We start from the raw sequence: 55,680 nt of genomic DNA on the forward strand, positions 1-55,680 counted from the left end.
GTTCCCATCCCGAACACGACCGTTAAGCCCTCCAGCGCCGATGGTACTTGGACCGCAGGGTCCTGGGAGAGTAGGACGTTGCCAAGCGGCAAAAGCCTTTAAAGGTTTTACACCTTGAAGGCTTTTTTTGTTTATGCGGAGGCATGCTCTTCTACGCCAATCGATGCGAGGGAGCCCGGGAGACTCCTACGATTTCTTCGGCAGAGACGATTCAACCCATTCAGGAAGAAACCGGCGCTACCCCATCATGGATGGTTTCGATACAAGGTTTAATTCAACGACTCATTTCGCCATTTTCAAACTACCGTAAAACCTCATCGGCTATACCCTCGCTTCCTCTATCAAACAGCGTCATTCGCTCCAGGCTGCCCACATGCAGGTACACGATAAAAATTTCCAAACAGCACGTAACTTTTTGTATCGCCATGCAGTCTTTTATATGGGTAGAATCTGTGACTCGGTACCTGCTTGAAAATACGATAGACACCCCTTACAGAGGAGTACGAACAATGAACCGGTTCTTACCCGAAAGGTATGGAAGCATCCCCCAAGAGAAGCCATCCAGTAAAGCCGCTGAGATCCAGCTTGCTGTACCGCAATCAAATCATCCCCGGCGGGTATCCAATTCCGCCTTCTCCATACGCGAATCTAGATGGATTTCGTTAATGGGTCTAGCCGTTATAATCCTTTTGTTGGTTTATGGCTGGGCGCAAATGACGACAGACGGTAAAAATCGCCGGGAGCCTTCACCGGTACTGTCCCCCGTCCAATTAACGAGCAATGAGAAGCATGACCCGGATGAGGATAGGATGGAAAATGCGGCCGACATCCGCCTCGTCAAAAGCGCCCGTGAAGTAGGAAAAGGACCTGTGTCCCGAATCGACACGACGATAGGCGGTATCCGGCTTGGCGATACGCAGGAACAAGTACGGGCCATGCTGGGTGAACCGACGGAGCGTTCCCAGGCGGGAGGTACGCCCTATCCCCAGTGGTATTATCGCGATCAGGACATGTATGTTCTGTTTTATCGCACGGGCGAGAATGAAGTTCCGGGAGGGGCCGTCTCGATCCGCATCCACGAACGCTCGCCTTCCGTGCTGAGCGACAGACGAACCGCGCCGAAGCTGGCGATCGGAGATAACCTGGAACAACTGCTGAAGGTATACCGCCCGGTAGACGGCACTTCTGCTGAAGGAACGGTAAGGAACTTTTGGATCAGGGGCTCTGAACAGACAGGAAGCGGATTTTACAAACCGGTTGTACAGATTAGGATGAAAGAAGGGCGGGTCGTAAGCATTGGGCTGGAGAACGAAGACGAGGACCCGAATCCGGGGAAGCGGGGGCTGCTGATTACAGAAAAAACGCCTCGCGCTCGCGCCGAGGGGGATTCCCGCTACGGTCGATTGGTCGTGCTGCCTGACGAGACAGAGCATATTGAGCCGCTGGGCTCCTACTCGTGCTTGGGAAGGGAGAGCGATTACCGGTTTGAGGCCTCGTATCGCGCTTATTTTCTTCCTGACGGAGGAGGGCAAACGTCGTTGTCTGCCGAGCCGATTCCGTCGCTGGTTTATCCTTCTTTGGAACCGATTCCGCTGGGGGTATTGGAATTCGATGATTTTGAAGGCTTTTACTTGATCCCGGCTTATGCCGATTGTCATGGAGTGTCCTTTTATATGTATGGGGTTGATGAAGAAGGGGCGTTTCCGTTCCGGTTCGAGCTGAACGATGGCAATACTTCGAATACGTTTTACGTGCTCCCCTCCACCAAACCGATCGTGGAGAATAACTACCTGATTACGTACGGCGGAGGGGGAGGCGGGCACGACGGTTATTTGCGGTATACGTTCAAGCCCGATCTGCAATCACAGACGATGATCTTGGTGCATACGGAAGCAGTTGGGGACGGGGAGCCGTTTGAATAGTCTCCCGCTCCAGACAGCTTGAGTCTAAGCCATAAACGAATATCCGTTGAAAAATCCGATCGTCGTAATGACATTGAGACAGGCAAAGAGGATTTGATAGGCGAACAGCACATTTTCCCGATTCGCAGTAAGTTTGACCAGATACAGATAAAACGGAATACATACCATCATGTACCGGACGACGCTGGCCAAGTACCAGGGCTGGCTCGAAAACGGAATAACGATCAGCAAAGCGCCGTATACCCATAACAGCAGACGATGAGGTTGCCGGATCATGTTCTTCCCATTAACGCCCAGGTACGTCAAATACACGATAAACACGGCGGTAGATACCACGAAAGCGATGAGACCGTTGTCCCAGCCGCCCGGCGCCATAAAGTAAGGCTTCTCAAAGTAATTCGCGTAATTGGTAAACGGGGCGGCGGTGTACCGGTACCAGCTCAAGCTTTGTTCGTGGAACGGGGCCAGGAAATCGCCGGTCAAGTATTTCATATACAACAAGTACAAGCCCATTGGCACTAAAGAGAGCAGGGCGTACAGCACCGGCTTGATGTACCGTTTCGTCAACGGAAATCCTTCATGCAGGACGACGGTTCCAACTACGAAAAATAAGTTGATAAAGCCGGGAACCCGGGTGACGGTAGATAAACTTGCCGCCAAAAAGGCAAGAGCATACCGCTTGTCCGTTGCATAATAAATAGAAGCCGCAGACAGAAGGAGAAATAAGCTTTCCGTATAAGGCAGCGAGTAAAATACGGATGTTGGATACAGCAGCATCAAAATCAAGACCGTTCGCGCCTGTCGTTCGTTCAGGCCGTGTTTGAGGCTAAGGGCGTACACGTAAATGAGACTTAGGCAAAACAGCAGATTCGAAAGCAGCATGCCCAATATAGCCGAATCGACTTTAGCAAATAACCCGACAATCGCTCCCGATGCATAAAGAAGCAGAGGAAATAACGGGAAGAAAACCCAGTTCGCAGGCGGATGCGGCTCGTCTATGGGATACTTGTCGTAGCCTTGGGTTGCAATTTTCAAATAGAGATAACTGTCAAACGTGGCGATATGCGACAACTTAAATCCTTCCGTCTCCTTCAACAGATGTGGAAGTTTCATTGCCGTTTCGTGAATAACGCCCGGGGCCTGGTTCTCGTATACAGCCGGCTCGGTGTAGGAGGCGAATAAGTTGATGCCTATGTATCCGGTGAAGGCTAAAGCAGCCCGGCTTATAATAACAAGTAAGAAGATCGATATAATCGCCTTTCGGGTCAATCCGGTTTCCATGATGATTAGGCTCCTTTCCTGCTTCCTTACTCCTGTTCGCTCTGTTCGAAACCCCGCTGCCAGTCTATATTATACCATTGAGCCCGATTGAGGCCGAATTTCCCAAGTGAAGATTTGGTTAATGCATGGAAAAAAAGCATCAATTGGAGCGTTCTTCAACGGTATTTATGTATATACTTATAATCAGAAACGGGAATGAAGCGATCGACACCGCAGCCCCGCTAATCCGCTGGCGCGAACTAAGCCTTCGTCAATTTGACGTATGCATCGAATGGTTTTCTAATAGTATTTGTAATCCGGATACTTGGCAAACGTGGGAAAACCGTATATAATGTTGTTAAAGTCAAAGAAAGTCAAAGTCAATGAGACGAAACTTTCAGACTTTTCAGTTTTGGCTTCGACTGCACAACTTTCATTTGGAGGTTCTTTAGATGCGTAATGTCTCTGATATCATCGAACAATATCTGAAGAACATTTTGCAGCAAAGCCCGGATGGAGTCGTGGAGCTGCAGCGGAGCGAGCTGGCCGAACGGTTCCAATGCGTTCCTTCGCAGATCAACTACGTGATTAGTACCCGGTTTACGCTTGAGAAGGGGTACGTGGTCGAGAGCAAGAGGGGCGGCGGAGGATATATCCGCATACAGAAGGTGGAGCTGCCGTCCAAGGAAGCGATCCATGCGCACATTTTTCGCACAGTGGGCATTCAGATCGATCAAGCTTCCGCCGAAGGCATCGTATACCAGTTGGAGGAAGGCTGTTTCATTACGGCCAGGGAGGCGGACATGCTGAAGGCTGCCGTATCCCGGGACGTGCTGAATTTGAAGCTTCCGCTGCGCGACGAGGTTCGGGCAAGGCTGCTTAAGGCCATGCTGATCACTTTGCTTAGCAAATAAAGAACCATTCGGTTTGATACGGCGATACCAAAGGAGGGACTCCTGTGCTCTGCCAAGAATGTAATAAGAGACCGGCAACGCTGCATTTTACGAAAATTGTGAATGGGGAAAAAACCGAATTTCACATCTGCGAATCGTGCGCCCGGGAAAAAGGCGAGCTGATTCCGGGAACGCCAAATGGCTTCTCCATCCATAATCTGCTGTCAGGACTGCTCGATTTCGATCCCGCTCAGGCAATCGGGGCCAAGCAGCAGCACCAGCTACGCTGTGAGCAATGCGGACTGACGTACAGCCAGTTCAGTAAAATCGGACGTTTTGGATGCAGCTCCTGCTACGAGCAATTTTCCGGCAGGCTGGACCCGTTGTTCAAGAGAGTGCACGGCAACACGGTACATGTAGGCAAAGTGCCTAAGCGCACCGGAGGCCTGATTCAATATAAGCGGGAAATCGACAAGCTGAAGCAAGAGATGCAGATGAGCATTACCCGCGAAGAATTCGAGCAAGCGGCCAAGATCCGGGATCAGATCCGCGAACTCGAGACGAAGCTTAACGGTTCAAACGTGTAGGGACAAGGAGGCATACCATCGTGGATCGGACGAATATATTCGAGAATGCGCTCAGCGATTGGATGAAGGGAAGAGGCCCGGAATCGGACGTGGTCATCAGTACCCGAATCCGGCTCGCCCGCAACTTGCGTTCCCTCCCTTTCCCGATGCTGGCGACCAACCAGCAATCCGGGGAGGTGCTGGAGAAGATCGTACGCGTTCTGGACAGCGACGAGCTTAGTACGGTAAGCGGATTTGCTCTATACAAGCTGGATTCGCTCGATGAGCTTCAGAAACGGGTGCTGGTGGAAAAACATCTGATCAGTCCCGCGCTGGCGGACGAATCGCGTAACGGCGCCGTGATGATTAACGATAACGAATCGGTCAGCATTATGATCAATGAAGAAGATCATCTGCGGATTCAATGTCTCAGCCCAGGCTTCCAGATTCGCGAGGCTTGGGATCTGGCCAATCAGATCGACGATATTTTCGAGTCGGAGGTCGACTACGCTTTTGACGAGCAGCGAGGATTTTTGACAAGCTGTCCGACGAACGTAGGTACCGGCATTCGCGCATCCGTGATGATGCATTTGCCCGCGCTTGTGCTCACCCAGCAGATGAACCGGATTTTGCAGGCAATCAATCAGGTGGGGCTTGCGGTACGGGGACTGTACGGCGAGGGCAGCGAGGCAATCGGCAACCTTTTTCAGATCTCCAACCAGATTACGCTGGGACAGTCGGAGCAAGAAATTATCGACAATCTGTACGGAGTCGCAAAGCAGATCATCGAGCATGAACGGGCGGCCCGCCAGAAGCTGCTGGCTGAATCGCGCATGCGTATATCCGACCGGGTGAACCGTTCTTACGGCATCTTGTCCTATGCTTCCATTATGGATTCCAAGGAGGCCGCACAGCGGTTGTCAGACGTTCGGCTTGGTGTCGACCTCGGGTTGCTTGCGCATGTATCGCCGAATATACTGAACGAGTTAATGGTGATGACTCAGCCCGGATTTTTGCAGCAATACGCCGGGGCAAAGTTATCGGCCGATGACCGGGATGTTCGCAGGGCGGAATTGATCCGCGATAAAATTACCGGCTCGGAATGAATCGTTCAAGTATACGGTGTTTAATAAAGAATAGCGAAGTTTAATGTTCCTATCCGTTTCGTACATGTTTCCTATAGAATCCGTTGGAGGTGCTTTCCATGATGTTTGGGAGATTTACTGAACGCGCTCAAAAGGTGCTCGCTCTCGCTCAAGAAGAAGCGGTAAGACTGGGCCACAACAACATCGGCACGGAGCATATTTTGCTCGGCCTGATCCGTGAAGGAGAAGGCATCGCCGCCAAGGCGCTCGTCGCTTTGGGTCTGAGTCTGGAGAAAATTCAGGATGAAGTGGAGTCCTTGATCGGCAGAGGACAGGAGCAGCCGAGCAGTATCGCCTACACGCCGCGAGCCAAGAAGGTAATCGAGCTGTCTATGGACGAAGCGCGCAAATTGGGTCATACGTATGTGGGCACCGAACATATCCTGCTCGGTCTCATCCGTGAAGGAGAAGGCGTAGCGGCACGCGTGCTGAACAATCTCGGCGTCAGCCTGAATAAGGCGCGCCAGCAAGTGCTCCAGCTGCTGGGCAGCAGCGAGGCCGTTTCATCAAGCCATTCGACGGCGGTGAACGTTAATACGCCGACCCTGGACGGCCTGGCCCGCGATTTGACGGCATATGCCAAAGAAGGCAACCTGGATCCGGTCATCGGACGTAGCAAAGAAATCGAGCGCGTGATCCAAGTGCTTAGCCGCCGGACCAAAAACAACCCGGTACTGATCGGGGAGCCCGGCGTCGGGAAAACGGCGATTGCAGAAGGGCTCGCCCAAAAAATCATCAATAACGAAATTCCTGAGACGCTGCGCGATAAGCGCGTGATGACGCTGGATATGGGGTCGGTCGTAGCCGGCACGAAATATCGCGGCGAATTCGAAGACCGGTTGAAAAAAATTATGGATGAAATTCGTGCGGCCGGCAACATTATCCTGTTCATTGACGAGCTGCATACGCTAATCGGAGCAGGCGGTGCCGAGGGAGCGATCGATGCCTCCAATATTTTGAAGCCGGCTCTGGCTAGAGGCGAGCTGCAATGCATCGGGGCGACCACGTTGGACGAATACCGCAAATATATCGAGAAAGACGCAGCCTTGGAGCGCAGATTCCAGCCGATCACGGTCGATCAGCCTACGCCGGAGGAAGCGATTCAGATCTTGCACGGGCTGCGCGACCGCTATGAGGCGCATCATCGCGTGAAAATTACGGATGAAGCGATCGAGCAGGCGGTGAAGCTGTCCGACCGTTACATTACCGACCGGTTCCTGCCGGATAAAGCGATCGACCTGATCGACGAAGCCAGCTCAAAAGTGCGGCTTCGCTCGTACACCGTACCGCCGAACTTGAAGCAGCTGGAAGTTCAGCTGGAGAACGTCCGTAAGGAAAAAGACGCGGCGGTGCAAAGCCAGGAGTTCGAGAAAGCGGCCTCGCTCCGCGATACCGAACAGAAAATGCGCGACGAGCTCGATTTGACCAAAAACGAGTGGAAAGAAAAGCAAGGGCGCACCGATTCCGAAGTGACTCCTGAAGATATCGCTCAGGTGGTAGGCAGCTGGACCGGTATTCCGGTCAGCAAGCTGGCGGAAGAGGAAACCGAGCGGCTGCTCAAGATGGAGAGCATCCTGCACAACCGCGTGATCGGCCAGGAAGAAGCGGTTAAGGCGGTCAGCCGGGCGATCCGCCGCGCCAGAGCCGGGCTTAAAGATCCCAAGCGTCCGATGGGCTCCTTCATTTTCCTGGGTCCGACCGGAGTAGGTAAAACCGAGCTGGCCCGTGCGCTTGCGGAGTCGCTGTTCGGTGATGAGAATGCGGTGATCCGCATCGATATGTCCGAATATATGGAGAAGCACTCGACTTCCCGCCTCGTCGGAGCGCCTCCGGGATATGTCGGCTATGAAGAAGGCGGCCAACTGACCGAGAAAGTGCGCCGCAAGCCGTACTCGGTCGTCCTGCTTGACGAGATAGAGAAGGCGCATCCGGAAGTATTCAACATCTTGCTGCAAGTGCTGGAAGACGGCCGCTTGACCGACTCCAAAGGACGTACGGTTGACTTCCGCAATACGCTGATCATCATGACGTCGAACGTCGGGGCTGAAATGATTAAGAAAAACTCGACGCTCGGCTTCATGGCGGCAGCAGATAGCGGACGCGATTACTCGAACATGAAGGACAAAGTGATGGGCGAGTTGAAGAAAAGCTTCCGTCCGGAGTTCTTGAACCGGATCGATGAGATCATCGTGTTCCATTCGCTCGAAGAATCGCATATCGCCGAGATTGTCAGCCTGATGTCCGACGAGCTGGCCAAGCGGCTGCGCGAGCAGGAAGTGGAATTTACGCTCACGGATAAAGGCAAGGCGTTTCTCGCCAAGGAAGGATTCGACCCGACCTACGGCGCGAGACCGCTGCGCAGAGCGATCCAGAAGCATATCGAGGACCGTCTGTCCGAAGAGCTGCTGAAAGGCAACATCGCCAAAGGCGATTCGCTGACGATCGACGAAGTAGATGGGGAACTAGTCGTCCAGAAACACTAACGACAAATCCGACCCCAAATCAAACCTAAGCAATCCGATTATCGGCAGTGCCCGTAAGGGGCTCCTGCTTCCCTGGGCTGGGGAAGCAGGGGCTCTTTATTGCGTCTGGCGAGCTATAAGGCGGTAATCCACAACGGCTGAAAGGAATTGATGAAAGCAGGGTTTTCATTGGTTCCTGGTAATGGTACACTTTGGATAATATGAGGCAGTGAGGGGATGAATAATGTCGAAAACGAAAACGAAATTTTGCTGCCAGGAATGCGGAACCGAATCCCCGAAATGGCTTGGCAAATGTCCCGGCTGTAACTCCTGGAACACGATGGTGGAAGAAATCGAGATCACCGGAAAAGCAAAAGGATTCCAGTCCTCGCTGACCCAGACGAAAGAAAAGGCGACCTCGATCATACATATAGAAAGTAGCCACGAAAAGCGGATTTTGACGGAAATGAACGAGCTCAACCGGGTGCTCGGTGGAGGTGTCGTTCCCGGTTCGCTCATTCTGGTCGGGGGCGACCCCGGAATCGGGAAGTCGACGCTGCTGCTGCAGACTTCGAACCAGCTGGCCGCCATGGGGCTCAAGGTGCTGTATATATCCGGAGAGGAATCGACCCGGCAGATCAAGCTCCGGGCGGATCGTCTGGGAGCTTTGTCGGAACATTTGTTCGTGTTATGCGAAACGAATGTGGAGATGATCGGAGAAGCGATCGAGAACGTACAGCCCGATTTTATGGTTGTCGACTCGATCCAGACCGTGTTCCATCCGACCGTGACGTCAGCTCCGGGCAGCGTTGCGCAAGTTCGGGAATGCACCGGGCACTTTATGCGAATAGCTAAAATAAGAGGAATCGCTACCGTCCTGGTCGGTCATGTGACTAAGGAAGGGGCGATCGCGGGCCCCCGGCTGCTCGAACATATGGTCGACAGCGTGCTTTATTTCGAAGGGGAGCGCCACCATTCGTACCGGCTGCTGCGGGCGGTCAAAAACCGGTTCGGATCGACGAACGAGATGGGTATTTTCGAGATGGTCGAGACCGGCCTGCGTGAAGTGACCAATCCGTCCGAACTGTTTTTGTCCGAACGGCCTCTCGGCGTATCCGGTTCCACTGTCGTGGCCAGTATGGAAGGGACGCGTCCTGTGCTCGTCGAGCTGCAGGCGCTCGTCTCCAGCACGAACTTTCCGAGCCCGCGCCGGATGTCCGCGGGTATTGATCATAACCGGCTCTCTCTGATTATCGCTGTATTGGAGAAGCGGGTAGGTATGTTTCTGCAAAATCAGGACGTTTACTTGAACCTGGCCGGTGGCGTCAAGCTGGATGAGCCTGCGGTTGATCTGGCTGCTGCGGTGGCGATCGCCTCCAGCTTCCGGGACCGTCCCACCCAGCCGTACGACGTCGTGTTCGGCGAGATCGGCCTGACCGGGGAGGTTCGGGGCGTTTCGCGGATCGACCAGCGGGTGAAAGAGGCGCAAAAGCTCGGCTTCAAGCGGGTTATTATGCCACGCAAGAGCATGAAGGGCTGGACGCCTCCCCAAGGGCTGGAAATTATAGGCGTGGATACGGTGTCCGAAGCTTTGAAGGCGGCACTGGAATGAACGGGTGCGATAGGGGGTTACTGAGGTGAAGGAAGACACGAAGCGGGACGTCATGACGCAAATTTTGCAGCTGGTCGCTCCCGGCACTCCGTTCCGCGAGGGACTTGAGAACGTGCTCCGGGCGAAGACCGGGGCTTTGCTTGTCGTCGGGTACAGTCCGGAAGTGATGGAGATTGTGGACGGCGGCTTTTCGATCAACTGCGATTTTTCCCCGAACTATTTATACGAGCTGGCCAAAATGGACGGTGCGATTATCCTGAGCGAGGATATCAAACGCATTCTGTATGCCAACACGCAGCTTATACCGGATTCGTCCATTCCTTCGATCGAGACCGGGATTCGCCACCGGACGGCCGAGAGGGTTGCGAAGCAGACGGGCAAACTGGTTGTCTCGATTTCCCAGCGGCGGAACGTGATCACCGTCTATCAGGGGAATCTCCGGTATTCGCTGAAAGATATCGGCGTCATTCTGACGAAGGCGAACCAGGCGATTCAAACTTTGGAGAAATATAAAACGGTGCTCGATCAGGCGTTCACCAACTTGGGTGCGTCCGAGTTCGAGGAGCTTGTCACGCTGCATGAGGTAGCGAACGTTATCCAGCGGTTGGAGATGGTACTTCGCGTTAAAAACGAAATCAAAAGGTATATCAACGAGCTGGGCACCGAAGGGCGGCTGATCAGCATGCAGCTGGAAGAGCTGGTCGGTAATACCGACGCCGAGGCGCTGCTGCTGATCAAAGATTACTGCCGCGAAAACACGGAAGAAAAGGTGCGCGAGATATCGGCTACGCTCAAGAGGATGAGCTCCGAGGAGCTTCTCGACCAACAGCATATAATCCGGCTGCTCGGTTACCCCTATACCAATACGATGATGGAGGAGACGGTATCTCCCAGAGGGTACCGGATGCTGCATAAGCTGCCTCGGCTGCCGGCTGTCATTATCCATAATTTGGTGGAACGGTTTGAGCGGCTGCCCCACATGGTTATGGCCACCATCGAGGAGCTGGACGAGGTGGACGGGATCGGAGAAGTACGCGCTCGGGCTATCAAGGAAGGGCTGAAGCGGATCCAAGAGCAATTGTTCATTGACAGACATATCTAAATTGCCTACAATCAGAAGATAGGTTCGCGATCCCCAAGGGGCTTGCAGCATGCTCTGCGAACGATTGGGGCATAGTATGATTTAGAGGTGGAGCCTTTCATGATAAGAAATTCGATTCCCAGCATGTTTACGGTAGGTAATCTGTTTCTGGGGATTATCGCAATTATTTTGGCGTTTAATTCGGGTGCGGATAACAGCAATGCGGAACTGGCCGCTATTTTTGTTATCGTAGCCATGCTTCTGGACGGTTTGGACGGACGTGTGGCGCGCGCGTTAAATGCTCAAAGCGAGTTTGGCAAAGAGCTGGATTCGTTGTCAGATGTCATTTCGTTCGGCGTTGCGCCGGCTTTTATTATGTACGTCGTTGCTTTTCAACAGATGGAGACTTCAGCTTTGGCGTGGATCGTCACCGCGATCTTCCCGATCTGCGGAGCGCTGCGTCTGGCCCGCTTTAATGTCGTATCCAGCATGCCCGGCTACTTTATCGGGTTGCCCATTCCGGCCGCAGGCAGCATTCTTAGCACGCTTGCACTGTTCCACAACGAAATTCCGTCGGCCGTACTGCTTGCGAGCACACTGGTATTGTCGTTCCTGATGGTGAGCACCGTCAAGTACCCGAACTTCAAAAAGGTAGGCATTCCCAAAACCGCTATATGGCTGACGCCGATCATTGTCGCAGGTGCTGTCGCGCTTGCCGTGATTTATCCGGGACTTCTGTCGAAGCTTATTTTTATCCCGCTGGTTATCTACGCCTTGTACGGACTGAACGGTCTAAAAAAAAACGCTAGAAGGTTATTCCGCCGCCGCAAGCGGATGAAGAACATGGACGAACCGACGAAAAACGAAACGCACGGGTAACTATCCCGTTCGCTTACAGAAGACCATATCGAAGAAAAAAAGCATTTATTTTCCGGATCACCGAGAAAATAAATGCTTTTTTTGTTGCACAGTGGCGGGAAGTAACTGCTGTCAGGACAAATTAAACAACCCGAGCGTGGAGCATTTTTTCGATTCCTTGTCGAGGATGTCGTCCAAATCCAGCTCCAGCAAATTGCATAAGGCCGACAAATAGAACAGTTGCTTGCCAAGCTGTACCGTAATGGCATCGGCGCAGTTCTCACACAGCTCGCCGTTAATATGGGTCTGGATGAGAGCCTTCGCATCTTCAAGCGACAGGTCCTCGGGATAAGGTTGTTTGTTGGCTTGCAGTGTGATGCATCCGCATTCGGTGACGGACTTGATGACACTGCGATTAACGGATGCGCTTGACTGCTGCGATTTGGACAGGACGTCCAGTACACTTCGGTGACGGAGTAGCAATTCGGATACTTGCTCTTGAAACTGCTTTAATGTTAAGCCGCTCATTCCATTCACCCCGAGTTTCCATAATATCACTAAGGTTCATTATAAAAGAAACATAAACAAAGTTCAATTTGTACCCGAAAGTTACCGGGACGGCAGGATGCGCGGAATTAGGAAGAGCCCCCCAACTGCCTAGCCTTTCTCTATACGGGAGGCCATAAAGCAGATTCGTTTGGACAAATATACCAATCATTCCGTATAGCGCCGCCCAAATTGGATCATAATTGGTAATGGGAAACATGAATTGGAATTTGGAGGTGAAACCAGGTATGACGAAACAACGGCTTCAACTACTATTGACCGTGATCGGAGGGTTACTTGGATATCGGTGGAATGAAGCGATCGGGCAATTTTTGTTAGGTATTGGAAGTCCTTTGTTCGGAATTGAACAATTACGGGGCCAGCCGTACTGGTCGGCAGCCATCGGCGCTCTTCTGATTCTCGGGCTGTCCGGCTGGTTGCTGGGGTCCGGAGCGTCGCGCATGCAGAGCTGGGAAGACCGCTTGGCCAATGCGCCGTCGCTTGAACTGCTGTCAGGGATAACCGGACTTATTCTCGGATTGGTCATCTCCGTGCTGCTCGTTCCGGTATTGACCGGAGCAGGATGGGTCGGCACAGTGGCCGCTTGGGCGCTTACCGGAGTGCTTGGCGTATACGGATTTCGCATCGGGTACAAAAAGCGGGAAGATTTAGTTCATTTCATGTCGTCTTTGTTCGGAGATAAGAAGAAAAAGGGCGGCCCGCAAAAGGACGAGCACAAAATATTGGACACGAGCGTCATTATTGACGGCCGTATCGCCGACATTTGCAAAACCGGATTTATTGAAGGAACGCTGGTTATCCCGGAATTCGTATTGGAGGAGCTTCAGCATATCGCCGATTCGTCGGACTTGCTCAAGCGCAACCGCGGGCGGCGCGGCCTGGATATTTTGAACAAAATCCAGAAAGAGCTGGACGTAAAGGTACTTATCTACGAAGGCGACTTCGAGGAAATATCCGAAGTGGACAGCAAGCTGGTGCGGCTGGCCAAAGCTCTTCAGGGCAAAGTGATCACCAATGACTTCAACCTGAACAAAGTATGCGAGCTGCAGGGCGTGTCGGTGCTTAATATTAACGATCTGGCCAATGCGGTCAAGCCGGTCGTGCTGCCCGGGGAAGAAATTATGGTGCAGGTGATTAAAGACGGCAAGGAGCACGGACAAGGCGTCGCTTATTTGGACGACGGCACGATGATCGTGGTGGAAGGCGGCAGAGACTACATCGGGGCTACGATTGAGGTGCTCGTGACGAGTGTGCTGCAAACCTCCGCGGGCCGGATGATCTTTGCCAAGCCGAAACTGTTGGAAAAAGCGCTGTAAAACGATTATGATAGGAATGGGAAGTATCGATCATTACGTAAACAGCGGGGTAGGGAGATCATGATAAGGTGCGGCGTCGTCGTGGTGGCGGCGGGAAGAGGGACCCGGATGGGCACCTCGGAGAGCAAACAGTTTTTGCAGCTTCGCGGCAAGCCGATTCTCGTGTATACGCTGGAACTGTTCCAGCGGATGCCTCTCGTCGAATCGATCGTGCTGGTGACGGGAGCGGACGAGATCGCAAGATGCGAAGCGTACGTTCGCGACTATTCGCTTGCGAAGGTGTGCGCCGTCGTAGCGGGCGGATCGGAGCGCCAGCATTCGGTGCGGATCGGCATGGACAAGCTGCCGGCTGGCATTGACGTGGCGGCGGTTCATGACGGGGTTCGTCCTTTCGTGACCGAAGCCGAAGCCGAGCGATGCTTACATAAAGGGTATGAGGCCGGAGGAGCGGTGTTGGCGGTGCCGGTCAAAGATACGATAAAAGTCGTCGGATCGTCCGGAAGGATCGAATCTACGCCGGATCGGAAGAGCTTGTGGGCGGTGCAGACCCCACAGGCTTTTCGTCTTGATCTGCTGCGGGAAGCCCATCGGCAGGCGGAACGCGACGGCTTCGTGGGCACCGACGATGCGATGCTGCTGGAGCGGCTCGGTCACGAGGTGTACGTTGTCGAGGGCGCCTACACGAACATTAAGATTACGACGCCCGACGATTTGATATGGGCGGAACGACTGCTGCAACAACAAATGGAGAGGACGGATCGTTCATGATACGGATCGGACAAGGCTTTGACGTGCATCAACTGGTGGAAGGGCGCAAGTGCATCATCGGTGGAATCGATATCCCTTACCAGAAAGGGCTGCTTGGTCATTCGGACGCCGACGTTCTGCTGCATGCGATTAGCGATGCGATTTTGGGAGCGCTCGGGCAAGGGGATATCGGCAAACATTTTCCCGATACCGACCCGGCTTATCTCGATGCGGACAGTGTAAAGCTGCTGGAACACGTCTGGGAAATCGCGAAGTCGATGGGCTATCGTCTCGGCAACATCGATTCCACGATTATCGCCCAGAAGCCGAAGATGGCGCCATACATTCCGCAGATGGTCGAGCTGATCGCCCGTGTGCTGGAAGCCGACCCGTCCCAGGTCAACGTCAAGGCGACGACGACGGAGAAGCTCGGGTTTACGGGCCGTGGGGAAGGCGTTGCGGCACAATCGGTAGTTTGTTTGCAGAAGGCTGCACTTTAACCGTTACGGATTAGAGAGCAGGCAGTTCACACATTGAGAGGGGATCATCCATGACCAGACCTATTCGTGTCCGCTACGCGCCGAGCCCTACAGGGCATCTGCACATCGGCAACGCCCGGACCGCACTTTTTAACTATTTGTTCGCCCGTCATCATAACGGTAAATTTATTATCCGCATCGAGGATACCGATGTGAAGCGAAACGTAGCAGGCGGGGAGGAAAATCAGCTCACCTATTTGAAATGGCTGGGCATCGACTGGGACGAGAGCATCGACGTCGGCGGCCCGTTCGGCCCGTATCGGCAGACGGAGCGTCTCGATCTGTACCGGAAGTACGCCGAGCAGCTTATAGCCGAAGGTCGCGCTTACTTGTGCTACTGCACGGAGGAAGAGCTGGAGCGGGAGCGGGAGGAACAGACGGCCCGCGGAGAGACGCCCCGGTATTCCGGCAAGCACCGCCATTTGACGGAGGAGCAGCGCAAAGCTTATGAAGCCGAAGGACGGGTGCCGAGCATCCGGTTCCGGGTGCAGGAAGGCAAGTCGTATACGTTCCACGATTTGGTTAAAGGGGACATTACGTTCGAATCGGACGGCATCGGCGATTTTGTAATTGTGAAGAAAGACGGGATTGCCACTTACAATTTCGCTGTTGTGATCGATGATTACTTGATGGAGATTTCGCACGTGCTGCGGGGCGAGGATCATATCTCCAATACGCCGCGCCAGCTGATGATCTACGAAGCGCTGGGCTGGGAGCCTCCGCAGTTCGCGCACATGACGCTGATCGTGAATGAGCAGCGCAAGAAGCTGAGCAAGCGCGACGAGTCAATCATCCAGTTCATCGAGCAGTATGACCAGCTTGGCTTCCTTCCCGAAGCGATGTTTAACTTTATCGCGCTCCTCGGCTGGTCGCCTGAAGGCGAGAATGAACTATTCTCGAAGGAGGAACTGATCGCGGTATTCGATGCGGACCGGCTGTCCAAAAGTCCGGCTGCTTTCGATACGAACAAGCTGAACTGGATGAACAACCAGTACATCAAAAAAGCCGATAGCGGCCGTATCGCCGAGATGGCGATTCCTCACCTACAAAAGGCGGGGCGCCTTCCGGCCGAGCTGGATGGCGGGCAGCGGGAATGGGCGGCGGCGCTGGTGGCGCTTTATCAGGAGCAGATGAACTGCGCGTCGGACATCGTGCCGCTGACCGAAGTCTTTTTCCGCGATGAGCCGGAAGACGATGACGAAGGCCGCGCTTTGCTCGGCGAAGAACACGTTCCGGCCGTGCTGCGCGCTTTCCTGGCTCAGATCGAGCAGGCTTCGGCATTTACGCCGGAGACGATCGGCGGGCTGCTCAAGGCGGTTCAGAAGGAAACGGGGTATAAAGGGAAGCAGTTGTTCATGCCCGTGCGAGTTGCCCTGACGGGACAAATGCATGGACGCGACTTGAACCAGACGCTCGCGCTCCTGGGACAAAGCCGTGTGGTGGAGCGGCTTCAAAAGCGGTTGTCAGAAAGAAGCTGATCATGTATACTTGGTGTACTTTCAAGTTACGCTGTAATTATCAAGCTTGTGATAATTGTCAACATACACCATAAAGGCTTTGATCGGGAAAGTACGTGTCGGCCCGGGTTTTACAGAGAGGGCAATCGGCGGATAGGTCGCCGGCTGCAAGTTGCCCATTCCCGCCTTCATCGGAAATGCACCCGTGAGCCGCACATCCGAGCTGTCATCCGGCAGGGTAGGGGGTGCCGTCCGTCCGCGTTAAGGACATGAAGAGGGATAGCGAACACATCCGGGTCCGCGCCGCATGTAACGTGCGTGCGTGTATCAAGAGGCGCTGTCCAAGCAGAGTGGAACCGCGTGTCGACGTCTCTGCAGCCTAGGCTGCAGGGGCTTTTTTGTTTGGATGGGCGAATATCGGAAGTATAAAACCAGGGGTCCGCGCATACGGTCAAGCGGCTTCAGCTGCTGCCGTTTCCGTTACGGGGGCGACTAAAAGCAGGTGACGACATGTTCCGCACCATGAAATCGGACATTCAGGCCGTTTTCGACAACGATCCGGCCGCGCGCAGCGTATTTGAGGTCGTGCTGACCTACTCGGGTTTGCACGCCATATGGGCACATCGGGTGGCGCATTGGTTTTATGTCCGCAGATGGTTTATGATCGCCCGAATCATTTCCCAATTCAGCCGGTTTATGACCGGCGTCGAGATTCATCCCGGCGCCAGGATCGGCCAGAGGCTGTTCATCGACCATGGCATGGGGGTTGTGATCGGAGAGACTTGCGAGATCGGCGACGACGTTCTGCTGTTCCAGGGAGTTACACTCGGTGGAACGGGCAAGGAAAGCGGGAAGCGCCATCCGACGATCGGAAATCATGTCGTCATCTCCTCCGGCGCCAAAGTGCTGGGTTCGTTCACGGTGGGCGACAACTCCAAGATCGGAGCGAATGCGATCGTCCTAAGCGAAGTCCCGCCGAACAGCACCGTCGTCGGATTGAAAGCGCGCGTCGTCAAGCGCGATGGCGTCAGCCTGAACAAGCTCGATCACGACAAGCTGCCGGACCCGCTCATCGATCTGTTTCAGCAGATGGAGACGCGGATACAAGAGCTCAAACACGAAGTCGAGCAGCTAAAAACAGAGATGCGTAACCAAAACGGAGGGGTTCAACCTTATGAGTCTAAAAGTGTATAACACCATGACTCGGGCTAAAGAAACGTTCGTACCGCTTAACCCAGGCAAAGTGAATATGTATGTGTGCGGTCCGACGGTATACGATTATATCCATATCGGCAACGCCAGGCCGGCTATTTTCTTCGATGTAGTCCGAAGATATCTGCAATTGACCGGTTATGAGGTCAACTATGTAGTGAACTTTACTGACGTCGACGACAAGCTGATCCGCAAATCGGAGCAAACCGGACAACCGGTGCCGGAAATTGCAGATACGTTCATTGCCGCTTATCATGAGGACATCGAGGCGCTCGGGATTCGCAAGGCGGATATAAATCCGCGGGTAACCGAGAATATCCCGGAGATCGTACGGCTTATCGAAGAGCTGGTCAAGGGAGGATTCGCTTACGAGAGCGAAGGAGACGTGTACTTCCGCACCGAGAAGTTTGAAGAGTACGGGAAGCTGTCCCATCAAAATCTGGGCGAACTGCAGTTCGGGATTCGCGTCGAGGTCGACTCGCGCAAAGAAAACCCCCAGGACTTCGTCCTGTGGAAAGGCGCCAAGCCGGGCGAGATCCGCTGGTCCAGTCCTTGGGGCGACGGGCGTCCGGGCTGGCATATTGAATGTTCGGCAATGGCCCGCAAATATTTGGGCGTTACGCTCGACATTCACGGCGGAGGCCAGGACTTGCAGTTCCCGCATCATGAGTGCGAGGTGGCGCAATCGGAGTGTGCGAACGGGCATCCGCTCGCCAAATATTGGATGCACAACGGATACATCCATATCGATAACGAGAAGATGTCCAAGTCGCTCGGCAACGGGATCAACGTCAGGAAGCTGCTGGAACGGGTGAAGCCTCAAGCTCTTCGTTTCCTGTTTTTGTCGACGCACTACCGCAATCCGCTTAACTTCAGCGAAGAGGGGCTGGAGCAGGCGGCCAACGGGCTTGCAAGAATCGAGAACGGAGTTGCCAATTTAAAGCATCGACTCAAAAGCGCGGAAAAAGGTGCGGTGAATGAGCAGGTGTCGGAAGCGGTGGAACGGATTAAACGGACGTTTCACGAGAAAATGGACGACGATTTCAACACGGCCGATGCGATCACAGCTGTATTTGACCTGATCTCGGAAGGCAATGCCTACCTCGCCAAGGCGGATGCTAACGCAGAGACGATCGGACTTCTGCTCCAGGTGCTGCAGGAGTGGGATTCGGTATTGGGCATACTAGCGGAAGAGAAAGAAGAATTGCTGGATGACGAAATCGAGCAGTTGATCGCAGAACGGACGGAAGCCCGCAAAGCCAAAAACTGGGCGCGTTCCGACGAAATCCGCGATTTGCTGACGGTTAAAGGTATTGTGCTGGAGGATACGCCTCAAGGCCTCCGCTGGCGGCGGAAATGACGGGGCGGCGCTGATGGATGTCAATCTGTTCCGATTCGATCCCGCAAAGGCCCCGTCCCAGTTAAACCCGCTGGTTCTGGCGTATATCGGAGATGCGGTATTTGAAGTATACATCAGGCAATACGTCATATCGAGACCGAACCATAAGCCGAACCACCTGCACAGGGAATCGGTAAAATTCGTCTCGGCCAAGGCGCAGGCGAAAACGCTGAGATTGTGGCTGCCTCTGTTGACTGAAGAAGAAACGGATATTGTGAAGCGCGGCCGAAACGCCAAGTCCGGAACGATGCCGAAAAATGCGGACGTACTGGATTACCGGCACAGCACCGCCTTCGAATGTCTGATCGGATATTTGTACTATAAGAAACGGTTCGATCGGCTGGAGCAGCTGCTCGAGCTCATGTTGGAAGAACCGGGAGGATAACGATGGAAGAAGAATTTATTGCAGGCAAACATTCCGTGCTGGAGGCGCTGCGCTCCGGCCGGACGATTCATAAAATCTGGATTGCCGAGCAGGCGCAGAAGCATCATACGCAGCCGGTTATCGCAGAAGCAAAAAAACAGAGCGTCGTCGTTACACAAGCCGACAAGCGCAAGTTGGATCAGCTCGTACCCGGCGTGCAGCATCAGGGTGTAGTCGCCCAAGTGGCCGCCCACGATTATGTGGAAGTGGAAGATTTGCTGGAGAGGGCCAGATTCCGGGGCGAGGTGCCGTTCCTGATCCTGCTTGATGAGATCGAAGACCCGCATAACCTCGGCTCGATCCTGCGCACGGCCGATTGCACGGGCGTTCATGGAGTCGTCATTCCGAAGCGGCGTTCTGTCGGCCTGACCGCAACCGTCTCGAAAACTTCGGCCGGAGCCGTGGAATACGTTCCAGTCGCACGCGTGACCAACATGGCCCAGACGATCGATTCGCTCAAAAAAGAAGGGATCTGGGTCGCGGGCGCAGACGTCGAGGCGAGCCGTCTTGTCTATGATTTTGACTTTAAAATCCCGCTGGCGATCGTCATCGGCAACGAGAATCAAGGGATCGGCAGACTGATCAAAGAAAAATGCGATTTTCTCGTCAAGCTGCCGATGGCCGGGCAGATCAATTCGCTTAACGCTTCCGTGGCCGCATCCGTATTGATGTACGAGGTCGTCCGCCAGCGCGGCGCGGCGATCTCGTAACCGTCCGCCCCCCGGGAGAGCATGAAACAAGTTGTCATCGTAGACGGCTATAACATTATCGGAGCTTGGCCGGAGCTGCAGAAGCTGAAGGACATCAGTCTGGAAGAGGCGAGAGACAGGCTGATCGACATGCTCGCCGATTATCAGGCTTACAAGGGAAGCAAAGTATATGTCGTGTTTGACGCCTACCAGGTGCCGGGCCTTGGGGGAATCTACCGGCAGCATCAAATCGAGGTGCTGTACACGCGCGAGAAAGAAACAGCCGACGAACGGATTGAGCGGCTGGTAACGGATCTGAGAGGAAGAAGAACGCAGATCTATGTCGCGACATCCGACTCGGTCGAGCAGAACGTGACGTTTGGACAAGGCGCTCTTCGCCTTCCGGCGAGGGAACTGCGCCTGGCGATCCGGGAGATCCGCAAGGAAATCCGTGTCAAGATCGACGAGTCGGCGGCACCGGCCAAAAACACGTTCGAAAGTAAATTAAGCGGCGAGCAGCGGGATTTGTTCGAGAAGTGGCGCAGAGGCAAATAAGGAACCCGGAGCCTAGTACTCTAGCGGGGCTTTCGGTTGACGATGTTAGATTACATAATGTATACTAGTCCTATCTTTTGTAGCAACGTCGCCAGGTTTAGCTTGCAGCCGGAGGGATATTGGGTGAGCATCGACCTCAAAGAACTGAGAATGCACGATTTCGACTTGAAGTCCGACGAAGAAGTCGTCGAATCGGTCCGCGATGGCAGCAGCGAAGCGCTGGAGTACTTGATCAACAAGTACAAAAACTTTGTTCGTGCTAAAGCCCGTTCTTATTTCCTGATCGGAGCCGATCGTGAAGACATCGTCCAGGAGGGCATGATCGGCCTGTACAAGTCGATCCGCGATTTTCGCGAGGACAAGCTCGCCACGTTCAAAGCTTTCGCCGAACTGTGTATAACCCGCCAGATTATTACCGCTATCAAAACCGCCACCCGGCAAAAGCATATTCCTTTAAACTCTTATGTGTCGCTGGACAAGCCCATATATGACGAGGATTCGGACCGAACCCTTCTCGATGTGATATGCGGCACCCGTGTCACCGATCCCGAAGAGTTGATTATCAACCAGGAAGAATTTAGCGGTCTGGAAGACAAGATGGGCGAGATCCTTAGCGATCTGGAACGCAAAGTGCTTATGCTGTACTTGGACGGCCGGTCGTATCAGGAAATTGCTGTCGATTTGGACCGTCACGTCAAGTCGATCGACAATGCGTTGCAGCGTGTCAAGCGCAAGCTTGAGCGTTATTTGGAAGTGCGCAACATCTAGGAGGACATTCTTCACTCCGTCCCGGAGGTAAGGATGTCCTTGTTGTTTTGCAGCCCATTGCTCTTGGCAGGGTGTAAACCTCTTGTTTCATGACAGGTTTGCATAGGGGCGACTTGGGCCAAACTGTAGAAAAAGCCGACAGGCGCGGCACACACGAGCGCGTTTTCTTGACACGCTTGGAAGACTGTGATAAAGTAGTTCAGGTAGCCCTATTTCCGGGGGTTTTTTGTTATGGACCGGTAAATGGCTAGCCGTAGGTTTGGAGGGGTAATCGTGACGTTTGTGCAAAGAATGAAGCGAGGTTTCGGCTCTACGTTTTCGTTTCTTACCGACAGTTGGTCGGAGCTTAAGAAAGTCAAATGGCCGAGCCGTAAAGAGCTCATCAGTTACACCCTTGTGGTGCTTGTGACGTGCACGTTCATGACCATCTACTTTTGGCTGATTGACCTCGGACTGAGCGAAATCCTGCGCCTGTTCGAATGATGGGAGCCGGGTGACGATAATGGAGAAAAGATGGTACGTCGTACATACCTATTCCGGGTATGAGAACAAAGTTAAAGCCAACTTGGAAAAACGCGTCGAATCGATGAACATGCAGGACAAAATTTTCCGTGTGCTCGTTCCGATGGAAGAAGAAATCGTGAACAAGGACGGCAAGAAAAAAACCGTCATGCGGAAAGTGTATCCGGGCTATGTGCTCGTCGAGATGATTCAGACGGACGATTCCTGGTATGTGGTGCGCAATACGCCGGGTGTAACCGGCTTTGTCGGATCGACCGGTTCCGGTTCGAAACCGACGGCGCTGCTGCCTGAGGAAGTCGATGCGATCCTGAAGCATATGGGGATCGAAGAGCCGAAGCCGAAGATCGACTTCGAGCTTAAGGAAACCGTACGCGTCAAGGTGGGACCGTTCGCGAACTTTGTCGGCACGGTAGAAGATATTTTGACCGACAAGGCCAAGCTCAAAGTGCATGTCAACATGTTTGGACGGGAAACCCCGCTTGAGTTGGAATATACCCAAGTGGAGAAGATATAAGGATTTTTTCGTGATCGGATTTCCGGTCATGCTGGAATCTGTCTGGTTTCTGGGCTTATTCCGCTAGAGTAAGCCTTCAATCGTGGGAGGGTGCCGCAGGGTCCCGCTCGCACCACATTATGCGCAAGGAGGTGTGTCGCATGGCTAAAAAGGTAATTAAACTGGTTAAGCTGCAAGTTCCAGCTGGTAAAGCGAATCCGGCTCCGCCAATCGGTCCGGCACTCGGTCAAGCAGGGGTCAACATCATGGCTTTCTGTAAAGAGTTCAACGCGCGTACCGCTGATCAAGCAGGCTTGATTATTCCGGTTGTCATCACAGTATTCGAGGACCGCTCTTTCACTTTCGAGACGAAAACTCCTCCGGCTGCTGTTTTGCTTCGCGTAGCCGCCAAGATCGAAAAAGGATCCGGCGAACCGAACAAAAAGAAAGTTGCAACTGTGAAGCGTGACGTTGTTCGTCAAATCGCCGAACAAAAAATGCAGGACCTCAATGCAGCATCAGTGGAAGCTGCAATGCGGATGGTTGAAGGAACAGCCCGCAGCATGGGCGTTGTTATTCAAGACTAATGGTTTTGGGTGCGGAGTTCATCCGCACAAGTGGGAGGATTTTCCGCTAACACCACAAAAGGAGGAATACGAACATGGCAAAACGCGGTAAGAAGTACCAGGAAGTTGCCAAGCTGGTCAATCCGGACGCTAGCTACGAGCCGGCGGAAGCGATTGAACTTGTTAAAAAAGCAGCTCCTGCTAAGTTCGACGAAACCGTCGAAGTAGCCGTTCGTCTCGGGGTTGACCCGAAAAAGCAAGACCAAGCCGTACGCGGTGTAGTCGTGCTTCCGAACGGAACAGGTAAAACAAAGCGCGTCCTCGTGTTCGCAAAAGGCGACAAGGCGAAAGAAGCCGAAGCGGCCGGAGCGGATTTCGTAGGCGATCAAGATTTGATTACAAAAATCCAGCAAGGCTGGTTCGATTTCGACGTCTGCGTCGCTACGCCGGACATGATGAGCGAAGTCGGTAAACTCGGCCGTCTGCTTGGGGGCAAAGGCTTGATGCCGAACCCGAAAGCCGGTACGGTAACGTTTGATGTAGCTAACGCCGTGAAAGAAATCAAAGCCGGTAAAATTGAGTACCGTCTCGACCGTGCTGGACAAATTCACGCGCCGATCGGCAAAGTATCGTTTGGTGCCGAGCAACTGCAAGAAAACTTCCGCGCACTGGTGGAAGCTCTTGTCCGTGCTAAGCCGGCAGCAGCCAAAGGCGTATACTTGCGCAACATCGCCGTTTCGTCCACGATGGGTCCGAGCGTACGCGTAAACGCCCAAACCTTCAGATAAACCGTGCTGGCGAACTTCGCCATTTGCATTTTGCAAACGGACATGGTAATCTGTTAAAGGTTCTTAAAACGAATATAGTTGACCGTAGACAGTAGGTGCCGCGAGGCTTAATTTCCTACCGAGGTGTTACGATACAATGCAGCGTGCTTTTTCTGTCTAAGAGAAAGTTGCAGTGGAACGTTATGCCTCCGTCTAACCCGCGGAGGCTTTTCTATTGGCTGCTCGTCTTCATCGCTCTGATGAGGACGGACTCCGAAGTCTCTCGGTCAACGATAGGTTGAAAGTAAGTTCTCAGGAGGTGTAACATATGCCAAACGCAAAAGTACTTCAAGAAAAACAACAAGCGGTTACCGAAGTATCGGCAAAGCTGCGCGAGAGCGCAAGCACAGTCGTAGCGGATTACCGGGGATTGAACGTCGCGCAAGTGACGGAACTCCGTAAACGTCTTCGCGAAGCTGGTGTTGATTTTCAAGTATTGAAAAACACATTGGTACGCCGTGCGACTTCTGATGCCGGACTGACGGAGCTCGACAGCGCTCTGACTGGACCGACAGCAGTTGCGTTCAGCAAAGACGATGTAGTGGTAGCTGCAAAGATTTTGTCGGAATTCGCGAAGAAAAACGATGCGCTGAAAGTAAAAGGCGGCGTCGTTGAAGGTCGCGTTGTAGACGCAGCTCAAATCAAGGCGCTGGCGGATCTTCCTTCCCGCGAAGGACTTCTGTCCATGCTTCTCAGCGTCCTTCAAGCACCGATCCGCAACTTCGCGCTTGCGGTTAAAGCGGTATCGGAAAAGCAAGAAGGCGGAGCACAAGCTTAATCGGATTTTCAACGTACAACAACATATTTCCTAATTGGAGGGTTAACTCATGAGCAAAGAGCAAATCTTGGAAGCCATCAAAGGCATGTCCGTTCTTGAACTGAACGATCTCGTGAAAGCAATCGAAGAAGAATTTGGCGTAACTGCAGCAGCGCCTGTAGCAATGGTAGCTGGCGGCGGCGCTGCAGCTGAAGTTGAAGAGCAAACCGAATTCGACGTTATCCTCGTCGAAGCTGGCGCTTCCAAAATCAACGTTATCAAAGTCGTTCGCGAAATTACAGGTCTTGGCCTGAAAGAAGCGAAAGACGTAGTAGACGGCGCGCCGAAGCCGATCAAAGAAAAAGTATCCAAAGAAGATGCGGATGCGGTTAAAGCGAAGCTTGAAGAAGCTGGCGCAAAAGTAGAAGTGAAGTAATTCGGATCACAGATCCCCTTTGGAGCCTAACCGCTTCAAGGGGGATTGTTTTTCGTAACCGAAGTGGCGGAGGGATCTTATGGCGGACCATTATTATTCGAGAAAACCTACGGCGGCCAGCGACAGACATACGATTCAGTGCGAGCTTCGAGGGCGCGAATTTGTCTTCGTAACCGACGCCGGGGTGTTTTCCAAGGAAGGGATTGACTTTGGCAGCAGGCTTCTGATCGATACGATGGATATCGCCCTTACGGATGAAGTGCTGGACGTAGGCTGCGGGTACGGTCCTATCGGGCTTTCGGCTGCGGCGCTTGCCGAGCAAGGCCGGGTTACAATGGTAGATATTAATGAAAGAGCGGTGGAACTGGCCAAAGAAAATGCGGTCCGCAACGGAATCGGGAATGCGGATATCGTTCAGGGCGATTTGTTTGAGGCGGTTCAGGGCAGGACGTTTACGAAAATTTTATCCAATCCCCCGATCCGGGCGGGCAAGCAGGTGGTGCATCGTATTTTTGAAGAAGCTTACCATCATCTGACCGAAGGAGGACAATTGTGGATCGTGATCCAGAAGAAGCAGGGTGCTCCGTCGGCGCTCGCCAAGCTGGAATCGCTTTTTGAAAATGTGCGGGAAGCGGATAAGGACAAGGGCTACCGGATTTACTGCGCGACGAAATAAGGTTAAGGGTTGACGAACGCCCGAGTAAGTTGTATTTGACTCGCGTTGCTGGTTGTGTTAATATTATAAAATGTCAGTATTAGGATGGGTGTTATGTCTTTAATTCGCTAAAATGTCAAGTCCTTTTTTTACAGAGGCATGAATAAAAATTAGCGAATGAAGTATAATGTTTACATTTTGGGGAAAATCTACTTAAATGTGAACATTGGGAAAGGCTGCCACGTTACCGCAGAAAAAAGGTCTCATGCAATGCCGTTAAGTGTGAGTTCAAAAAGTCCGGTTTTCAGCACCGAGAAGATTGGATGAAGTTAGGAAACGAGGAGCGGAGCGTAGTGGGAGCTACGTGAGCACCGGAAGTTCCGGCTGAATTCCATATTCGATGTCGAGTAAGCTTCCTGATCTGCTTCGTGATCAAAAGTGGACTTTTTGAACAACCTCGTTAAGGCTAACCAATCGAGGCTTTTCTTCTTTTTTGTTTGCAGTATTTTTTGAGTCGATGTGAGGGGTGAAGGAAAGTTGGCGGGTCATACTGTTCAATACGGACGTCGCGAGCGAAGAACGTACGCGCGGATTAACGAGGTACTGGAAGTCCCGAACCTGATCGAGATCCAGCAGAAATCGTACCAGTGGTTTTTGGACGAAGGCTTGCGCGAAATGTTCCAGGATATTTCGCCGATTCAGGATTTCACGGGTAACTTGGTGCTGGAATTTATCGATTACAGCCTGGGAGAGCCGAAATATTCCGTCGATGATTCAAAGGAACGTGATGTCACGTACGCAGCTCCGCTGCGCGTCAAGGTACGTTTAATCAATAAAGAGACCGGAGAAGTAAAGGAGCAGGAAGTGTTCATGGGCGATTTCCCGCTCATGACCGAGACCGGAACCTTTATTATTAATGGTGCCGAACGGGTTATCGTCAGTCAGCTCGTTCGTTCCCCCAGTGTTTATTTTAGCACAAAAGTCGACAAAAACGGCAAAAAAAGTTACACCGCAACCGTTATACCGAATCGGGGAGCTTGGCTGGAGCTGGAGACGGACGCTAAGGACATTATCTACGTACGGATCGACCGGACGCGGAAAATTCCTGTAACCGTGCTTCTTCGCGCACTCGGATTCGGAACCGACGCAGAGATTATCGATCTGCTCGGTGATGACGAGTATATCCGCAATACGCTGGATAAAGACAATACCGATACGACCGAGAAGGCGTTGATCGAGATTTACGAGCGGCTCCGCCCAGGCGAACCGCCTACGCTCGATAATGCCAAAAGCTTGCTGATCGCCCGCTTCTTCGATCCGAAGCGATACGATCTGGCGAACGTCGGCCGCTACAAAATCAATAAAAAGCTGCACATCAAAAATCGTCTGTTCAACCAAAGATTGGCGGAAACGCTGGTCAATCCAGAAACGGGCGAGATTATTGCGGAAACGGGTCAAGTGCTGGACCGCCGTCTGCTGGATGAAGTGCTGCCTTATCTGGAGAAAAACGTAGGCTTCATCGAGTATGGCGTCAGCAACGGCGTCCTGGATGCGGACCGCATCCCGATGCAAGCTATTAATGTATACTCGCCGGTGGAAGATGGCAAAGTCGTCAAAGTCATCTCTAACGGGATCATCGATAAATCGGTCAAGAACATTACGCCGGCGGATATTATTTCGTCGATCAACTATTTCATCAACTTGCTGCATGGCATTGGCAGCACGGACGATATCGACCATCTCGGCAACCGTAGACTGCGTTCCGTAGGGGAACTGCTGCAAAATCAGTTCCGTATCGGTTTGTCCCGGATGGAACGCGTTGTACGCGAGCGGATGTCGATTCAGGACGCAAACGTCATCACGCCGCAGGCGCTGATTAACATTCGTCCGGTTATCGCATCGATTAAAGAGTTTTTCGGCAGCTCGCAGCTGTCCCAGTTTATGGATCAGACGAACCCGCTTGCGGAACTTACGCACAAGCGCCGTCTGTCCGCTCTCGGCCCTGGCGGTCTGACCCGGGAACGCGCTGGCTTCGAAGTCCGCGACGTTCACCATTCCCACTATGGACGGATGTGTCCGATCGAGACGCCGGAGGGACCGAACATCGGTCTGATCAACTCGTTGTCGTCGTTTGCCCGCATCAACGAGTACGGCTTTATCGAAGCTCCATATCGTTGGGTCGACCCGAAAACCGGTCAAGTAACGGAGCAGATCGCGTACTTGACGGCCGACGAGGAAGACAACTACGTGATCGCTCAGGCGAACGCCGAGCTGAACGAGGACGGAACGTTTACGAATGATTCGGTTATCGTTCGTTACAAGGACGATATATTGACTCTTCAAAAAGAACGTGTCGACTATATGGACGTATCTCCGAAGCAGGTCGTTTCAGTTGCTACCGCGCTTATTCCGTTCCTGGAGAACGACGACTCGAACCGTGCTCTCATGGGATCGAACATGCAACGGCAGGCGGTTCCGCTTCTTATACCAAAGTCACCTCTCGTAGGTACCGGAATGGAGCACAAAAGTGCAAAAGACTCAGGGGTGTGCGTCGTCAGCAAGCATGACGGTTATGTAGAACGCGTATCCGCCAACGAAGTTTGGGTACGCCGCCGTCAGGTGGTAGACGGACGTATGGTAGAAGGAGACTTGATCAAGCACCGTCTGCATAAGTTTATCCGTTCCAACCAAGGGACTTGCATTAACCAGCGTCCTATCGTGCGTAAAGGACAGCCTGTCAAAGTCGGCGATATTCTGGCCGACGGTCCGTCGACCGAGCTGGGCGAACTGGCTCTTGGCCGCAACGTCGTCGTAGCGTTCATGACTTGGGAAGGCTACAACTACGAGGATGCGATCCTGCTTAGCGAGAAGCTCGTGAAGGAAGACGTCTATACGTCCATTCACATTGAAGAATACGAGTCCGAAGCCCGTGATACGAAGCTTGGACCTGAAGAAATTACACGCGATATTCCGAACGTGGGCGAAGACGCCCTGCGCAACCTTGACGAGCGCGGTATTATCCGCGTAGGCGCCGAGATCAGCGCGGGAGACATTCTCGTCGGCAAAGTTACGCCAAAAGGCGTTACCGAGCTGACAGCGGAAGAACGTTTGCTTCATGCGATTTTCGGTGAAAAAGCGCGTGAAGTCCGCGATACGTCGCTGCGAGTACCGCACGGTACGGACGGGATCGTCGTGGATGTCAAAGTATTTACCCGGGAGAACGGTGACGAACTGCCTCCTGGCGTTAACCAACTCGTTCGTGTTTATATTGCCCAAAAACGTAAAATATCCGAAGGCGACAAAATGGCAGGCCGTCACGGCAACAAAGGGGTTATCGCCCGCATTTTGCCGGAAGAGGATATGCCGTTCCTGCCGGACGGTACGCCGGTACAAGTCGTGCTGAACCCGCTTGGGGTTCCGTCGCGGATGAATATCGGTCAGGTGCTTGAAGTGCATCTTGGCATGGCCTCGCTGCGGCTTGGTATTCATACTGCCACTCCGGTATTCGACGGAGCGCGCGAGTATGACGTGTTCGATACGATGGAAGAAGCCGGCATGCAGCGCAACGGCAAGACGATTTTGTACGATGGACGCACAGGCGAACCGTTCGAGCGTGAAGTAACAGTCGGCGTCATGTACATGATCAAGCTGGCGCACATGGTCGACGATAAGATCCATGCCCGTTCCACCGGACCATACTCGCTCGTTACGCAGCAGCCTCTCGGCGGTAAAGCCCAGTTCGGCGGCCAGCGTTTCGGGGAGATGGAAGTTTGGGCGCTTGAAGCATACGGCGCAGCTTATACGCTGCAAGAGATATTGACAGTCAAATCCGATGACGTCGTCGGACGCGTCAAAACGTACGAGTCGATCGTCAAAGGCGAAAACGTACCTGAACCGGGTGTTCCGGAGTCGTTCAAAGTTTTGATCAAAGAGCTGCAAAGCTTGGGTATGGACGTCAAGATTTTGTCGGAGAACGAAGAAGAAATCGAGATGAAGGAACTGGACGACGAGGACGATGTGTCCGGCGACAAGCTCAATCTCAACTTGGAAGGCACCGAAGTCGGGATGGAATAATCGTGCGGATGGCGCGATAGCAGTACACACTAGAGGAGGGTTGCTCCTTGTTGGATGTAAACAATTTTGAGTACATGAAGATCGGCCTTGCTTCGCCCGATAAAATCCGTTCCTGGTCCCGAGGGGAAGTTAAAAAACCGGAAACAATCAACTATCGTACGCTCAAACCGGAGAAAGAAGGTTTGTTCTGCGAGAAAATTTTCGGACCGACCAAAGACTGGGAATGTCATTGCGGCAAGTACAAGCGTGTCCGTTACAAAGGCGTCGTCTGCGACCGCTGCGGCGTCGAAGTGACCCGCGCCAAAGTGCGCCGCGAGCGTATGGGCCATATCGAGCTGGCTGCTCCGGTCTCGCATATTTGGTACTTTAAAGGAATTCCGAGCCGTATGGGGCTTGCGCTCGATATGTCTCCCCGTTCGCTCGAAGAGATTATCTACTTCGCATCCTATGTGGTTACCGATCCGGGCGACACGCCGCTTGAGAAAAAGCAGCTGTTGTCCGAGAAGGAATACCGCAGCTACCGCGAAAAGTACGGGTATGCCTTCCAGGCGGGAATGGGTGCGGAAGCGGTCAAGAAGCTGCTGCAGGATATCGATATCGATAAAGAAGTCGATCAACTGAAGGAAGAGCTTCGTACGGCCCAAGGCCAGCGCCGTAACCGTGCAATTAAGCGTCTTGAAGTCATGGAGGCGTTCCGGAATTCGGGTAACGAGCCGGAGTGGATGGTACTGGACGTGCTTCCAGTCATCCCGCCGGAGCTTCGTCCTATGGTACAGCTGGACGGCGGACGTTTTGCAACGTCGGACCTGAACGACTTGTACCGCCGCGTTATTAACCGGAACAACCGGTTGAAGCGGCTGCTCGATCTCGGGGCGCCGGACATTATCGTGCAGAACGAGAAACGGATGCTTCAAGAAGCAGTGGACGCGCTGATCGATAACGGCCGCCGCGGTCGTCCGGTCACTGGACCGGGTAATCGCCCTCTGAAGTCGCTCAGCCACATGCTGAAAGGGAAGCAAGGACGGTTCCGCCAAAACCTGCTCGGAAAGCGCGTTGACTATTCCGGACGTTCGGTTATCGTCGTAGGACCGAGCCTGAAGATGTACCAGTGCGGACTTCCGAAGGAAATGGCGCTTGAGCTGTTCAAACCTTTCGTCATGAAAGAACTGGTTAATAAAGGGCTTGCCCATAACATCAAGAGCGCGAAGCGTAAAGTGGAGCGCATCAGTCCCGAAGTATGGGACGTGCTCGAAGAAGTCATCAAGGAGCATCCGGTTCTGCTGAACCGTGCCCCTACGCTTCACCGTCTCGGGATTCAGGCGTTCGAGCCGATTCTCGTAGAAGGTCGCGCGATCAAGCTTCATCCGCTCGTATGTACGGCTTACAACGCCGACTTCGACGGTGACCAGATGGCCGTACACGTTCCGTTGTCCGCCGAGGCTCAGGCGGAAGCCCGCATCCTGATGCTGGCATCCGGCAACATCCTGAACCCGAAAGACGGCAAGCCGGTCGTGACGCCGTCGCAGGATATGGTACTCGGAAGCTTCTATTTGACTATGGATAATGTGGAAGCTCCGGGATCGGGTACGATTTTCCGCAACGTTCATGAAGCTGTGTCGTCGTATCATCGCGGAGCCGCTACCTTGCACTCGCGCGTAGCTATACCGGCTAGAGCGCTCGGCAAAACGAGCTTTACCGAAAAACAGCAAAATTCGCTTATTGTTACGACGGTAGGGAAAATCATCTTCAATGAAATTTTCCCGGCCGACTTCCCGTATATTAACGAAGCGACCAAGGCGAACTTGTTCAACGGTACGCCGGACGAGTATTTCATCTCCGAAAAAGGCGCTAACGTACAGGAAATCCTTCGCGGGTTGCCGTCGCGCGGCGCAGTAGGCAAAGACTACCTCGGAACGATTATCGGAGAATGTTTCCGCCGTTATCATACGATGGAGACATCCGTTATATTGGATAAAATCAAGCAAAACGGCTTTACGTATTCGACGCGCGCAGGAATTACCGTCGCTGTCGCGGACGTTATCGTCCCGCAGGAGAAAGAAGTTGTCCTGAGTGAATCCGAAGAAAAAGTAAAAGTCGTGATGCAGCAATATCGCCGGGGACTTATTACCGACGACGAACGTTACGACCGCGTTATAACCATCTGGGGTCAAGCGAAGGACCGGATTACCGAGGTTCTTATGAAATCGCTCGACAAGTTCAATTCGATCAACATGATGGTCGAATCGAAAGCGCGCGGTAACAAATCGCAGATTACCCAGCTGGGCGGTATGCGGGGTCTGATGGCCACGCCGTCCGGACGGATTTACGAGTTGCCGATTAAATCGAACTTCCGCGAAGGCCTGACTGTACTGGAGTACTTTATCTCCACGCACGGCGCGCGTAAAGGTTTGGCGGATACCGCGCTTCGTACGGCGGACTCCGGTTATTTGACCCGCCGTCTCGTAGACGTCGCTCAAGACGTCATTGTCCGTGAAGACGACTGCGGAACCGATAAAGGGTTTGTCGTCAGCCGGATTCAGGACGGTAAGGAAGTAATCGAGGATCTGTTCGACCGGATCGAAGGCCGTTATTCGTTCGAAACGATTCGTCATCCTCAAACGGGCGAATTGATCGTTGGACGCAACGAACTCATCGAGTCGAAAATTGCCGATGCGATTATCGATGCCGGAATCAAAAAGCTGCAAATCCGTTCCGTGCTGAGCTGCCGTTCGCGTCATGGCGTCTGCAAGAAGTGCTATGGCCGTAACCTGGCGACAGGTACGCATGTAGAGATCGGCGAAGCGGTCGGTATTATCGCGGCGCAATCGATCGGAGAGCCGGGAACCCAGCTCACGATGCGTACGTTCCATACCGGGGGCGTTGCCGGAGACGATATTACGCAAGGTTTGCCGCGTATCCAGGAGCTCTTCGAAGCGCGTAACCCGAAAGGGCAGGCGACGATCTCCGAGATCGACGGTAAAGTTAAAGATATTCGCGAGGGCAAGGACCGCCGCGAGATCGAGATCGAAGGCGAAGCCGAGTCGAAGACGTACGCCGTCACCTACGGTTCCCGTATCCGCGTAGCGGTAGGGCATCAGGTAGAGGCAGGCGACGAGCTGACCGACGGTTCGATCGACCCGAAAGAGATGCTGCGAATCAAAGGCATTCGCGGCGTTCAAAACTATATTTTGCAAGAAGTACAGCGCGTTTACCGGAACCAGGGCGTTGAGATTAACGACAAGCATATCGAGGTTATGATCCGTCAGATGCTGAGGAAGATTCGCATCGTGGACAGCGGTAATACCGTTCTGCTCCCGGGTGCATTCGTAGATATGCACGAGTACGAGGAAGCGAACCGCCAAGTGTTGTTGTCTGGTGAGGAGCCGGCGGTTGCCAAACCGGTACTTCTCGGGATTACAAAGGCGTCGCTGGAGACGGATTCGTTCTTGTCAGCCGCTTCTTTCCAAGAGACGACCCGTGTCCTGACCGATGCGGCAATCAAAGGCAAAGTGGATCAACTGCTCGGTCTGAAGGAAAACGTCATTATTGGGAAACTCATTCCGGCCGGTACGGGAATGAACCGTTACCGCAGCATTCGGGTCATCGATCCGAATGAGGAAGAGGAAGTAGAGGGCGAAGAAACGAAGGAAACGGTAGCAGTCGAATCTTAAGTTTTCGTCCTTGACACGTGTTTTTCGAAGTGCTAAACTAGCAAAGTGTGTGTCGGATGCTCATTTTCACTCCTGTTCCTTTGGAGGATGCGCAATGTCTTATGATAAAGTTAAGCAGGCGGAGAAAATAGCGATAGGCACGAAGCAAACGACAAAAATGGTAGAGCAAGGTATGGCTGCCGAAGTGTTTGTCGCCAGTGATGCAGATCCTAGAATTACGGCCAAGATCGTGAACCTTTGCAAGAAGATGGGGGTTCAAGTGACATATGTCGATTCGATGAAGCAGCTTGGCAAAGCTTGCGGAATCGAAGTGGGTGCGGCGATGGCCGCAGCGGGGAACGAATAACGAAGCATTGCGGATAGATCGCAGCTCATAACATGTTTTTGCCGCCAGTTTAAGCTGGAAGCAGCTGAAGGCGGGCGGCAAAAACTTTTCGTTTGCCAATACGCGAACCACCTGGATCTGTGGACTTGAATAAAGACGACGCTAGCACGTCTTAGAAATGGGAAGGAGGTGGCGACATGCCAACTATCAATCAATTGGTTCGTAAAGGCCGCACGGCTAAAATCACCAAGTCGAAGTCCCCTGCTTTGCAAAGAGGCTTTAATGCTCTTAAGCGGGAAGCTACCGATATCAGCGCTCCACAAAAGCGTGGTGTTTGCACTCGTGTAGGTACGATGACGCCGAAAAAACCGAACTCCGCACTGCGGAAATATGCCCGCGTACGCTTGACCAACCGCGTCGAGGTAACGGCTTATATCCCGGGGATCGGACACAACCTGCAAGAGCACAGCGTGGTACTCATTCGCGGAGGCCGGGTTAAAGACCTTCCAGGGGTACGTTATCACATCGTGCGCGGCGCATTGGATACTTCCGGTGTAAACAACCGGAAACAAGCCCGTTCCAAATACGGAACGAAGCGTCCAAAAGTGAAGAAATAAGATTAACGGTCATTCTATGACCGATTACTTGGATGAAACTCGCAAGAAAGGGGGATAACTATGCCTCGTAAAGGTCCAGTACCGAAAAGAGATGTTTTGCCGGATCCGATTTACAGCAGCAAGCTCGTTACCCGACTGATCAACCGGATTATGATTGATGGAAAGCGCGGAGTTGCTCAGACAATTCTGTACAATTCGTTCAATTTGATCAAGGAACGTTCCGGTAAAGAGCCTATGGAAGTATTCGAGCAGGCTATCAAAAATATTATGCCTGTACTCGAAGTAAAAGCTCGCCGCGTCGGCGGTTCGAACTATCAGGTGCCGATCGAAGTTAAGCCGGAGCGCCGTACAGCGCTTGGTCTTCGCTGGTTGGTACACTACTCGCGTCTTCGCGGCGAGAAAACGATGGAAGAGCGTTTGGCGGCTGAAATTTTGGACGCCAGCAACAACACCGGTGCTTCCGTTAAAAAACGCGAAGACACTCACAAAATGGCGGAAGCCAACAAAGCGTTTGCACACTATCGCTGGTAGGAATGTGAGAAAGGCTTCTTGAAGGAAGTCTTTCTACATACAGCCCAGGGACATCTTGAAAGGAGACGGTTATATGGCAAGAGAGTTCTCCTTAGAAAAGACGCGTAATATCGGGATCATGGCGCATATCGATGCCGGCAAAACCACCACGACTGAACGGATTCTGTTCTTTACAGGCCGTACCCACAAAATCGGCGAAGTGCATGAAGGTGCCGCGACGATGGACTGGATGGAGCAAGAGCAGGAGCGCGGAATTACGATTACTTCCGCCGCTACGACTTGCCAGTGGAAAAACCACCGGGTTAATATTATCGATACGCCAGGACACGTAGACTTCACGGTTGAAGTTGAACGTTCCCTGCGCGTTCTTGACGGAGCGGTTGGCGTATTCAGTGCCAAAGAAGGCGTTGAACCCCAATCCGAGACCGTTTGGAGACAAGCGGATCGCTATGGAGTACCGCGGGTTGCGTATGTCAATAAGATGGATATCATCGGCGCCGACTTCCTTGGCGTTATTGGCCAAATGCGCGATCGTTTGCGTGCTAATGCTGTAGCTATCCAGCTTCCGATTGGAGCGGAATCCGACTTTGCCGGAGTTATCGATCTGGTCGAGCAAGTCGCTTACATGTTTAAAGACGATCAAGGCAAGTTCGAAAAAGAAGAGATCCCGGCAGAGTTCCTTCCGAAAGTTGCCGAGCTTCGCACCGAGCTTGTTGAGAAAGTTGCCGAGTTGGACGAAGAGCTTACGATGAAGTACTTGGAGGGAGAAGAAATCTCCGTCGAGGAAATCAAAGCGGCTCTGCGCAAAGGCGTATGTGAAGTGAAAATCTTCCCTGTCTTCTGCGGTTCGTCTTACAAAAACAAAGGTATCCAAATGATGTTGGATGCCGTCATCGATTACTTGCCGGCGCCGGTCGACGTTCCAGACATTCGCGGAACGCTGGAAGACGGTTCGGAAGTAATTCGTAAATCGAGCGACAATGAGCCGTTCTCGGCGCTTGCGTTCAAAATCGCGACTGACCCTTATGTAGGTAGATTGACATTCTTCCGCGTATACTCCGGTATTCTTGCATCCGGCTCTTACGTATTGAATGCTACCAAAGGCAAGCGCGAGCGGATCGGACGTATTCTGCAGATGCACGCCAACAGCCGTCAAGAAATCAGCGAGGTATACTCAGGTGATATCGCGGCTGCGGTAGGTCTGAAAGATACGACTACCGGTGACACGCTTTGCGACGAGAAACACCCGGTCATTCTGGAGTCGATGAACTTCCCGGAGCCGGTTATCTCCATCGCCGTCGAGCCGAAAACGAAAGCCGACCAGGACAAGATGGGCGTTGCTCTCTCCAAGCTGGCTGAAGAAGATCCGACTTTCCGTTACTTTACGGATGAAGAAACGGGCCAAACGATCATTCAGGGTATGGGCGAGCTCCACCTCGAGATTATCGTTGACCGTATGCTTCGCGAATTTAAAGTGGAAACAAACGTGGGTAAGCCGCAAGTTGCTTACCGCGAGAGATTCCGCAGCCCGGCGAGAGTCGAAGGCAAGTTCGTGCGTCAGTCCGGCGGACGCGGTCAATACGGTCACGTATGGATCGAATTCGAACCGCTTGAGCCAGGCACGGGTTTTGTTTTCGAAAACAAAATTGTCGGTGGCGTAGTACCAAGAGAATACGTTCCTGCCGTTCAGGCCGGTATCGAAGAATCGATGAAAAACGGCGTACTTGCCGGATATCCGCTCGTGGATCTGAAAGCTACTATTGTAGACGGATCTTACCACGATGTCGACTCCAGTGAGATGGCGTTTAAAATCGCAGGATCGATGGCTCTGAAAGCAGCGAAAGATAAATGTAACCCGGCCATCCTAGAGCCGATTATGAAAGTCGAAGTTACCGTTCCGGACGAGTACATGGGCGATGTTATGGGTGACTTGAACTCCCGCCGCGGCCGCATCGAAGGTATGGATGCCCGTGCAGGCGCACAAGTAATCCGCTCCAAAGTGCCGCTCTCCGAAATGTTCGGCTACTCCACGACTCTTCGCTCGCGTACACAAGGCCGCGGCGTTTATTCGATGGAAATATCCCATTATGAAGAAGTGCCTAAGAGTATTGCAGACGAAATTATTGCAAAGAACAAGGGCGCATAATCATACTCTCTTATTAGAGGAGGAATTGTTGTCATGGCAAAAGCGAAATTTGAACGCACCAAACCGCACGTTAACATCGGTACCATCGGTCACGTTGACCATGGTAAAACTACGCTGACGGCGGCAATTACTACGGTTTTGGCGAAAAAATACGGAGGAACTGCCTTCGCATTCGACCAAATCGACAAAGCTCCAGAAGAGCGCGAGCGCGGTATTACGATCTCGACGTCCCACGTTGAGTACGAAACTCCTAACCGCCACTACGCACACGTTGACTGCCCAGGGCACGCCGACTATGTTAAAAACATGATCACCGGTGCTGCTCAAATGGACGGCGCAATCCTGGTTGTATCCGCAGCTGACGGCCCTATGCCGCAAACTCGCGAGCACATCCTGTTGTCCCGTAACGTAGGCGTTCCTTACATCGTCGTATTCTTGAACAAATGCGACATGGTTGAAGACGAAGAACTCCTTGAGCTTGTTGAGATGGAAGTTCGCGACCTTCTGAACGAGTATGAGTTCCCAGGCGACGACACTCCAATCATCCGTGGTTCCGCTCGTGAAGCTCTGCAAAACCCGGATGGCGAGTGGGCTAACAAAATCGTTGAGCTGTTCGAGCATGTTGACAGCTACATCCCTGAACCAACTCGTGACACTGACAAGCCTTTCTTGATGCCTGTCGAGGACGTGTTCACGATCACGGGTCGCGGTACAGTTGCTACCGGACGCGTAGAGCGCGGCGTTGTCAAAGTCGGCGACGAGATCGAAATCGTTGGTCTTGCTGAAGAAACTCGCAAATCCATCGTTACTGGCGTTGAAATGTTCCGTAAGTTGCTCGATTCCGCTCAAGCGGGCGACAACATCGGCGCATTGCTCCGCGGCGTAGAGCGTAAAGACATCGAGCGTGGACAAGTTCTGGCTAAACCGGGTTCGGTTAAGCCTCATATGAACTTCACTGCACAAATTTACGTTCTGACCAAAGAAGAGGGTGGCCGTCACAAGCCTTTCTTCACAGGCTACCGTCCACAGTTCTACTTCCGTACAACTGACGTTACAGGCATCATCAACCTGCCAGAAGGTACAGAGATGGTTATGCCAGGCGACAACATCGAAGTTACGGTTGAACTGATCTCCTCTATCGCTATCGAAGAAGGTACTCGCTTCTCGATCCGCGAAGGTGGACGTACAGTTGGATCAGGCGCTGTTGTAACAATCACGAAGTAAGCTGCTGTGGGCGTTCGCCCGCAAAGCTGAAGGCGGCTCTTTTACGGAGGCGCTATATAATAGAAGAAACAGTCCCTGACGATTTCGTCAGGGACTTTCTTTTTGCTTTTTGCTCCAGAAAAGGCAAAAACGGTTTCATGCACAGGGTTCCATTTTGGTATCCAAGAGGACTGAATTTGCCTCGTGAAAATTCTTTGAAAAATTTCTTGCTTTCCGTCCCGGTTTTTTATATAATAGTGAACGTTGGTCTGTGACGTTGCGATGATGCGAGAGGTTGCTGACACACCCGGCCCCTTTGCCATGGTAGGTGGTCAGGAGATTTTCGCGGAGTATGTCCGATAATCAAATTGGGCGATAAAAGGAGGGAACAATATGGCAAAGCAAAAGATTCGTATCCGCTTGAAGGCATACGATCACAGAGTGCTCGATCAATCCGCAGAGAAAATCGTCGAAACGGCGAAACGTTCCGGTGCAGGTGTATCTGGTCCGATTCCGTTGCCGACTGAGAAGCAAATCATTACGATTTTGCGCGCGGTGCACAAGTACAAGGATTCCAGAGAGCAGTTCGAAATGCGCACGCACAAGCGTTTGATCGACATCGTGAATCCGACTCCGCAAACGGTCGATGCTTTGATGCGCCTGGATCTGCCATCTGGTGTAGATATCGAAATCAAGCTGTAAAGAATTAAACGCAAAAGAAATGAGGTGTCAACATGAAGGGTATCTTAGGAAAAAAACTGGGTATGACTCAGGTGTTCGCCGCTGACGGTACAGTAATTCCTGTAACAGTAATCCAAGCGGGTCCATGCGTTGTTCTTCAGAAGAAAGACCAAGATAACGACGGATACGAAGCGATCCAAATCGGCTTCGACGACAAAAAAGAAAAGAACGCAACAAAACCTGCGATTGGCCATGCTAAGAAAGCCAATGCCGCACCTAAGCGCTACATTAAAGAGATTCGCGGAGTAAACCTTGGCGAGTACGAAGTTGGCCAGGAGCTCAAAGCAGATCTTTTCGCCGAAGGCGAATATGTTGACGTGACAGGTACTTCCAAAGGTAAAGGAACAGCCGGTGCGATCAAACGTTGGGGCTTCTCCCGCGGACCGATGTCTCACGGCTCCAAATATCATCGTGGTGCAGGTTCTCTTGCCATCGCCCGTACTAGTAACAAAGTACCGAAGGGTAAGAAAAATGCTGGCCGCATGGGCAACGAAACGATTACGATTCAAAAATTGCAAGTTGTTAAAGTCGACACAGAGCGCAACGTGATTCTGGTGAAAGGCTCCATTCCGGGACCTAGAAACAGCTACGTCAGCGTAAAAGCGACTATAAAGCAGTAAGGTAGCGAGAAAGGAGGAACACACATGCCAAAAGTAGCACTGTATAACGTGAGTGGTGCGCAGGTGGGCGAAGTGGAGCTTGCGGAATCCGTTTTCGGAATTGAGCCGAACAAGCACGTCGTTCATTCTGCAGTCGTTCTGCAACAAGCGTCTCAGCGTCTCGGTACGCACAAGACCAAAGGGCGTTCGGAAGTGCGTGGCGGCGGCCGTAAACCTTGGAAGCAAAAAGGAACAGGGCGCGCTCGTCAAGGAAGCATCCGTTCTCCGCAATGGAAAGGCGGCGGCGTCGTATTCGGACCTACACCTCGGAGCTACGGTTTCAAACTGCCGAGAAAAGTTCGACGTCTTGCGATCAAATCCGTGCTCTCCGCAAAAGTGATTGACAGTGAAATCATCGTGCTTGATCAATTGTCTTTGGCACAACCGAAGACGAAAGAATTCGCAGCGATCCTGAACAACTTGAAAGTAGAGCGCAAAGCTCTGGTTGTTACCGGCAGCTACGATGACAACGTGGCATTGTCCACACGCAACATCCCAGGCGTGAAATTCGTTTCCGCAGACGGAATCAGCGTGCTTGACGTTCTTGCTCATGACAAGTTGATCATTACGAAGGAAGCTATTCAGAAAGTAGAGGAGGTGCTTGCGTAATGAAGAACCCACGCGATATTATCAAGCGCCCGATCATTTCTGAGAAATCCAGCGACTTGATGGGTAACAACACGTACGTGTTCGAAGTCGACAAGCGTGCGAACAAGACAGAGATTAAGCTCGCGATCCAAGAAATCTTCAAAACGAAGGTTGAGAAGGTCAATACGATGATCGTTCCTGCCAAGCCGAAGCGTTACGGCCGTTACAACGGTTATACGTCGGAATGGAAAAAAGCGATCGTATCGCTCGATAAAGACAGCAAGCCGTTGGAATTTTTTGAGAGTGTCTAATTTCGTAAAGTAAGGAGGGAAACATAGTGCCTATCAAATCGTTTAAGCCGACAACTCCGTCCAAACGCGAGATGACGGTTTCTACTTTCGAAGAGATTACGGCGTCTAAGCCGGAGAAGTCTTTGCTTGCTCCGCTTATGAACAAAGCCGGTCGCAACAACCAAGGTAAAATTACGGTTCGTCACCAAGGTGGCGGTCATAAGCGTAAATACCGGATCATCGATTTCAAACGCAACAAAGATGGAATACCAGGACGCGTTGCTTCAATCGAGTACGATCCGAACCGTACGGCGAACATCGCACTGATCAACTATGCGGACGGTGAGAAGCGTTACATCATCGCTCCTAAAGGGTTGAAAGTCGGAGATGCGGTCGTTTCCGGTCCGGATGCGGATATCAAAATCGGTAATGCACTCCCGCTGGAGAACATTCCGGTCGGTTCCGTTATTCACAACATCGAGCTGAGACCAGGCAAAGGCGGGCAAATGGTTCGCGCAGCCGGTACGGAAGCTCAATTGCTCGGTAAAGAAGGCGAATATGCAACGATTCGTTTGTCTTCCGGTGAAATGCGCCGCATCTTGAAAGTTTGCCGCGCTACAATCGGTTCCGTTGGTAACGAAGACCACGAGCTGATTAACATCGGTAAAGCTGGACGTAATCGCTGGCTCGGCAAGCGCCCTGAAGTACGCGGGGTCGTTATGAACCCGGTTGATCACCCTCACGGTGGTGGTGAAGGCCGCGCGCCAATCGGACGCAAATCGCCAATGTCCCCATGGGGCAAGCCTACACTCGGTTACAAAACGCGCAAGAAGAAAAAAGCGTCCAACCAATACATCGTCCGTCGCCGCACGAAGTAAGACGGGATCTAGCAGGTTGGATGAAAGGAGGATTTCGTAAATGGGCCGCAGTTTGAAAAAAGGACCTTTTGTGGACGATCACTTGATGAAGAAAGTCGAGGCTATTGGCCAAGGCAAGAAAGTAGTCATTAAGACCTGGTCTCGCCGCTCCACCATCTTCCCGCAATTCGTTGGACATACATTTGCCGTTTATGATGGCAGAAAGCATGTGCCAGTATACGTAACCGAAGACATGGTCGGACACAAGCTTGGCGAATTCGCGCCAACTCGTACGTACAAAGGTCACGACGATGACAAGAAAACCGGCAAACGGTAATTAGATACACCTTTTTTTGAGAGGAGGTACTCCCTATGCAAGCAAAGGCACACGCAAATCACATTCGTATCGCTCCTCGTAAAGTTCGTCTCGTGATCGACCTGATCCGTGGCAAACAAGTAGGCGATGCGATCGCTATTTTGCGCAATACGCCGCGTTCCGCATCTCCGGTCGTGGAAAAGTTGTTGAATTCGGCTATTGCAAACGCCGAGCACAATCATTCGCTCGAAGCTAACAATCTGGTTGTTAGCGAAGCTTATGTTAACCAAGGGCCGACCTTGAAGCGGATCCGTCCGCGTTCCCAAGGCCGCGCGTTCAAAATCTTGAAAAGAACCAGCCACATTACTTTGGTGGTATCTGAGAAATAAGGAGGGAATACGTGTGGGTCAAAAGGTAAGCCCGGTTGGGTTAAGAATCGGTGTTATCCGTGATTGGGAATCCAAGTGGTATGCCGACAAAGAATTCGGCACACTGCTGATGGAAGACGTCAAAATTCGTGAATACCTGAAAAACAAGCTGAAAGATTCGGCTGTTTCCCATATCGACATCGAGCGTGCCGCTAATCGCGTTAACGTTACGATTCATACTGCTAAGCCTGGTATGGTTATCGGTAAAGGCGGCTCCGAAGTCGAAGTTATTCGTAACCATATCTCCAAAATGTCGGGCAAAAAAGTCCACATTAACATCGCGGAGATCAAAAATCCGGAACTCGACGCAATCCTGGTCGCAGAAAGCATTGCCCAGCAGCTGGAACGCCGCATTTCGTTCCGTCGTGCAATGAAACAAGCGATTCAACGGACGATGAGAGCCGGCGCGAAAGGAATCAAAACTGGAGTAAGCGGTCGTCTCGGCGGTGCAGAGATTGCACGGAGCGAAGGCTACAGCGAAGGTACGGTTCCTCTTCACACGCTGCGTGCGGATATCGATTACGGTACAGCGGAAGCTCATACGACTTACGGACGGATCGGCGTGAAAGTGTGGATCTACCGTGGTGAAGTTCTTCCAACAGCGAAGAAAAAGGATGTCCAGGAAGGAGGAAACTAATCATGTTGTTGCCTAAACGTGTCAAGCACCGCAAAGAACAACGCGGAAGCATGAAGGGTCGCGCAAAGGGCGGCACTGAGGTTGCGTTTGGCGAATACGGACTGCAGGCGCTCGAACCGGCTTGGGTCACCAACCGTCAAATCGAAGCTGCACGTATCGCAATGACCCGTTATATCAAACGGGGCGGTAAAGTGTGGATTAAAATATTCCCTTCCAAGCCGATTACGCAAAAGCCGCTTGAGGTTCGGATGGGTAGCGGTAAAGGTAATGTGGAGAAGTGGGTAGCGGTCGTGAAACCCGGCAAGATTTTGTTTGAGCTGGCTGGGGTGAGTGAAGAAATCGCACGCGAAGCAATGCGTCTTGCTTCTCACAAGCTCCCAATCAAGACGAAGTTTGTGAAAAGAGAAGAAGTGGGTGGTGAAGCAAATGAAAGCCAGTGAATTTCGCAACTTGACCACTGCTGAAATCGAGCAAAAAATTTCCGGATTCAAAGAAGAACTGTTTAACCTCCGTTTTCAATTGGCGACGGGCCAACTGGATAACCCGGTTCGACTTCGTGAGCTTCGCAAGGAAATTGCCCGTGCGAAAACCGTGATACGGCAAAGAGAACTCGGGATCAGCTGACGAATTTAGAGAGGAGGGCATTCGATGCAACGCAACGAACGCAAAGTGCAGATCGGCAAAGTCGTAAGCGACAAAATGGACAAAACGATCGTTGTCGCCGTTGAGACTTACAAGAAGCACAGCTTGTACCACAAGCGTATCAAATATACGAAAAAGTTTAAGGCGCACGACGAAAACAATGAAGCTAAAATCGGCGATACTGTAGAGATCATGGAGACTCGTCCATTGTCGAAAGACAAGCGGTACAGACTCGTGAAAATCGTTGAAAGAGCAGTTCTCGTGTAATTGGACTTAACTCACAGCTGAAAGGAGGGCATACAAAATGATCCAACCATTTACTCGACTGATCTCGGCCGACAACTCCGGCGCTAAACAACTGATGTGCATTCGTGTTCTTGGCGGTACTGGCAGACGTGTTGGCAGCATCGGGGATTTGATCATTTGCTCTGTGAAAGAAGCAACACCAGGCGGCGTTGTCAAGAAAGGCGACGTAGTCAAAGCGGTTATCGTGCGCACGAAGCGTTCCACTCGTCGTAAAGACGGTTCCTATATTCGTTTTGATGAAAATGCGGCTGTAATCGTTAAGGATGACAAAAGCCCGCGCGGAACCCGTATTTTCGGACCAGTTGCTCGTGAGCTTCGCGATAAAGACTTTATGAAGATCGTTTCGCTGGCGCCGGAAGTTATTTAATTTCGGATGTAAGCCAGTCTGAATTATCGGGGTTCCCATTGGAGGTGTACAATAATGCCGAAAACGAAAAAACAACTTGAGTCCCACAACAACACGCTTCATGTTAAAAAGGACGATACGGTAATGGTCATTACCGGTAAAGATAAAGGTAAAAAAGGCCGCGTTATCGCAGCTTATCCTCGTGAAAACCGCGTTCTCGTCGAAGGCGTGAACATGGTGAAGAAGCATCAAAAGCCGAATCAGCAAAACCCGCAAGGCGGCATCCTGAACCAGGAAGCAAAAATTCACGTTTCGAACGTGATGCTGCTCGATCCGAAGAGCGGAGAGCCGACTCGCGTTGGGTACAAAATGCTGGATAACGGCAAAAAAGTGCGCGTAGCAAAAAAATCGGGCGAAGTGATCAACTAATTCATTTGGCTTAGAAAGGAGGTCCACTCATCAATGGCAACTAGAATGAAAGACCGTTTCTTGAACGAAGTAACTCCTGCTTTGATGCAGAAGTTTAACTATACGACTGTCATGCAAGTTCCAAAGATCGAGAAGGTTGTAATTAACATGGGTGTTGGTGACGCTGTTAGCAACTCCAAAGTGATCGACACGGCAGTAAACGATTTGCAAATCATCGCAGGTCAAAAGCCGGTTGTAACTCGTGCAAAAAAATCGATCGCGGGCTTCAAACTTCGTGAAAACATGCCGATCGGCGTTAAAGTTACGCTGCGTGGCGACCGGATGTACTATTTCCTCGACAAGTTGTTCAACATTGCACTGCCACGTGTACGTGACTTCCGCGGCGTATCGACGAAAGCATTCGACGGACGCGGCAACTACACGCTCGGCGTTAAGGAACAACTGATGTTCCCGGAAATCGAGTATGACAAAGTGGATAAAGTGCGCGGCATGGACATCGTTATCGTAACGACTGCGAAGTCGGACGAAGAGTCCCGCGAATTGTTGGAACAACTCGGAATGCCTTTCACGAAGTAAGAACGGAAATATGAAGAGAATTCGGAGGTGTAACAGTGGCAAAAACTTCGATGATTATTAAGCAGCAGCGGAAACCGAAGTTCAAAGTTCAGGCATACACGCGCTGCGAGCGTTGTGGTCGGCCGCATTCCGTACTGCGCAAATTCAAAATTTGCCGTATCTGTTTCCGTGAATTGGCTTATAAAGGTCAAATTCCTGGCGTGAAGAAAGCAAGCTGGTAATAAACCCGTCTCTAGGAAGGAGGTTCGCTACTATGGTTATGTCAGATCCGATTGCAGATATGCTTACACGCATCCGCAACGCAAATGTCGTACGTCACGAAACGGTAGAAGTGCCCGCTTCGAAAATCAAGAAGGAAATCGCCGAGATTTTGAAGAAAGAGGGCTTCATCCGCGACGCTGAATATGTCGAAGATAGCAAACAAGGGATCATCCGTATTTTCCTGAAATACGGCCCGAATCAAGAACGCGTCATCACCGGCCTGAAACGCATCAGCAAACCGGGATTGCGTGTTTACGCGAAAAGCCAGGAAGTGCCGAAGGTTCTCGGCGGACTCGGAATCGCCATCCTGTCCACTTCCAAAGGCGTTATGAGCGACAAAGACGCTCGCCAGGCTAAGTCCGGCGGGGAAGTTATCTGCTACGTGTGGTAATTTACATCGCGTAAGAATGGAGGTGCAATGAATGTCTCGTATTGGTCGTAAACCCATTGCGATCCCATCAGGGGTTAATGTTTCTTTAGATAATACACTAATTACGGTTAAAGGCCCGAAAGGGACGCTGAGCCGTGAACTGCATAAAGATATGAAAGTAGTTGTAGAAGACAGCGTCATTAACGTGGAGCGTCCTTCTGACAACAAACTGCACCGCTCTCTGCACGGTACGACCCGCAGCATCATTTTCAACATGGTGAGCGGCGTAACGGAAGGTTACTCCAAAACACTCGACCTCGTAGGCGTCGGTTACCGCGCTAACAAGAGCGGCACGAAGCTGGTCTTGAACGTAGGTTACTCCCATCCGGTTGAAATCGTACCGGAAAACGGAATCGAGTTCGATGTTCCATCCAACACGAAAATTATCGTGAAGGGTATCGATAAGGAGCTCGTAGGAGCAACGGCTGCAAAAGTTCGTTCCGTACGTGAGCCTGAGCCTTACAAAGGTAAAGGGATTAAGTACGAAGGCGAGCGGATCCTTCGCAAAGAAGGTAAAGCTGGTAAGAAGAAATAAGACGTATAATCCACTAAGAAGCCGAATGAGCTTCTTGGCATAAGGGAAGGAGTGAACACCCGATGATTACAAAAGGCGATAAAAATAAAGCCCGTCAGAAGAGACACCTTCGTGTACGTAAGAAAATTCAGGGCACTCAAAGTCGTCCACGTTTGAACATTTTCCGTTCCTCCAAGCACATGTACGCTCAGCTGATCGATGATGTGACTGGAGTAACGATCGCGTCCGCATCGACTCAAGATAAGGAATTGAAAGGTCAAATCTCGAACGGCGGCAACAGCGAGGCAGCTCAGAAAGTAGGCCAATTGGTTGCTGAGCGCGCTAAAGCGAAAGGTATCAAAACCGTAGTTTTCGACCGTGGCGGATACTTGTATCATGGACGCGTTCAGGCGCTTGCTGATGCAGCCCGCGAGACGGGACTTGAGTTCTAAACGAAATCTTTAACAAGGAGGTAAGAAACTTGCGCGTAGATCCCAATACATTGGACCTTAAAGAGAAGTTGGTTAACCTGAACCGCGTTGCCAAGGTCGTTAAAGGCGGTCGTCGGTTCAGCTTCAGCGCACTCGTCGTCGTTGGAGACGGCAACGGTTGGGTAGGCGCCGGCATCGGTAAAGCAGGCGAAGTACCAGACGCGATCCGCAAAGGCATCGAGGACGCGAAGAAAAACCTGATCCACGTTCCAATCGTCGGCACGACGATCCCGCATCAAGTTATCGGTCATTTCGGAGCAGGCCGCGTACTCTTGAAGCCGGCATCGAAAGGTACAGGAGTTATCGCTGGTGGCCCGGTTCGCGCCGTATTGGAACTGGCTGGCATCGGCGACATTTTGACAAAGTCGCTCGGATCTTCCAACTCCATTAATATGGTTCATGCAACTTTGGAAGGTTTGCAACGTTTGAAGCGAGCTGAGGAAGTAGCCAAGCTTCGCGGCAAAACGGTTGAAGAGCTTCTAGGTTAAGGAGGGAAACGGAATGTCCAAGCAATTGCAAATTACCCTCAAGCGCAGCTTGATCGGCCGCCCGGAGACTCAACGCGTTACTGTTAGAACGCTTGGTTTGCGCAAGCTTCACCAAACGGTCGTACACAACGATGTGGCGTCGATCCGTGGCATGATCAACCAAGTCAGCCACTTGGTTGAAGTCAAAGAAGTATAATTCGGACATTACGGTCCGGTTTGTTTTTTAACCAACATGTTGAGGAGGTGCACCGATGAAGTTACACGAACTGACACCTGCACCGGGTTCGAAAAAAACTCGCAACCGTGTAGGTCGCGGGATCGGAAGCGGAAACGGAAAAACTTCAGGTAAAGGTCACAAAGGTCAAAACGCACGCTCCGGCGGCGGCGTTCGCCCAGGATTCGAGGGCGGGCAAAACCCTCTGTATCGCCGTTTGCCGAAGCGCGGCTTCAACAATCGCTTCCGTACGGAATACGCGATTGTAAACCTGGATGAATTGAGCCAGTTTTCCGCAGGAACGGAAGTTACTCCGGAACTGCTTTTGCAATCGGGTGTAGTTAAGAACCCGAAAGACGGTATCAAGATTTTGGGTAACGGCGAGCTTACTGTACAACTGACAGTAAAAGCGAATAAGTTCTCTCAATCTGCCGTCGAAAAGATCCAAGCTGCCGGCGGTAAAACCGAGGTGATTTGATGTTCAAGACGTTGTCCAACATCATGAAGGTACAAGATCTGAGAAGAAGAATTATATTCACGCTTCTCGTTTTGATCGTGTACCGGATCGGTGCTTTTATCCCGGTACCGAACATCGACGCGGATATCTTGAAGAGCATCGATCAATCTTCGAGCGGAGGCGTATTCGGCTTGCTGAATACTTTTTCCGGTGGCGCTTTGTTCCAGTTCTCGATCTTCGCACTCGGGATTATGCCTTACATCACGTCTTCCATCATCGTGCAGCTTCTGTCGATGGACGTTGTACCACGATTCGCCCAATGGGCGAAGGAAGGCGAAGTGGGCAGGAAAAAACTGGCGCAAATCACTCGATACGGCACAATCGTGCTTGGATTAATTCAGGCATACAGCGTTGCATTCGGATTTAACCGTCTGTACGGCATGCAGCTTGTGCTTGATCCTGGTTTCACCACTTATTTGCTTATCGCGATCGTATTAACCGCGGGTACCGCGTTCTTAATGTGGCTCGGTGAGCAAATTACCGAATACGGTATCGGAAACGGCATCTCGATTATCATCTTCGCCGGGATTATCGCTTCGATTCCGAACGGAATCAACATGATTTACTTGCGTTTGTTTGCAGAGTCTGCGGACAGCGCCCTGTTCCTGAACATCCTGAAGGTTGTCATTATCGTATTGGTCGTAGTCGCGATCATCGTTGGTGTCATCTTCGTTCAGCAAGGCGTACGCAAAATTCCGGTGCAATATACGAAACGCGTTGTGGGACGTAAAATGTACGGCGGTCAATCGACGCACATTCCGCTCAAAGTAAACGCAGCCGGTGTTATCCCGGTTATCTTCGCATCGTCCTTGCTCGTGTTTCCTCCGACGATCGCCCAGTTCTGGCGCGGTAACGTGGTGGCCGACTGGATTATCAACAACTTGGCGTTCACTGCCGCTTTGGGCATGGTGCTTTACGTTCTGTTGATTATCGGTTTCACGTACTTCTACACGTTCGTGCAAATCAATCCGGTCCAAATGGCTGAGCAGATGAAGAAGAACGGCGGCTATATCCCGGGCATCCGCCCTGGTAAGACGACGGCGACTTACTTGACGCGTGTCATGACACGTATCACTTTGTCCGGTGCGATCTTCCTGGCTGTTATCTCGATCCTTCCGGTGTTTTTCACCAACCTGGCCGGCTTGCCTCAGCAAGTTACGATCGGCGGTACATCGCTGCTTATCGTGGTCGGCGTTGCTCTGGAGACGATGAAACAGATCGAAAGCCAACTGATTAAGCGCCACTACAAAGGGTTCATCAACAAATAACGCATGAGGGAAGTTTTCGCTCGCGGAAACCTCCAGGGAGGGTGCGTAAATTGAACATTCTTTTCATGGGTCCTCCGGGAGCCGGTAAAGGAACGCAAGCCGAACGAATCGTCGATGGATTTCGTGTACCGCACATATCCACCGGAGACGCGTTCCGGCTCGCGATGAGCCAAGGGACTCCGCTCGGTGTTCAGGCCAAAAGCTTTGTCGATCAAGGCTTGCTGGTACCCGACGAGATTACGAACGGAATCGTTAAGGAGCGTCTGGAGAAGCCGGATTGCGACGAAGGATTTCTGCTCGACGGTTTTCCAAGAACACTCGCTCAAGCGGAAGCTCTGGACGAGATGCTCGCTTCCATGGGGAAGAAGATCGATCACGTTGTCAATTTGAAAGTGGATCGGGATTTGCTGCTCGGACGGCTGACCGGCCGGCGCATCTGCAAATCTTGTGGAGCCACTTATCACGTTATGTTTAATCCTCCAAAATCCGAAGGCGTCTGTGACAAATGCTCCGGTGAGCTGTACCAGCGTTCCGACGATACGGAGGAGAAGGTAGGGACCCGGTTGGACGAATACTCAAACAAAACGGCACCTTTGCTCACTTATTATTCGAACAAAGGGCTGCTGCGTGAAGTAGACGGACAACAGGACATCGATGCAGTAACGGCTGAGATTTCTTCCTTGCTGCGAGGTCAAGCCTGATGATCATTTGTAAGTCCGAAGCTGAACTGGAATTCATGCGGGAAGCTGGCCGGATCGTCGCCAAGACGCACCGGTTGATGGCCAAAGCTGTTCAGCCTGGCATTACAACTAAGGAATTGGATCAGATCGCTGAAACTTTCATTCGAAGTCAGGGCGCTACACCATCTTTTAAAGGCTATAACGGTTTTCCTGCCAGCATCTGTGCTTCGGTCAACGAGGAACTGGTTCACGGTTTTCCCAGTGACAGAAAGCTGAAGGAAGGCGACATCATCAGCATCGATATCGGAGCGCAGTACAAAGGATACCATGGCGATTCCGCCTGGACGTATCCGGTGGGCGAAGTTTCGGAAACGGCCCGTAAGCTGCTCGAAGTATCGGAGCGATCGCTATATGCAGGCCTCGCGTTAGCGGGACCGGATGTACGCCTGTTTACTATCTCGCACGCGATTCAAACTTGCGTGGAAGAAGAAGGTTTCTCTATCGTGCGCGAGTATGCGGGGCACGGAATTGGTAAAGACTTGCATGAGGAACCGGAGATACCCAACTACGGACTTCCGAACCGCGGCCCCCGGCTCAAACCGGGCATGGCGCTAGCCATTGAACCAATGGTTAACGTTGGCGAACGGTACGTAAGAACGCTGGAGGACGACTGGACGGTCGTAACTGTCGACGGTTCGCTCTGTGCGCATTTCGAGCATACGATCGTCATCACTCCGGATGGATACGAGATTTTAACGATCGACGGATCTGGTGACGAATGATGAATGATGCGAACCAAGGGCATCTAGTATCTACCTCCGATCATACGGTTATCCCGGAGATCGGGCGGATCGTGAAAGTGCTGCGCGGCAGGGAGCAAGATCAATACGCGGTTATTGTCGGCTTGCTGGATGACCGGTTCGTATGGATTGCCGACGGCGACAAGCGCAAGTTCGCTGGGCCGAAGAAGAAAAACCTGCTTCATCTGCGATTGTTTGATTTTGTCAGCAGCGAGGTAGCCGGCAGCATTTCGGAGACGGGATGCGTAACCAACGGCAAACTTCGTTACGCAATCTGCAAGTTTATGGAAAGCGGACAATCCGAAGCGCATGAGAAAGGAGAATGACCGTGGCCAAAGAAGATGTAATTGAGGTAGAAGGTAAAGTAATCGAGCCGCTTCCGAACGCGATGTTCAAAGTGGAGCTCGAGAACGGACACCAGGTGCTGGCCCATGTATCGGGTAAGATTCGGATGCACTTTATCCGTATATTGCCGGGGGATAAAGTCACTGTCGAGTTGTCGCCTTACGATTTGAGCAGAGGTCGGATCACGTACCGATTTAAATAAATACTTTGCTCCGGCAAAGTTCGGCAATGCTTAAGCAGCTTTGCAGCGCAGAGCTCATTGATTTCTTAAGATGTCAACTTTGGGGCTTCGCCATGGCAAAGTTCTCAGGAGGTAATAAACATGAAGGTAAGACCGTCGGTCAAACCGATTTGCGAAAAATGCAAAGTCATCCGTCGCAAGGGCGCCGTCATGATCATTTGCGAAAATCCGAAGCATAAGCAAAAACAAGGTTAAAAGGAGGTGCACGATCTCTAATGGCTCGTATAGCTGGAGTAGACTTGCCCCGTGACAAACGGTTGGAAATCGCGCTGACGTACATTTTCGGTATCGGCAAAACGACTTCCCAAAAAATTATCGCCCAAACTGGCGTTAACGGGAACACTCGTGTACGCGAACTGACGGAAGACGAAGTAAACAAAGTCCGTGAAGCGATCGACAAAACGTTGAAAGTGGAAGGCGACCTTCGTCGTGAGATTGCCCTTAACATCAAGCGACTTGTGGAAATCGGCTGCTATCGTGGCATTCGCCATCGTCGCGGTTTGCCGGTTCGCGGTCAACGCACCAAAACAAACGCCCGTACGCGTAAAGGACCTCGTCGTACAGTAGCGAATAAGAAGAAATAATAAGGGGGGATAACTCTCATGGCTAAACCGAAAAAGGCAGTAGCACGGACTAAACGTCGTGACCGTAAAAATATCGAATCTGGTGTCGCTCACATCCGTTCGACATTCAACAACACGATCGTAACGATCACGGATCCGCATGGTAACGCAATTTCTTGGGCGAGCTCCGGAAACCTCGGTTTCAAAGGTTCGCGTAAAAGCACTCCGTTCGCAGCTCAAATGGCTGCTGAATCTGCAGCGAAAGCCGCTATGGAGCATGGAATGAAAGTTGTTGAGGTAGTCGTTAAAGGACCAGGCGCAGGACGCGAAGCTGCAATCCGTTCGCTCCAGGCAGCAGGCCTTGAAGTCAACCTCATCAAAGACGTAACTCCGGTACCTCATAACGGTTGCCGTCCGCCGAAACGTCGTCGTGTCTGATTATGGTTCCTATAGTATATTTATCGGAAACATGTGAATAATGGATGTGGACGATAGGCATACTATTCCTTTTTGCGCTTGCAGGGAATCCGGAGGGAAACGACGTTTTTAAGGAGGGTTAAGTTCATGATCGAAATTGAAAAGCCAAAAATCGAAACCGTTGAACTGAGCGATGACGGCAAATACGGCAAGTTCGTGATCGAACCGCTGGAGCGCGGATACGGCACAACGCTCGGGAACTCCTTGCGCCGCATCTTGCTTTCCTCATTGCCGGGAGCTGCGGTCAATTCCGTTCAAATTGACGGCGTTCTGCACGAGTTTTCGACGGTGCCCGGCGTGATGGAGGATGTTACGGAGATTATCCTGAATTTGAAGGGATTGTCTTTGAAGATCCACTCCGACGAGGAGAAGGTACTGGAAATTGACGCTGAGGGCGAAGGCAATGTAGTCGCCGGCGATATTCGCGCGGATAGCGATGTAGAAATCCTTAATCCGGACTTGCACATTGCAACGCTTGCTGCAGACGCTCGTTTGCACATGCGTATTCACGCGGGTCGCGGCAGAGGCTATGTTGCTGCAGATCGGAACAAAAGAGAGGATCAGCCGATTGGAGTTATCCCGGTAGATTCCATCTATACCCCGATCACTCGTGTCAATTACAGTGTCGAGAATACTCGTGTCGGTCAAGTCACGAATTACGACAAACTTACCCTCGAAGTGTGGACCGATGGAAGCATTCGACCGGAAGAAGCCGTCAGCCTTGGCGCGAAAATTTTGACCGAGCATCTAATGTTGTTCGTCGGTTTGACCGATGAGGCGAAAGATGCGGAAATTATGGTCGAAAAAGAAGAAGACAAGAAAGAAAAAGTGTTGGAGATGACGATCGAAGAGCTCGATCTTTCGGTTCGTTCCTACAACTGCTTGAAACGTGCGGGTATCAACACCGTGCAAGAGCTTATTACGAAAACCGAAGAAGATATGATGAAGGTCCGCAACCTGGGCCGCAAATCTTTGGAGGAAGTTCAAGAGAAGCTGGAAGAGCTCGGACTCGGCTTGCGCGCGGAAGATTGATCGACGGACGGAACTCCTGCGCGGCTGTTCCTGAGGTTCTACCGTACGATTACAGAAGGAGGGGAAACAGATGGCATACCAAAAATTGGGTCGTGACTCCAGCGCCCGGAAGGCTTTGTTCAGGGATCTGGTAACCGATCTGTTCTTATACGAACGCATTCAGACGACGGAAGGTAAAGCGAAAGAAGTTCGTTCCATTGCGGAAAAGCTGATTACGCTGGCTAAGCGCGGAGATTTGCACGCGCGTCGTCAAGCAGCCGCTTTTGTTCGTCGCGAACAGTTGGAAGGATCGGATCAAGACGCGATCCAGAAGCTGTTCACGGAACTTGCAACTCGCTACTCCGAGCGTCCAGGCGGATACACGCGTATCCTCAAGCTGGGACCTCGTCGCGGCGACTCTGCACCGATGGTATATTTGGAACTGGTTGACCGAGCTTAATTAACCGGATGAAAGGGTGGACAGAATCATTGATTCTGCTGAAGCCCTTTTTTTGTAAGCAGATAGTACAAGGAACGAATTCGGCGAGGAGCATTCGTGTCTGACACGGTATAACCATACCAGACCGCATGCGCCTTGTACGAATGACTTCCGGCAGACGCGGAAACAGCCTTTGTCTCTTTGGGGTGGTCTACCTGAGAAACCTGGTCATGACCGTAAGCTATGAAGGGACCCGTTATTTCGGTTTTCAATCTCAGCTGCAAGGCAACACGATTCAAGACCGAATCGAAGAGGCCATTGAGAAGCTTATGGGCGAGAAAATTCACATTACAGCTTCGGGGCGTACGGATGCTGGGGTACATGCGCGCGCGCAAATATTCAACTTTATTACCTCGTCCTCCATACCGATTCAACGGTTGGCTCTTGCGCTCAATTCGCGCCTGCCTCCGGACATTCGCATCCTGGAGGCGCGTATGGCGGATCCGGATTTCCACGCGCGTAGATCGGCCAAGAGGAAGACGTACCGGTATACGATCAATTGCAATCGCGTGCCGGACGTATTTCAGCGACATATGCAATTTCACCATCCGACTCCGCTAAACGTGGAAGCGATGCGCCATGCGCTCCAGGCGCTGATCGGCGAACACGATTTCACCTCGTATTGTTCCGTGAAGTCGACGAAACCCTCTCATGTCCGCACCATTTATGACGCTTATATCGAGACAGTGGATGCGGAGACGGGAAGCGGTCCGGGTCTCATTCACGTATGGGTAACTGGTAACGGTTTTTTGCAGCATATGGTACGAATCATCGTGGGTACGCTTATGCAGGTCGGCGAGGGCAAGCGCACAGCTGCGAACATGGGAGACGTGTTAAGAGCCCAAAATCGCAGACTTGCAGGACCGACAGCGATGGCTCACGGATTGATGCTGTGGGAAGTGGTGTATTAGCCGGTTTGTACGGTTTAAAATGTAAGAAATGACTTGCGCCACACCCGGAAATGTTGTAATATATTAAATGGTATTTCATAACTGGCCTCCCACGCCCCGCGTTATGAGAGCACCAACCAATGAGGATGTTTTTTCTACCCTAAACAATTGTTTTCGATGTAGATTTATTTAGGAGGACATTGCGAATGCGTACCACATATATGGCTAAGCCACAAGAAGTTGAAAAGAAATGGTACATTATCGATGCAGCCGGACAAACGCTCGGACGTATGGCAAGCGAAGCTGCTTCCATTCTGCGCGGTAAGTTGAAGCCTGAATTTACACCGCATGTCGATACGGGTGACTTCGTGATCATTATCAATGCTGACAAAGTCGTATTGACCGGTAAAAAATTGCTGCAGAAAAAATACTATCGCCATTCTCAATATCAAGGCGGATTGAAGACGGCGACAGCTCAAGAGATGCTGAACAAAAAAGCAGATCGCATGGTTGAACTGGCTGTTTACGGCATGCTCCCGAAAAACCGTCTGGGCGACTCGCTGAAAACGAAGCTTAAAGTGTACACTGGCTCGGAGCACCCACACGAAGCACAAAAACCTGAAGTTTGGCAACTTCGCGGATAATTAAGAGGAGGACCTGTTCATGGCACAAGTTCAATATTATGGAACCGGCCGTCGGAAGCACTCGGTAGCACGTGTACGTCTTGTACCGGGAGAAGGACGGATTGTTATTAATAATCGTCCATTGGACGAATACTTCGGTCTGGAGACGTTGAAGCTGATCGTGAAACAACCGCTCACTTTGACTGAAACGACTGGCCGTTACGACGTACTGGTCATCGCGAACGGTGGCGGTACTAC

Annotated in this window: 68 protein-coding genes, 1 rRNA gene and 1 other annotated feature (1 of these 70 only partly in view); of the genes, 67 read left to right on the forward strand and 2 right to left on the reverse strand. The window is 52.0% G+C overall.

Translation table 11 applies throughout. The annotated features are described in order from the left end of the window. Window positions 1-87: ribosomal RNA gene (rrf, locus tag IDH45_RS30080) — 5S ribosomal RNA — on the forward strand; the annotation flags it as partial. Window positions 88-713: 626 nt separating this feature from the next. After that, a complete protein-coding gene (locus IDH45_RS30085) occupies window positions 714-1,922 on the forward strand; it encodes a hypothetical protein (RefSeq protein ID WP_190931854.1) in 1,209 nt (402 codons plus the stop codon). Between the two features lie 24 nt (window positions 1,923-1,946). Here IDH45_RS30085 and IDH45_RS30090 read toward each other — a convergent pair whose 3' ends face one another. Next, window positions 1,947-3,203 carry a mannosyltransferase family protein gene (locus IDH45_RS30090; protein WP_190931855.1) on the reverse strand — a complete coding sequence of 419 codons (1,257 nt, stop codon included), beginning with the start codon at window positions 3,201-3,203 and terminating at the stop codon, window positions 1,947-1,949. A 431-nt stretch (window positions 3,204-3,634) separates the two neighbouring features. Here IDH45_RS30090 and IDH45_RS30095 point away from each other — a divergent pair, with 431 nt between their 5' ends. The 7 genes from IDH45_RS30095 to pssA all read left to right on the forward strand — a co-directional run bounded on the left by IDH45_RS30095 (window position 3,635) and on the right by pssA (window position 11,820). Further along, on the forward strand, window positions 3,635-4,096 hold the full coding sequence (locus tag IDH45_RS30095; protein ID WP_190931856.1) for a CtsR family transcriptional regulator: 462 nt from the start codon (window positions 3,635-3,637) through the stop codon (window positions 4,094-4,096). Window positions 4,097-4,140: 44 nt separating this feature from the next. Continuing rightward, window positions 4,141-4,662 carry a UvrB/UvrC motif-containing protein gene (locus tag IDH45_RS30100; protein WP_190931857.1) on the forward strand — a complete coding sequence of 174 codons (522 nt, stop codon included), beginning with the start codon at window positions 4,141-4,143 and terminating at the stop codon, window positions 4,660-4,662. Window positions 4,663-4,724: 62 nt separating this feature from the next. Then, complete coding sequence (locus IDH45_RS30105; protein ID WP_190931924.1) at window positions 4,725-5,747, forward strand: protein arginine kinase; 1,023 nt, start codon at window positions 4,725-4,727, stop codon at window positions 5,745-5,747. Window positions 5,748-5,845: 98 nt separating this feature from the next. After that, entirely contained in the window at window positions 5,846-8,269 is a 2,424-nt protein-coding gene (clpC, locus tag IDH45_RS30110; RefSeq protein WP_190931858.1) for an ATP-dependent protease ATP-binding subunit ClpC, read from the forward strand. Between the two features lie 223 nt (window positions 8,270-8,492). Continuing rightward, on the forward strand, window positions 8,493-9,860 hold the full coding sequence (gene radA / locus IDH45_RS30115) for a DNA repair protein RadA (protein WP_190931859.1): 1,368 nt from the start codon (window positions 8,493-8,495) through the stop codon (window positions 9,858-9,860). A 25-nt stretch (window positions 9,861-9,885) separates the two neighbouring features. After that, complete coding sequence (gene disA / locus IDH45_RS30120; protein ID WP_317891315.1) at window positions 9,886-10,962, forward strand: DNA integrity scanning diadenylate cyclase DisA; 1,077 nt, start codon at window positions 9,886-9,888, stop codon at window positions 10,960-10,962. Between the two features lie 99 nt (window positions 10,963-11,061). Next, window positions 11,062-11,820 (forward strand): CDP-diacylglycerol--serine O-phosphatidyltransferase, encoded by a 759-nt coding sequence (pssA, locus tag IDH45_RS30125; RefSeq protein ID WP_190931860.1) that lies wholly within the window; start codon window positions 11,062-11,064, stop codon window positions 11,818-11,820. A 111-nt stretch (window positions 11,821-11,931) separates the two neighbouring features. Here the strand turns inward: pssA and IDH45_RS30130 are convergent, their stop codons facing one another. Continuing rightward, window positions 11,932-12,327 carry a DUF1573 domain-containing protein gene (locus IDH45_RS30130; protein ID WP_190931861.1) on the reverse strand — a complete coding sequence of 132 codons (396 nt, stop codon included), beginning with the start codon at window positions 12,325-12,327 and terminating at the stop codon, window positions 11,932-11,934. A 266-nt stretch (window positions 12,328-12,593) separates the two neighbouring features. Here IDH45_RS30130 and IDH45_RS30135 point away from each other — a divergent pair, with 266 nt between their 5' ends. From IDH45_RS30135 to rpsI, 58 genes are all read left to right on the forward strand, one after another. After that, window positions 12,594-13,682 (forward strand): PIN/TRAM domain-containing protein, encoded by a 1,089-nt coding sequence (locus IDH45_RS30135; RefSeq protein ID WP_190931862.1) that lies wholly within the window; start codon window positions 12,594-12,596, stop codon window positions 13,680-13,682. A 60-nt stretch (window positions 13,683-13,742) separates the two neighbouring features. Further along, window positions 13,743-14,450, forward strand: a complete 708-nt coding sequence (gene ispD / locus IDH45_RS30140) for a 2-C-methyl-D-erythritol 4-phosphate cytidylyltransferase (protein ID WP_190931863.1) — start codon at window positions 13,743-13,745, stop codon at window positions 14,448-14,450. Continuing rightward, a complete protein-coding gene (ispF, locus tag IDH45_RS30145) occupies window positions 14,447-14,929 on the forward strand; it encodes a 2-C-methyl-D-erythritol 2,4-cyclodiphosphate synthase (RefSeq protein WP_190931864.1) in 483 nt (160 codons plus the stop codon). Before ispD ends, ispF begins: the two co-directional genes overlap by 4 nt. A gap of 50 nt (window positions 14,930-14,979) precedes the next feature. Then, complete coding sequence (gltX, locus tag IDH45_RS30150; RefSeq protein WP_190931865.1) at window positions 14,980-16,446, forward strand: glutamate--tRNA ligase; 1,467 nt, start codon at window positions 14,980-14,982, stop codon at window positions 16,444-16,446. 447 nt (window positions 16,447-16,893) lie between these two features. After that, complete coding sequence (gene cysE, locus IDH45_RS30155) at window positions 16,894-17,619, forward strand: serine O-acetyltransferase (protein ID WP_223837148.1); 726 nt, start codon at window positions 16,894-16,896, stop codon at window positions 17,617-17,619. After that, on the forward strand, window positions 17,600-18,997 hold the full coding sequence (gene cysS, locus IDH45_RS30160) for a cysteine--tRNA ligase (protein ID WP_190931867.1): 1,398 nt from the start codon (window positions 17,600-17,602) through the stop codon (window positions 18,995-18,997). Before cysE ends, cysS begins: the two co-directional genes overlap by 20 nt. A gap of 13 nt (window positions 18,998-19,010) precedes the next feature. Continuing rightward, a complete protein-coding gene (locus IDH45_RS30165; RefSeq protein ID WP_190931868.1) occupies window positions 19,011-19,421 on the forward strand; it encodes a Mini-ribonuclease 3 in 411 nt (136 codons plus the stop codon). A gap of 2 nt (window positions 19,422-19,423) precedes the next feature. Then, window positions 19,424-20,170 carry a 23S rRNA (guanosine(2251)-2'-O)-methyltransferase RlmB gene (gene rlmB, locus IDH45_RS30170; RefSeq protein ID WP_190931869.1) on the forward strand — a complete coding sequence of 249 codons (747 nt, stop codon included), beginning with the start codon at window positions 19,424-19,426 and terminating at the stop codon, window positions 20,168-20,170. Between the two features lie 21 nt (window positions 20,171-20,191). Continuing rightward, on the forward strand, window positions 20,192-20,704 hold the full coding sequence (locus IDH45_RS30175) for an NYN domain-containing protein (protein WP_190931870.1): 513 nt from the start codon (window positions 20,192-20,194) through the stop codon (window positions 20,702-20,704). A 123-nt stretch (window positions 20,705-20,827) separates the two neighbouring features. Then, on the forward strand, window positions 20,828-21,472 hold the full coding sequence (sigH, locus tag IDH45_RS30180; RefSeq protein ID WP_190931871.1) for an RNA polymerase sporulation sigma factor SigH: 645 nt from the start codon (window positions 20,828-20,830) through the stop codon (window positions 21,470-21,472). A gap of 273 nt (window positions 21,473-21,745) precedes the next feature. Next, window positions 21,746-21,955: a preprotein translocase subunit SecE gene (gene secE, locus IDH45_RS30185; protein WP_190931872.1), complete on the forward strand. Its 210-nt coding sequence runs from the start codon at window positions 21,746-21,748 to the stop codon at window positions 21,953-21,955. A 19-nt stretch (window positions 21,956-21,974) separates the two neighbouring features. Further along, window positions 21,975-22,508: a transcription termination/antitermination protein NusG gene (gene nusG / locus IDH45_RS30190; RefSeq protein ID WP_190931873.1), complete on the forward strand. Its 534-nt coding sequence runs from the start codon at window positions 21,975-21,977 to the stop codon at window positions 22,506-22,508. Between the two features lie 140 nt (window positions 22,509-22,648). Continuing rightward, the gene (gene rplK, locus IDH45_RS30195; protein ID WP_190931874.1) at window positions 22,649-23,074 is read left to right on the forward strand and encodes a 50S ribosomal protein L11; all 426 of its coding nucleotides are present in this window, start codon (window positions 22,649-22,651) and stop codon (window positions 23,072-23,074) included. 74 nt (window positions 23,075-23,148) lie between these two features. Continuing rightward, complete coding sequence (rplA, locus tag IDH45_RS30200; protein WP_190931875.1) at window positions 23,149-23,841, forward strand: 50S ribosomal protein L1; 693 nt, start codon at window positions 23,149-23,151, stop codon at window positions 23,839-23,841. Between the two features lie 64 nt (window positions 23,842-23,905). Next, window positions 23,906-24,063: a sequence feature (ribosomal protein L10 leader region), on the forward strand. An 85-nt stretch (window positions 24,064-24,148) separates the two neighbouring features. Further along, on the forward strand, window positions 24,149-24,658 hold the full coding sequence (rplJ, locus tag IDH45_RS30205) for a 50S ribosomal protein L10 (protein ID WP_190931876.1): 510 nt from the start codon (window positions 24,149-24,151) through the stop codon (window positions 24,656-24,658). Between the two features lie 49 nt (window positions 24,659-24,707). Then, window positions 24,708-25,073, forward strand: a complete 366-nt coding sequence (gene rplL, locus IDH45_RS30210) for a 50S ribosomal protein L7/L12 (protein WP_190931877.1) — start codon at window positions 24,708-24,710, stop codon at window positions 25,071-25,073. 79 nt (window positions 25,074-25,152) lie between these two features. Then, complete coding sequence (locus IDH45_RS30215; protein WP_190931878.1) at window positions 25,153-25,749, forward strand: class I SAM-dependent methyltransferase; 597 nt, start codon at window positions 25,153-25,155, stop codon at window positions 25,747-25,749. 498 nt (window positions 25,750-26,247) lie between these two features. Next, a complete protein-coding gene (gene rpoB / locus IDH45_RS30220) occupies window positions 26,248-29,802 on the forward strand; it encodes a DNA-directed RNA polymerase subunit beta (RefSeq protein ID WP_190931879.1) in 3,555 nt (1,184 codons plus the stop codon). Between the two features lie 74 nt (window positions 29,803-29,876). Then, window positions 29,877-33,473: a DNA-directed RNA polymerase subunit beta' gene (rpoC, locus tag IDH45_RS30225; protein WP_449583425.1), complete on the forward strand. Its 3,597-nt coding sequence runs from the start codon at window positions 29,877-29,879 to the stop codon at window positions 33,471-33,473. 94 nt (window positions 33,474-33,567) lie between these two features. After that, the gene (locus tag IDH45_RS30230; protein ID WP_190931881.1) at window positions 33,568-33,819 is read left to right on the forward strand and encodes a 50S ribosomal protein L7ae-like protein; all 252 of its coding nucleotides are present in this window, start codon (window positions 33,568-33,570) and stop codon (window positions 33,817-33,819) included. 176 nt (window positions 33,820-33,995) lie between these two features. Further along, window positions 33,996-34,415 (forward strand): 30S ribosomal protein S12, encoded by a 420-nt coding sequence (gene rpsL, locus IDH45_RS30235; protein WP_190931882.1) that lies wholly within the window; start codon window positions 33,996-33,998, stop codon window positions 34,413-34,415. 60 nt (window positions 34,416-34,475) lie between these two features. After that, a complete protein-coding gene (rpsG, locus tag IDH45_RS30240; protein WP_190931883.1) occupies window positions 34,476-34,946 on the forward strand; it encodes a 30S ribosomal protein S7 in 471 nt (156 codons plus the stop codon). A 73-nt stretch (window positions 34,947-35,019) separates the two neighbouring features. Beyond that, complete coding sequence (fusA, locus tag IDH45_RS30245) at window positions 35,020-37,092, forward strand: elongation factor G (RefSeq protein ID WP_190931884.1); 2,073 nt, start codon at window positions 35,020-35,022, stop codon at window positions 37,090-37,092. A 33-nt stretch (window positions 37,093-37,125) separates the two neighbouring features. Beyond that, a complete protein-coding gene (tuf, locus tag IDH45_RS30250; protein ID WP_190931885.1) occupies window positions 37,126-38,316 on the forward strand; it encodes an elongation factor Tu in 1,191 nt (396 codons plus the stop codon). Between the two features lie 372 nt (window positions 38,317-38,688). Next, window positions 38,689-38,997, forward strand: a complete 309-nt coding sequence (rpsJ, locus tag IDH45_RS30255; RefSeq protein ID WP_006212922.1) for a 30S ribosomal protein S10 — start codon at window positions 38,689-38,691, stop codon at window positions 38,995-38,997. A gap of 32 nt (window positions 38,998-39,029) precedes the next feature. Next, window positions 39,030-39,656 (forward strand): 50S ribosomal protein L3, encoded by a 627-nt coding sequence (gene rplC, locus IDH45_RS30260; protein WP_190931886.1) that lies wholly within the window; start codon window positions 39,030-39,032, stop codon window positions 39,654-39,656. 24 nt (window positions 39,657-39,680) lie between these two features. After that, window positions 39,681-40,304: a 50S ribosomal protein L4 gene (rplD, locus tag IDH45_RS30265; RefSeq protein WP_190931887.1), complete on the forward strand. Its 624-nt coding sequence runs from the start codon at window positions 39,681-39,683 to the stop codon at window positions 40,302-40,304. Beyond that, the gene (rplW, locus tag IDH45_RS30270) at window positions 40,304-40,594 is read left to right on the forward strand and encodes a 50S ribosomal protein L23 (RefSeq protein WP_190931888.1); all 291 of its coding nucleotides are present in this window, start codon (window positions 40,304-40,306) and stop codon (window positions 40,592-40,594) included. The genes rplD and rplW overlap by 1 nt, the downstream gene beginning before the upstream one ends. A 26-nt stretch (window positions 40,595-40,620) precedes the next feature. Continuing rightward, window positions 40,621-41,451 carry a 50S ribosomal protein L2 gene (gene rplB / locus IDH45_RS30275; RefSeq protein WP_190931889.1) on the forward strand — a complete coding sequence of 277 codons (831 nt, stop codon included), beginning with the start codon at window positions 40,621-40,623 and terminating at the stop codon, window positions 41,449-41,451. Window positions 41,452-41,491: 40 nt separating this feature from the next. Further along, complete coding sequence (gene rpsS / locus IDH45_RS30280; protein ID WP_190931890.1) at window positions 41,492-41,767, forward strand: 30S ribosomal protein S19; 276 nt, start codon at window positions 41,492-41,494, stop codon at window positions 41,765-41,767. A 35-nt stretch (window positions 41,768-41,802) separates the two neighbouring features. Then, a complete protein-coding gene (gene rplV, locus IDH45_RS30285) occupies window positions 41,803-42,135 on the forward strand; it encodes a 50S ribosomal protein L22 (protein WP_190931891.1) in 333 nt (110 codons plus the stop codon). A 13-nt stretch (window positions 42,136-42,148) separates the two neighbouring features. Next, window positions 42,149-42,811 (forward strand): 30S ribosomal protein S3, encoded by a 663-nt coding sequence (rpsC, locus tag IDH45_RS30290; protein ID WP_190931892.1) that lies wholly within the window; start codon window positions 42,149-42,151, stop codon window positions 42,809-42,811. Between the two features lie 2 nt (window positions 42,812-42,813). Beyond that, complete coding sequence (gene rplP / locus IDH45_RS30295) at window positions 42,814-43,251, forward strand: 50S ribosomal protein L16 (RefSeq protein ID WP_190931893.1); 438 nt, start codon at window positions 42,814-42,816, stop codon at window positions 43,249-43,251. Then, window positions 43,238-43,435 (forward strand): 50S ribosomal protein L29, encoded by a 198-nt coding sequence (gene rpmC, locus IDH45_RS30300; protein ID WP_190931926.1) that lies wholly within the window; start codon window positions 43,238-43,240, stop codon window positions 43,433-43,435. The genes rplP and rpmC overlap by 14 nt, the downstream gene beginning before the upstream one ends. 24 nt (window positions 43,436-43,459) lie before the next feature. Next, window positions 43,460-43,720 carry a 30S ribosomal protein S17 gene (gene rpsQ / locus IDH45_RS30305; protein WP_190931894.1) on the forward strand — a complete coding sequence of 87 codons (261 nt, stop codon included), beginning with the start codon at window positions 43,460-43,462 and terminating at the stop codon, window positions 43,718-43,720. Window positions 43,721-43,757: 37 nt separating this feature from the next. Then, entirely contained in the window at window positions 43,758-44,126 is a 369-nt protein-coding gene (gene rplN, locus IDH45_RS30310) for a 50S ribosomal protein L14 (RefSeq protein WP_190931895.1), read from the forward strand. A gap of 54 nt (window positions 44,127-44,180) precedes the next feature. Further along, a complete protein-coding gene (gene rplX, locus IDH45_RS30315) occupies window positions 44,181-44,534 on the forward strand; it encodes a 50S ribosomal protein L24 (protein WP_190931896.1) in 354 nt (117 codons plus the stop codon). A 33-nt stretch (window positions 44,535-44,567) separates the two neighbouring features. Beyond that, complete coding sequence (gene rplE / locus IDH45_RS30320; RefSeq protein ID WP_190931897.1) at window positions 44,568-45,110, forward strand: 50S ribosomal protein L5; 543 nt, start codon at window positions 44,568-44,570, stop codon at window positions 45,108-45,110. Between the two features lie 35 nt (window positions 45,111-45,145). Continuing rightward, complete coding sequence (locus IDH45_RS30325) at window positions 45,146-45,331, forward strand: type Z 30S ribosomal protein S14 (RefSeq protein WP_120751514.1); 186 nt, start codon at window positions 45,146-45,148, stop codon at window positions 45,329-45,331. Between the two features lie 32 nt (window positions 45,332-45,363). Next, the gene (gene rpsH / locus IDH45_RS30330; protein WP_190931898.1) at window positions 45,364-45,762 is read left to right on the forward strand and encodes a 30S ribosomal protein S8; all 399 of its coding nucleotides are present in this window, start codon (window positions 45,364-45,366) and stop codon (window positions 45,760-45,762) included. Between the two features lie 31 nt (window positions 45,763-45,793). Continuing rightward, complete coding sequence (gene rplF, locus IDH45_RS30335) at window positions 45,794-46,336, forward strand: 50S ribosomal protein L6 (protein ID WP_190931899.1); 543 nt, start codon at window positions 45,794-45,796, stop codon at window positions 46,334-46,336. Window positions 46,337-46,398: 62 nt separating this feature from the next. Beyond that, window positions 46,399-46,767 carry a 50S ribosomal protein L18 gene (gene rplR, locus IDH45_RS30340; RefSeq protein ID WP_190931900.1) on the forward strand — a complete coding sequence of 123 codons (369 nt, stop codon included), beginning with the start codon at window positions 46,399-46,401 and terminating at the stop codon, window positions 46,765-46,767. A gap of 29 nt (window positions 46,768-46,796) precedes the next feature. Continuing rightward, a complete protein-coding gene (gene rpsE / locus IDH45_RS30345) occupies window positions 46,797-47,294 on the forward strand; it encodes a 30S ribosomal protein S5 (RefSeq protein WP_190931901.1) in 498 nt (165 codons plus the stop codon). A 13-nt stretch (window positions 47,295-47,307) separates the two neighbouring features. Next, the gene (rpmD, locus tag IDH45_RS30350; RefSeq protein ID WP_190931902.1) at window positions 47,308-47,490 is read left to right on the forward strand and encodes a 50S ribosomal protein L30; all 183 of its coding nucleotides are present in this window, start codon (window positions 47,308-47,310) and stop codon (window positions 47,488-47,490) included. Between the two features lie 55 nt (window positions 47,491-47,545). Beyond that, window positions 47,546-47,986, forward strand: coding sequence for a 50S ribosomal protein L15 (rplO, locus tag IDH45_RS30355; protein WP_190931903.1), 441 nt, complete (start codon window positions 47,546-47,548; stop codon window positions 47,984-47,986). Further along, a complete protein-coding gene (gene secY, locus IDH45_RS30360; protein ID WP_190931904.1) occupies window positions 47,986-49,293 on the forward strand; it encodes a preprotein translocase subunit SecY in 1,308 nt (435 codons plus the stop codon). The genes rplO and secY overlap by 1 nt, the downstream gene beginning before the upstream one ends. 50 nt (window positions 49,294-49,343) lie before the next feature. Beyond that, a complete protein-coding gene (locus IDH45_RS30365) occupies window positions 49,344-49,994 on the forward strand; it encodes an adenylate kinase (protein WP_190931905.1) in 651 nt (216 codons plus the stop codon). Then, window positions 49,994-50,755, forward strand: a complete 762-nt coding sequence (gene map, locus IDH45_RS30370) for a type I methionyl aminopeptidase (protein ID WP_190931906.1) — start codon at window positions 49,994-49,996, stop codon at window positions 50,753-50,755. Before IDH45_RS30365 ends, map begins: the two co-directional genes overlap by 1 nt. After that, window positions 50,755-51,099, forward strand: coding sequence for a KOW domain-containing RNA-binding protein (locus tag IDH45_RS30375; protein ID WP_190931907.1), 345 nt, complete (start codon window positions 50,755-50,757; stop codon window positions 51,097-51,099). Before map ends, IDH45_RS30375 begins: the two co-directional genes overlap by 1 nt. A gap of 2 nt (window positions 51,100-51,101) precedes the next feature. Beyond that, on the forward strand, window positions 51,102-51,320 hold the full coding sequence (infA, locus tag IDH45_RS30380) for a translation initiation factor IF-1 (protein ID WP_110843848.1): 219 nt from the start codon (window positions 51,102-51,104) through the stop codon (window positions 51,318-51,320). 120 nt (window positions 51,321-51,440) lie between these two features. Beyond that, entirely contained in the window at window positions 51,441-51,554 is a 114-nt protein-coding gene (gene rpmJ, locus IDH45_RS30385) for a 50S ribosomal protein L36 (RefSeq protein WP_190931908.1), read from the forward strand. Between the two features lie 20 nt (window positions 51,555-51,574). Continuing rightward, window positions 51,575-51,943: a 30S ribosomal protein S13 gene (rpsM, locus tag IDH45_RS30390; protein WP_190931909.1), complete on the forward strand. Its 369-nt coding sequence runs from the start codon at window positions 51,575-51,577 to the stop codon at window positions 51,941-51,943. A gap of 18 nt (window positions 51,944-51,961) precedes the next feature. After that, window positions 51,962-52,360, forward strand: a complete 399-nt coding sequence (gene rpsK / locus IDH45_RS30395; RefSeq protein ID WP_190931910.1) for a 30S ribosomal protein S11 — start codon at window positions 51,962-51,964, stop codon at window positions 52,358-52,360. A 126-nt stretch (window positions 52,361-52,486) separates the two neighbouring features. Next, window positions 52,487-53,431 (forward strand): DNA-directed RNA polymerase subunit alpha, encoded by a 945-nt coding sequence (locus IDH45_RS30400; protein ID WP_190931911.1) that lies wholly within the window; start codon window positions 52,487-52,489, stop codon window positions 53,429-53,431. 70 nt (window positions 53,432-53,501) lie between these two features. Then, window positions 53,502-53,870 carry a 50S ribosomal protein L17 gene (gene rplQ, locus IDH45_RS30405; protein ID WP_190931912.1) on the forward strand — a complete coding sequence of 123 codons (369 nt, stop codon included), beginning with the start codon at window positions 53,502-53,504 and terminating at the stop codon, window positions 53,868-53,870. Between the two features lie 194 nt (window positions 53,871-54,064). Continuing rightward, the gene (gene truA / locus IDH45_RS30410) at window positions 54,065-54,820 is read left to right on the forward strand and encodes a tRNA pseudouridine(38-40) synthase TruA (RefSeq protein WP_190931927.1); all 756 of its coding nucleotides are present in this window, start codon (window positions 54,065-54,067) and stop codon (window positions 54,818-54,820) included. Between the two features lie 185 nt (window positions 54,821-55,005). Then, window positions 55,006-55,443, forward strand: coding sequence for a 50S ribosomal protein L13 (gene rplM, locus IDH45_RS30415; protein ID WP_190931913.1), 438 nt, complete (start codon window positions 55,006-55,008; stop codon window positions 55,441-55,443). 19 nt (window positions 55,444-55,462) lie between these two features. After that, on the forward strand, window positions 55,463-55,680 hold the 5' portion of the coding sequence (gene rpsI / locus IDH45_RS30420) for a 30S ribosomal protein S9 (protein ID WP_190931914.1). The gene runs 175 nt beyond the window's last position; the window shows 218 of its 393 coding nt (coding positions 1-218); the start codon lies at window positions 55,463-55,465; its stop codon lies off the right edge, out of view.

The sequence above is a fragment of the Paenibacillus oceani genome, assembly GCF_014705615.1.
Lineage (GTDB): Bacteria > Bacillota > Bacilli > Paenibacillales > NBRC-103111 > Paenibacillus_AB > Paenibacillus_AB oceani.

Bases quoted from the DNA above. Each gene is read 5' to 3' on its own strand.
- IDH45_RS30085 (WP_190931854.1), top strand. From the start codon at position 714: ATGACGACAGACGGTAAAAATCGCCGGGAGCCTTCACCGGTACTGTCC.
- IDH45_RS30090 (WP_190931855.1), bottom strand. From the start codon at position 3,203: ATGGAAACCGGATTGACCCGAAAGGCGATTATATCGATCTTCTTACTT.
- IDH45_RS30095 (WP_190931856.1), top strand. From the start codon at position 3,635: ATGCGTAATGTCTCTGATATCATCGAACAATATCTGAAGAACATTTTG.
- IDH45_RS30105 (WP_190931924.1), top strand. From the start codon at position 4,725: ATGAAGGGAAGAGGCCCGGAATCGGACGTGGTCATCAGTACCCGAATC.
- clpC (WP_190931858.1), top strand. From the start codon at position 5,846: ATGATGTTTGGGAGATTTACTGAACGCGCTCAAAAGGTGCTCGCTCTC.
- radA (WP_190931859.1), top strand. From the start codon at position 8,493: ATGTCGAAAACGAAAACGAAATTTTGCTGCCAGGAATGCGGAACCGAA.
- pssA (WP_190931860.1), top strand. From the start codon at position 11,062: ATGATAAGAAATTCGATTCCCAGCATGTTTACGGTAGGTAATCTGTTT.
- IDH45_RS30130 (WP_190931861.1), bottom strand. From the start codon at position 12,327: ATGAGCGGCTTAACATTAAAGCAGTTTCAAGAGCAAGTATCCGAATTG.
- IDH45_RS30135 (WP_190931862.1), top strand. From the start codon at position 12,594: ATGACGAAACAACGGCTTCAACTACTATTGACCGTGATCGGAGGGTTA.
- ispD (WP_190931863.1), top strand. From the start codon at position 13,743: ATGATAAGGTGCGGCGTCGTCGTGGTGGCGGCGGGAAGAGGGACCCGG.
- ispF (WP_190931864.1), top strand. From the start codon at position 14,447: ATGATACGGATCGGACAAGGCTTTGACGTGCATCAACTGGTGGAAGGG.
- gltX (WP_190931865.1), top strand. From the start codon at position 14,980: ATGACCAGACCTATTCGTGTCCGCTACGCGCCGAGCCCTACAGGGCAT.
- cysS (WP_190931867.1), top strand. From the start codon at position 17,600: ATGAGTCTAAAAGTGTATAACACCATGACTCGGGCTAAAGAAACGTTC.
- IDH45_RS30165 (WP_190931868.1), top strand. From the start codon at position 19,011: ATGGATGTCAATCTGTTCCGATTCGATCCCGCAAAGGCCCCGTCCCAG.
- rlmB (WP_190931869.1), top strand. From the start codon at position 19,424: ATGGAAGAAGAATTTATTGCAGGCAAACATTCCGTGCTGGAGGCGCTG.
- IDH45_RS30175 (WP_190931870.1), top strand. From the start codon at position 20,192: ATGAAACAAGTTGTCATCGTAGACGGCTATAACATTATCGGAGCTTGG.
- nusG (WP_190931873.1), top strand. From the start codon at position 21,975: ATGGAGAAAAGATGGTACGTCGTACATACCTATTCCGGGTATGAGAAC.
- rplK (WP_190931874.1), top strand. From the start codon at position 22,649: ATGGCTAAAAAGGTAATTAAACTGGTTAAGCTGCAAGTTCCAGCTGGT.
- rplA (WP_190931875.1), top strand. From the start codon at position 23,149: ATGGCAAAACGCGGTAAGAAGTACCAGGAAGTTGCCAAGCTGGTCAAT.
- rplJ (WP_190931876.1), top strand. From the start codon at position 24,149: ATGCCAAACGCAAAAGTACTTCAAGAAAAACAACAAGCGGTTACCGAA.
- rplL (WP_190931877.1), top strand. From the start codon at position 24,708: ATGAGCAAAGAGCAAATCTTGGAAGCCATCAAAGGCATGTCCGTTCTT.
- IDH45_RS30215 (WP_190931878.1), top strand. From the start codon at position 25,153: ATGGCGGACCATTATTATTCGAGAAAACCTACGGCGGCCAGCGACAGA.
- rpoC (WP_449583425.1), top strand. From the start codon at position 29,877: ATGAAGATCGGCCTTGCTTCGCCCGATAAAATCCGTTCCTGGTCCCGA.
- IDH45_RS30230 (WP_190931881.1), top strand. From the start codon at position 33,568: ATGTCTTATGATAAAGTTAAGCAGGCGGAGAAAATAGCGATAGGCACG.
- rpsL (WP_190931882.1), top strand. From the start codon at position 33,996: ATGCCAACTATCAATCAATTGGTTCGTAAAGGCCGCACGGCTAAAATC.
- rpsG (WP_190931883.1), top strand. From the start codon at position 34,476: ATGCCTCGTAAAGGTCCAGTACCGAAAAGAGATGTTTTGCCGGATCCG.
- fusA (WP_190931884.1), top strand. From the start codon at position 35,020: ATGGCAAGAGAGTTCTCCTTAGAAAAGACGCGTAATATCGGGATCATG.
- tuf (WP_190931885.1), top strand. From the start codon at position 37,126: ATGGCAAAAGCGAAATTTGAACGCACCAAACCGCACGTTAACATCGGT.
- rpsJ (WP_006212922.1), top strand. From the start codon at position 38,689: ATGGCAAAGCAAAAGATTCGTATCCGCTTGAAGGCATACGATCACAGA.
- rplC (WP_190931886.1), top strand. From the start codon at position 39,030: ATGAAGGGTATCTTAGGAAAAAAACTGGGTATGACTCAGGTGTTCGCC.
- rplD (WP_190931887.1), top strand. From the start codon at position 39,681: ATGCCAAAAGTAGCACTGTATAACGTGAGTGGTGCGCAGGTGGGCGAA.
- rplW (WP_190931888.1), top strand. From the start codon at position 40,304: ATGAAGAACCCACGCGATATTATCAAGCGCCCGATCATTTCTGAGAAA.
- rpsS (WP_190931890.1), top strand. From the start codon at position 41,492: ATGGGCCGCAGTTTGAAAAAAGGACCTTTTGTGGACGATCACTTGATG.
- rplV (WP_190931891.1), top strand. From the start codon at position 41,803: ATGCAAGCAAAGGCACACGCAAATCACATTCGTATCGCTCCTCGTAAA.
- rplP (WP_190931893.1), top strand. From the start codon at position 42,814: ATGTTGTTGCCTAAACGTGTCAAGCACCGCAAAGAACAACGCGGAAGC.
- rpmC (WP_190931926.1), top strand. From the start codon at position 43,238: ATGAAAGCCAGTGAATTTCGCAACTTGACCACTGCTGAAATCGAGCAA.
- rpsQ (WP_190931894.1), top strand. From the start codon at position 43,460: ATGCAACGCAACGAACGCAAAGTGCAGATCGGCAAAGTCGTAAGCGAC.
- rplN (WP_190931895.1), top strand. From the start codon at position 43,758: ATGATCCAACCATTTACTCGACTGATCTCGGCCGACAACTCCGGCGCT.
- rplX (WP_190931896.1), top strand. From the start codon at position 44,181: ATGCCGAAAACGAAAAAACAACTTGAGTCCCACAACAACACGCTTCAT.
- rplE (WP_190931897.1), top strand. From the start codon at position 44,568: ATGGCAACTAGAATGAAAGACCGTTTCTTGAACGAAGTAACTCCTGCT.
- rpsH (WP_190931898.1), top strand. From the start codon at position 45,364: ATGGTTATGTCAGATCCGATTGCAGATATGCTTACACGCATCCGCAAC.
- rplF (WP_190931899.1), top strand. From the start codon at position 45,794: ATGTCTCGTATTGGTCGTAAACCCATTGCGATCCCATCAGGGGTTAAT.
- rplR (WP_190931900.1), top strand. From the start codon at position 46,399: ATGATTACAAAAGGCGATAAAAATAAAGCCCGTCAGAAGAGACACCTT.
- rpmD (WP_190931902.1), top strand. From the start codon at position 47,308: ATGTCCAAGCAATTGCAAATTACCCTCAAGCGCAGCTTGATCGGCCGC.
- rplO (WP_190931903.1), top strand. From the start codon at position 47,546: ATGAAGTTACACGAACTGACACCTGCACCGGGTTCGAAAAAAACTCGC.
- secY (WP_190931904.1), top strand. From the start codon at position 47,986: ATGTTCAAGACGTTGTCCAACATCATGAAGGTACAAGATCTGAGAAGA.
- map (WP_190931906.1), top strand. From the start codon at position 49,994: ATGATCATTTGTAAGTCCGAAGCTGAACTGGAATTCATGCGGGAAGCT.
- IDH45_RS30375 (WP_190931907.1), top strand. From the start codon at position 50,755: ATGAATGATGCGAACCAAGGGCATCTAGTATCTACCTCCGATCATACG.
- rpmJ (WP_190931908.1), top strand. From the start codon at position 51,441: ATGAAGGTAAGACCGTCGGTCAAACCGATTTGCGAAAAATGCAAAGTC.
- rpsM (WP_190931909.1), top strand. From the start codon at position 51,575: ATGGCTCGTATAGCTGGAGTAGACTTGCCCCGTGACAAACGGTTGGAA.
- rpsK (WP_190931910.1), top strand. From the start codon at position 51,962: ATGGCTAAACCGAAAAAGGCAGTAGCACGGACTAAACGTCGTGACCGT.
- IDH45_RS30400 (WP_190931911.1), top strand. From the start codon at position 52,487: ATGATCGAAATTGAAAAGCCAAAAATCGAAACCGTTGAACTGAGCGAT.
- rplQ (WP_190931912.1), top strand. From the start codon at position 53,502: ATGGCATACCAAAAATTGGGTCGTGACTCCAGCGCCCGGAAGGCTTTG.
- rplM (WP_190931913.1), top strand. From the start codon at position 55,006: ATGCGTACCACATATATGGCTAAGCCACAAGAAGTTGAAAAGAAATGG.